48 protein-coding genes and 1 tRNA gene (1 of these 49 running past the window's edge) are annotated in these 57,314 nt (G+C 66.0%); 30 read left to right on the plus strand and 19 right to left on the minus strand.

Going from position 1 to position 57,314, the window contains the following annotated elements:
* The first annotated feature begins 285 nt into the window (after window positions 1–285).
* The 3 genes from V3B48_RS14375 to V3B48_RS14385 all read left to right on the plus strand — a co-directional run bounded on the left by V3B48_RS14375 (window position 286) and on the right by V3B48_RS14385 (window position 2,309).
* The gene (locus tag V3B48_RS14375) at window positions 286–1,206 is read left to right on the plus strand and encodes a DMT family transporter (protein ID WP_164080550.1); all 921 of its coding nucleotides are present in this window, start codon (window positions 286–288) and stop codon (window positions 1,204–1,206) included.
* Window positions 1,203–1,541, plus strand: coding sequence for an MGMT family protein (locus V3B48_RS14380; protein ID WP_258015697.1), 339 nt, complete (start codon window positions 1,203–1,205; stop codon window positions 1,539–1,541). The genes V3B48_RS14375 and V3B48_RS14380 overlap by 4 nt, the downstream gene beginning before the upstream one ends.
* A gap of 93 nt (window positions 1,542–1,634) precedes the next feature.
* Entirely contained in the window at window positions 1,635–2,309 is a 675-nt protein-coding gene (locus tag V3B48_RS14385; protein ID WP_005410509.1) for a rhomboid family intramembrane serine protease, read from the plus strand.
* 186 nt (window positions 2,310–2,495) lie between these two features.
* On the opposite strand, the gene V3B48_RS14390 is transcribed toward V3B48_RS14385, so the two are convergent.
* The 8 genes from V3B48_RS14390 to V3B48_RS14425 all read right to left on the minus strand — a co-directional run bounded on the left by V3B48_RS14390 (window position 2,496) and on the right by V3B48_RS14425 (window position 20,561).
* Window positions 2,496–4,079 (minus strand): NAD(P)/FAD-dependent oxidoreductase, encoded by a 1,584-nt coding sequence (locus V3B48_RS14390; protein ID WP_329893967.1) that lies wholly within the window; start codon window positions 4,077–4,079, stop codon window positions 2,496–2,498.
* Between the two features lie 77 nt (window positions 4,080–4,156).
* Entirely contained in the window at window positions 4,157–4,651 is a 495-nt protein-coding gene (locus V3B48_RS14395) for a VOC family protein (protein ID WP_329893968.1), read from the minus strand.
* 126 nt (window positions 4,652–4,777) lie between these two features.
* Complete coding sequence (locus V3B48_RS14400) at window positions 4,778–6,784, minus strand: M13 family metallopeptidase (RefSeq protein WP_049460715.1); 2,007 nt, start codon at window positions 6,782–6,784, stop codon at window positions 4,778–4,780.
* Between the two features lie 309 nt (window positions 6,785–7,093).
* Window positions 7,094–9,196, minus strand: coding sequence for a M13-type metalloendopeptidase (locus V3B48_RS14405; protein WP_049398732.1), 2,103 nt, complete (start codon window positions 9,194–9,196; stop codon window positions 7,094–7,096).
* Between the two features lie 190 nt (window positions 9,197–9,386).
* Window positions 9,387–12,239 (minus strand): TonB-dependent receptor, encoded by a 2,853-nt coding sequence (locus V3B48_RS14410; RefSeq protein ID WP_125893993.1) that lies wholly within the window; start codon window positions 12,237–12,239, stop codon window positions 9,387–9,389.
* 186 nt (window positions 12,240–12,425) lie between these two features.
* Entirely contained in the window at window positions 12,426–14,453 is a 2,028-nt protein-coding gene (locus V3B48_RS14415; protein WP_154264099.1) for a prolyl oligopeptidase family serine peptidase, read from the minus strand.
* A 168-nt stretch (window positions 14,454–14,621) separates the two neighbouring features.
* Complete coding sequence (locus V3B48_RS14420; protein ID WP_049460709.1) at window positions 14,622–17,429, minus strand: TonB-dependent receptor; 2,808 nt, start codon at window positions 17,427–17,429, stop codon at window positions 14,622–14,624.
* A gap of 342 nt (window positions 17,430–17,771) precedes the next feature.
* Window positions 17,772–20,561 (minus strand): TonB-dependent receptor, encoded by a 2,790-nt coding sequence (locus V3B48_RS14425; protein WP_329893969.1) that lies wholly within the window; start codon window positions 20,559–20,561, stop codon window positions 17,772–17,774.
* 214 nt (window positions 20,562–20,775) lie between these two features.
* Between V3B48_RS14425 and apbC the strand changes: the two genes are divergently transcribed.
* Both apbC and dcd read left to right on the plus strand, forming a co-directional pair.
* The gene (gene apbC / locus V3B48_RS14430; protein ID WP_026347084.1) at window positions 20,776–21,630 is read left to right on the plus strand and encodes an iron-sulfur cluster carrier protein ApbC; all 855 of its coding nucleotides are present in this window, start codon (window positions 20,776–20,778) and stop codon (window positions 21,628–21,630) included.
* Window positions 21,631–21,707: 77 nt separating this feature from the next.
* Window positions 21,708–22,280, plus strand: coding sequence for a dCTP deaminase (dcd, locus tag V3B48_RS14435; protein WP_010483020.1), 573 nt, complete (start codon window positions 21,708–21,710; stop codon window positions 22,278–22,280).
* A 96-nt stretch (window positions 22,281–22,376) separates the two neighbouring features.
* Here dcd and V3B48_RS14440 read toward each other — a convergent pair whose 3' ends face one another.
* The 3 genes from V3B48_RS14440 to V3B48_RS14450 are packed head-to-tail and all read right to left on the minus strand — an operon-like array spanning window position 22,377 to window position 23,650.
* The gene (locus V3B48_RS14440) at window positions 22,377–22,544 is read right to left on the minus strand and encodes a DUF5668 domain-containing protein (RefSeq protein ID WP_005418011.1); all 168 of its coding nucleotides are present in this window, start codon (window positions 22,542–22,544) and stop codon (window positions 22,377–22,379) included.
* A 15-nt stretch (window positions 22,545–22,559) separates the two neighbouring features.
* The gene (locus V3B48_RS14445) at window positions 22,560–22,982 is read right to left on the minus strand and encodes an HIT family protein (RefSeq protein ID WP_010483023.1); all 423 of its coding nucleotides are present in this window, start codon (window positions 22,980–22,982) and stop codon (window positions 22,560–22,562) included.
* The gene (locus tag V3B48_RS14450; RefSeq protein ID WP_329893970.1) at window positions 22,979–23,650 is read right to left on the minus strand and encodes a dienelactone hydrolase family protein; all 672 of its coding nucleotides are present in this window, start codon (window positions 23,648–23,650) and stop codon (window positions 22,979–22,981) included. The genes V3B48_RS14445 and V3B48_RS14450 overlap by 4 nt, the downstream gene beginning before the upstream one ends.
* A 203-nt stretch (window positions 23,651–23,853) precedes the next feature.
* On the opposite strand from V3B48_RS14450, the gene rimO reads away from it, so the two are divergent.
* Both rimO and V3B48_RS14460 read left to right on the plus strand, forming a co-directional pair.
* Window positions 23,854–25,215: a 30S ribosomal protein S12 methylthiotransferase RimO gene (gene rimO, locus V3B48_RS14455; RefSeq protein ID WP_049398716.1), complete on the plus strand. Its 1,362-nt coding sequence runs from the start codon at window positions 23,854–23,856 to the stop codon at window positions 25,213–25,215.
* Window positions 25,212–26,048: a DUF3025 domain-containing protein gene (locus tag V3B48_RS14460; protein ID WP_329893971.1), complete on the plus strand. Its 837-nt coding sequence runs from the start codon at window positions 25,212–25,214 to the stop codon at window positions 26,046–26,048. Before rimO ends, V3B48_RS14460 begins: the two co-directional genes overlap by 4 nt.
* Window positions 26,049–26,206: 158 nt before the next feature.
* Here V3B48_RS14460 and greB read toward each other — a convergent pair whose 3' ends face one another.
* Together greB and V3B48_RS14470 are read right to left on the minus strand one after the other, a co-directional pair.
* Window positions 26,207–26,713, minus strand: coding sequence for a transcription elongation factor GreB (gene greB / locus V3B48_RS14465; protein ID WP_121504573.1), 507 nt, complete (start codon window positions 26,711–26,713; stop codon window positions 26,207–26,209).
* 78 nt (window positions 26,714–26,791) lie between these two features.
* Window positions 26,792–28,297 (minus strand): helicase HerA-like domain-containing protein, encoded by a 1,506-nt coding sequence (locus V3B48_RS14470; protein WP_049398719.1) that lies wholly within the window; start codon window positions 28,295–28,297, stop codon window positions 26,792–26,794.
* Window positions 28,298–28,419: 122 nt separating this feature from the next.
* On the opposite strand from V3B48_RS14470, the gene V3B48_RS14475 reads away from it, so the two are divergent.
* Window positions 28,420–30,024 carry a transglycosylase SLT domain-containing protein gene (locus tag V3B48_RS14475; RefSeq protein ID WP_071228772.1) on the plus strand — a complete coding sequence of 535 codons (1,605 nt, stop codon included), beginning with the start codon at window positions 28,420–28,422 and terminating at the stop codon, window positions 30,022–30,024.
* Window positions 30,025–30,048: 24 nt separating this feature from the next.
* Entirely contained in the window at window positions 30,049–30,396 is a 348-nt protein-coding gene (locus V3B48_RS14480) for a ribonuclease E inhibitor RraB (RefSeq protein ID WP_032128242.1), read from the plus strand.
* Between the two features lie 112 nt (window positions 30,397–30,508).
* On the opposite strand, the gene asd is transcribed toward V3B48_RS14480, so the two are convergent.
* Window positions 30,509–31,351: an archaetidylserine decarboxylase gene (asd, locus tag V3B48_RS14485; RefSeq protein WP_006381472.1), complete on the minus strand. Its 843-nt coding sequence runs from the start codon at window positions 31,349–31,351 to the stop codon at window positions 30,509–30,511.
* Window positions 31,348–31,998, minus strand: coding sequence for an SCO family protein (locus V3B48_RS14490; protein WP_006381470.1), 651 nt, complete (start codon window positions 31,996–31,998; stop codon window positions 31,348–31,350). Before V3B48_RS14490 ends, asd begins: the two co-directional genes overlap by 4 nt.
* 122 nt (window positions 31,999–32,120) lie before the next feature.
* Between V3B48_RS14490 and prmB the strand changes: the two genes are divergently transcribed.
* The 10 genes from prmB to V3B48_RS14540 all read left to right on the plus strand — a co-directional run bounded on the left by prmB (window position 32,121) and on the right by V3B48_RS14540 (window position 43,198).
* Entirely contained in the window at window positions 32,121–33,050 is a 930-nt protein-coding gene (prmB, locus tag V3B48_RS14495) for a 50S ribosomal protein L3 N(5)-glutamine methyltransferase (protein WP_005410487.1), read from the plus strand.
* Window positions 33,047–34,150 carry a chorismate synthase gene (gene aroC, locus V3B48_RS14500; protein WP_329893972.1) on the plus strand — a complete coding sequence of 368 codons (1,104 nt, stop codon included), beginning with the start codon at window positions 33,047–33,049 and terminating at the stop codon, window positions 34,148–34,150. The genes prmB and aroC overlap by 4 nt, the downstream gene beginning before the upstream one ends.
* Window positions 34,143–35,180: a D-glycerate dehydrogenase gene (locus V3B48_RS14505; RefSeq protein ID WP_329893973.1), complete on the plus strand. Its 1,038-nt coding sequence runs from the start codon at window positions 34,143–34,145 to the stop codon at window positions 35,178–35,180. Before aroC ends, V3B48_RS14505 begins: the two co-directional genes overlap by 8 nt.
* Window positions 35,181–35,273: 93 nt before the next feature.
* Entirely contained in the window at window positions 35,274–36,302 is a 1,029-nt protein-coding gene (locus V3B48_RS14510) for an aspartate-semialdehyde dehydrogenase (protein WP_012511725.1), read from the plus strand.
* A 148-nt stretch (window positions 36,303–36,450) separates the two neighbouring features.
* Window positions 36,451–38,505 carry a FimV/HubP family polar landmark protein gene (locus tag V3B48_RS14515; RefSeq protein ID WP_329893974.1) on the plus strand — a complete coding sequence of 685 codons (2,055 nt, stop codon included), beginning with the start codon at window positions 36,451–36,453 and terminating at the stop codon, window positions 38,503–38,505.
* Window positions 38,506–38,531: 26 nt separating this feature from the next.
* A complete protein-coding gene (locus V3B48_RS14520; RefSeq protein WP_032128247.1) occupies window positions 38,532–38,894 on the plus strand; it encodes a VOC family protein in 363 nt (120 codons plus the stop codon).
* Window positions 38,895–38,926: 32 nt separating this feature from the next.
* Window positions 38,927–39,697, plus strand: coding sequence for a tRNA pseudouridine(38-40) synthase TruA (gene truA, locus V3B48_RS14525; protein ID WP_049398724.1), 771 nt, complete (start codon window positions 38,927–38,929; stop codon window positions 39,695–39,697).
* Window positions 39,694–40,350, plus strand: a complete 657-nt coding sequence (locus V3B48_RS14530; RefSeq protein ID WP_019660598.1) for a phosphoribosylanthranilate isomerase — start codon at window positions 39,694–39,696, stop codon at window positions 40,348–40,350. The genes truA and V3B48_RS14530 overlap by 4 nt, the downstream gene beginning before the upstream one ends.
* Window positions 40,351–40,603: 253 nt before the next feature.
* Complete coding sequence (locus V3B48_RS14535) at window positions 40,604–41,293, plus strand: hypothetical protein (protein ID WP_329893975.1); 690 nt, start codon at window positions 40,604–40,606, stop codon at window positions 41,291–41,293.
* Window positions 41,294–41,341: 48 nt separating this feature from the next.
* Complete coding sequence (locus V3B48_RS14540; RefSeq protein WP_329893976.1) at window positions 41,342–43,198, plus strand: peptidoglycan-binding protein; 1,857 nt, start codon at window positions 41,342–41,344, stop codon at window positions 43,196–43,198.
* Window positions 43,199–43,246: 48 nt separating this feature from the next.
* Here V3B48_RS14540 and V3B48_RS14545 read toward each other — a convergent pair whose 3' ends face one another.
* Entirely contained in the window at window positions 43,247–44,134 is an 888-nt protein-coding gene (locus V3B48_RS14545; protein ID WP_032128249.1) for a LysR family transcriptional regulator, read from the minus strand.
* A gap of 97 nt (window positions 44,135–44,231) precedes the next feature.
* On the opposite strand from V3B48_RS14545, the gene trpB reads away from it, so the two are divergent.
* The 5 genes from trpB (at window position 44,232) to glmM (ending at window position 49,390) form a co-directional block, all read left to right on the plus strand.
* On the plus strand, window positions 44,232–45,449 hold the full coding sequence (trpB, locus tag V3B48_RS14550) for a tryptophan synthase subunit beta (RefSeq protein WP_014647880.1): 1,218 nt from the start codon (window positions 44,232–44,234) through the stop codon (window positions 45,447–45,449).
* Window positions 45,446–46,123, plus strand: a complete 678-nt coding sequence (locus tag V3B48_RS14555) for a hypothetical protein (RefSeq protein WP_032128251.1) — start codon at window positions 45,446–45,448, stop codon at window positions 46,121–46,123. The genes trpB and V3B48_RS14555 overlap by 4 nt, the downstream gene beginning before the upstream one ends.
* A 1-nt stretch (window position 46,124) precedes the next feature.
* Window positions 46,125–46,934, plus strand: a complete 810-nt coding sequence (gene trpA, locus V3B48_RS14560; protein WP_329893977.1) for a tryptophan synthase subunit alpha — start codon at window positions 46,125–46,127, stop codon at window positions 46,932–46,934.
* Between the two features lie 219 nt (window positions 46,935–47,153).
* Complete coding sequence (gene accD / locus V3B48_RS14565; protein ID WP_005410473.1) at window positions 47,154–48,029, plus strand: acetyl-CoA carboxylase, carboxyltransferase subunit beta; 876 nt, start codon at window positions 47,154–47,156, stop codon at window positions 48,027–48,029.
* A complete protein-coding gene (gene glmM / locus V3B48_RS14570; RefSeq protein WP_032128253.1) occupies window positions 48,029–49,390 on the plus strand; it encodes a phosphoglucosamine mutase in 1,362 nt (453 codons plus the stop codon). The genes accD and glmM overlap by 1 nt, the downstream gene beginning before the upstream one ends.
* A gap of 81 nt (window positions 49,391–49,471) precedes the next feature.
* Here glmM and V3B48_RS14575 read toward each other — a convergent pair whose 3' ends face one another.
* From V3B48_RS14575 to V3B48_RS14585, 3 genes are read right to left on the minus strand one after another with little or no spacing between them, the layout of a single operon-like run.
* Window positions 49,472–50,329 carry a polysaccharide deacetylase family protein gene (locus tag V3B48_RS14575; protein ID WP_032128254.1) on the minus strand — a complete coding sequence of 286 codons (858 nt, stop codon included), beginning with the start codon at window positions 50,327–50,329 and terminating at the stop codon, window positions 49,472–49,474.
* On the minus strand, window positions 50,322–51,467 hold the full coding sequence (locus V3B48_RS14580) for a glycosyltransferase family 4 protein (protein WP_329893978.1): 1,146 nt from the start codon (window positions 51,465–51,467) through the stop codon (window positions 50,322–50,324). Before V3B48_RS14580 ends, V3B48_RS14575 begins: the two co-directional genes overlap by 8 nt.
* A 20-nt stretch (window positions 51,468–51,487) precedes the next feature.
* Complete coding sequence (locus tag V3B48_RS14585; protein WP_329893979.1) at window positions 51,488–53,374, minus strand: DUF3413 domain-containing protein; 1,887 nt, start codon at window positions 53,372–53,374, stop codon at window positions 51,488–51,490.
* A 195-nt stretch (window positions 53,375–53,569) separates the two neighbouring features.
* Here V3B48_RS14585 and V3B48_RS14590 point away from each other — a divergent pair, with 195 nt between their 5' ends.
* The 6 genes from V3B48_RS14590 to V3B48_RS14615 form a co-directional block, all read left to right on the plus strand.
* Window positions 53,570–54,505 (plus strand): 2-oxoglutarate and iron-dependent oxygenase domain-containing protein, encoded by a 936-nt coding sequence (locus V3B48_RS14590; RefSeq protein ID WP_032128257.1) that lies wholly within the window; start codon window positions 53,570–53,572, stop codon window positions 54,503–54,505.
* Window positions 54,506–55,317: 812 nt separating this feature from the next.
* A complete protein-coding gene (gene tpiA / locus V3B48_RS14595; RefSeq protein WP_032128643.1) occupies window positions 55,318–56,073 on the plus strand; it encodes a triose-phosphate isomerase in 756 nt (251 codons plus the stop codon).
* A gap of 31 nt (window positions 56,074–56,104) precedes the next feature.
* Complete coding sequence (gene secG / locus V3B48_RS14600; protein WP_010486424.1) at window positions 56,105–56,542, plus strand: preprotein translocase subunit SecG; 438 nt, start codon at window positions 56,105–56,107, stop codon at window positions 56,540–56,542.
* Between the two features lie 51 nt (window positions 56,543–56,593).
* Window positions 56,594–56,678: transfer RNA gene (locus tag V3B48_RS14605), tRNA-Leu, on the plus strand.
* Between the two features lie 111 nt (window positions 56,679–56,789).
* Complete coding sequence (locus V3B48_RS14610; protein ID WP_008265012.1) at window positions 56,790–57,146, plus strand: NADH-quinone oxidoreductase subunit A; 357 nt, start codon at window positions 56,790–56,792, stop codon at window positions 57,144–57,146.
* Window positions 57,137–57,314, plus strand: the beginning of a protein-coding gene (locus V3B48_RS14615; protein WP_005410463.1) for an NADH-quinone oxidoreductase subunit B. 377 nt of this gene lie beyond the right edge of the window; only the first 178 of its 555 coding nucleotides appear in the window; the start codon lies at window positions 57,137–57,139; its stop codon lies off the right edge, out of view. Before V3B48_RS14610 ends, V3B48_RS14615 begins: the two co-directional genes overlap by 10 nt.

A 57,314-nucleotide genomic window follows, 5' to 3' on the forward strand; every position in this document is an offset into this window, starting at 1 on the left:
TCCCCTTTGGGGGCCGTACGATCCTTTATCGACGTTCGTGTGCGGGATGGGGATCGCTCGACTCGTCTGTCGGCTAGTATCCGCAGATGCATGCTTGACGGTCCCTCCACCCTGGCTCCTACATACCGCGTAGGAGCCGGGAGGAACATACAAGCCATGCTCGACTGCGGTGGAAAGACAGTCGAGCATGGCTCGACTCTACAAGGCGGGCACCGGACGCCCCCGTGCGACAATGGGCGCCCCCACGCTTTCCCGGGCCGCTCCGAGCGGCCCGCCGTCGTCCTGATGTCCAATCCCGCTTCCCGTATCGCCACCGCCTCCCCACGCATTGCGCTGGGGGGTATCGGCCTGGCCGCGATCGGCGCCATCGCTGCTTCCGGCAAGGCGATCATTGTCAAGCTCGGCCTGCGTCACGGCGTGGATGCCACCACGCTGCTTGCCCTGCGCATGCTGATGGCGCTGCCGCTGTTCGTACTGATGGCGCTGTGGGCCGCGCGTCGGGCCGAACCACTGTCCTGGGCCGACCGAGCCCGCGTGCTGTGGCTGGGTTTCACCGGCTACTACCTGTCCAGCCTGCTCGACTTCCAGGGCCTGCAGTACATCAGCGTGACGCTGGAACGGCTGATCCTGTACTTGAACCCGACCCTGGTGCTGCTGATCAACGTGCTGCTGGCGCGCCAGCGGCCGGGCCGATGGCAGATCGGCGCGCTGGTGCTGAGTTATCTGGGCGTGCTGCTGGCGTTCGGCCATGACCTGCAGCGCGAGGGTGGGCAGATCATCGTTGGCAGCCTGCTGGTGCTGGGCAGTGCGCTCAGCTATGCGCTGTACCTGTTCGGCAGCGGGCAGGTGGTCGCGCGTATCGGAGCGGTGCGGCTGACCGCTTACGCCAGCTGCGTGGCCAGCGTGCTGGTGCTGCTGCATTTCGCGGTGACCCATCCGCTGCCGTTGTTGTGGCAGGCGCCTGCGGCGGTGCAGTGGTTGTCGCTGGTCAATGCCACCGTGTGCACGGTGCTGCCGGTGCTGGCGATCATGCTGGCAGTGCAGCGCGTGGGTTCGTCGCTGGCCGCGCAGGTCGGTATGCTGGGCCCTGTTTCCACCATCGTGATGAGCCTATGGCTGCTCGACGAACCGATGGGGCCGGCGCAGATCGCCGGCACCGTGCTGGTGCTGATCGGCGTTCTGCTGGTAACCCGCCTGCGGCGCTGACGCCGGAGCAGGCGCGTGCGCGCATCCTGGCGGTGATCCGCGCGATCCCGGCGGGGCAGGTGATGGGCTATGGGCAGGTGGCGATGCGCGCGGGCCTGCCCGGGCGTGCACGCCTGACCGCGCGCATCCTGGGCCAGAACGACGACCCGGACCTGCCCTGGCATCGCGTGCTGCGCTCGGATGGGCGCATTGCCATGGAGGAAGGGTCGGCCGGCTGGCGCGAGCAGTCACAGCGGTTGCGCGCCGAGGGCGTGCGGGTGGAGAACGGCCGGGTGCGGATGCCGGCGGCTGATCCGGCGGCAGCACTGGATGCCGCTGTGTGGGGTCCGGGCTGAGCAACGCTGGCGACTGAACAGGCCGCGCCTGCCGGTCGCCAACAAGACACGGTGCTGCGGCTATGATGGAGGCCGTTCCATGCCGGTGCTCCCATGTTCCCGCGACTGCCTACCGTCACCAAGGCCCTGCTGATCGCCAATGCGATCCTGTTCCTGCTGCAGCAGCCGTTCCTGCTCGGCATGCAGACCTTCGAGCCGTTCATGCTGCAACCCCTTCAGCAGGGTTTCGACGCATTCTCGCCGGGCGGCAACTTCCAGCCCTGGCAGCTGCTGACCTACGGCTTCCTGCATGGCAGCTTCGGCCATCTGTTCTTCAACATGCTGGCGGTCTTCATGTTCGGCGCGCCGCTGGAGCAGACCTGGGGCGAGAAGCGCTTCCTGCTGTATTACCTGGTGTGCGTGGCCGGTGCCGGTGTCTGCCAGCTGCTGGTGGGTACGCTGCTGGAAAACCCGGCCACGGTGCTGGGTGCTTCCGGTGGCGTGTTCGGCCTGCTGCTGGCCTACGGCATGCTGTTCCCCAACCAGCGGGTGATGCTGCTGTTCCCGCCGATCCCGATGAAGGCGCGTACCTTCGTGATCCTGTTCGGTGTGGGCGAGCTGGTGCTGGGCATGACCGGCTGGCAGCCCGGCGTGGCCCACTTCGCGCACCTCGGTGGCATGCTGTTCGGCTGGTTGCTGATCCGCTACTGGCGCGGGCAGCCGCCGTTCAACAAGCGCCGCCCGCCTGGCCCGCCGAAGCGCCCCAACCATCTGCGCAGCGTCAAATGATCCGAAGGATCATTTGACGCTGTAGGTGCCAACCTAGGTTGGCACGCTTTGAATGGGATCATTTGACGCTGTAGGTGCCGACCGTTGGTCGGCACGCTTTGCTGCCTCGTGCCAACCAAGGTTGGCACCTACCAACAGCAGATGATGCAGGCGACGGGGTACACGCGCCTCCACGATGGCGAGGCTCTACAGATCCTGCAACACCACCTGCGCGGCATTGTGCCCGGGCGCACCGGTCACACCGCCACCGGGATGGGTACCCGACCCACACAGATACAACCCCGGAAGGGCGCCGCGATAGCCGGCCTGGCCGAACATCGGCCGTGCCGAGAACAACTGGTTGGCACTGAGCGCACCGTGGAAAATGTCGCCGCCGACCAGGCCGAAGGTGCGTTCCAGATCCAGCGGCGACAGCACCTGCCGACCGAGCACGCTGCCGGCAAAGCCGGGCGCATACCGTTCGACGGTGGCAATCATCAGGTCCGCCACAGTCTCACGGTGATCATCCCAGTGGCGCCCGTCGGGCAGTACCGGCGCCACGTGCTGGCAGAACAGGCTGGCCACATGCTGCCCGCGCGGCGCCAGTGAATCATCCAGCGTGCTCGGAATCAGCATCTCTACGATCGGTTCGCGCGACCAGCCTTCGCGGCGCGCATCCAGCCAGGCGCGGTCCATGTAGTCCAGGCTGGGGGCCATGATGATGCCGGCGCTGAGGTGATCGCCGGGGCCGGGCAGGGCACGGAAGTCCGGCAACCGCGACAGCGCCACGTTCATCCGGAAGGTGCCGGAACCGCAGCGCCAGTTCGTCATGCGTTCGCGTGTGGCAGCGGGTACTTGCGTCGGCTCCAGCAGCTGTTCGTACAGCAGCTTCGGATTGACGTTGGCCACCACCGCGCGTGCACGCAGGGTTTCGCCGTTGACCAGTTCCACCCCCACGACGCGGCCTTGTTCGGTCAGTACCTGTTGCACACCGGCATCCACGCGAAGTTCGGCCCCGGCCTCGCGCGCCGCGCTGGCGATGGCCTGGCTGATCGCGCCCATGCCGCCGATCGCGTGGCCCCACGCACCCTTTACGCCATTGCACTGGCCGAATACGTGGTGCAGCAGTACGTAGGCACTGCCCGCTGTATACGGGCTTGCGTAGTTGCCGACGATGCCATCAAAGCCGAACAGCGCCTTGATCGGCTCGCTCTCGAACCAACGGTCCAGGTACTCCGCCGCCGACAGCGTGAACAGGTCCAGCAGTTCCTGCCGCAGTGGCGCATCCAGCGCCGCCAGTTCGCGGCCGAGTTTCCCCATCTGCCATAGTGCGGGCAGCGCACGCCAACCGCCTGCTACACCCAGGTCGGGCGGCGCGCGCAGGGCCCATGCGCGCAGTACGTCGGCGAAGATTTCCAGGCGTGCCTCGTACGCGGGCAAGCGCTGCGCATCCCGCTCGGAGAACTTCGCCACTTCGGCCTGAGTGCGGCCAGGTGCCGACAACAGATAGCGGTCGTCGGGCAATGGCAGGAAGTTGTTGGCCGGGCGCGCGACGATGCGCAGCCCATGCGCATGCAGCTGCAGGTCGTCGATCACCTTCGGCTGCAGCAGCGAGACCGTGTACGAGGCGACTGAATTGCGGAAGCCGGGATGGAATTCCTCGGTGACTGCAGCGCCGCCAAGAACGCAGCGACGTTCCAGCACCAGCACCTTCTTTCCGGCACGTGCCAGATAGGCCGCGCAGACCAGGCCGTTGTGGCCACCGCCAACGATGATCGCATCCCAGGTCATCTGCACCTCGGAAAAAGGGGACGGAGGGGATTAAGTCGCAACTCGCATGGGGTCACCGGCAATGGGGAAAAAACGACTTAATCCCCTCCGTCCCCTTTTTTGATCGCTGCTTCGATGGTGGCGATGTCGATCTTCTTCATCGGCATCATCGCGTTGAATGCGCGCTTGGCCAGTGCCTTGTCCTGGCTGGTCACCGCTTCGATGAGCATGCGCGGGCTGATCTGCCAGGAGATGCCCCAGCGGTCCTTGCACCAGCCGCATTGGCTCTCCTGGCCACCGTTGCCGACGATCGCATTCCACAGGCGGTCGGTCTCGGCCTGGTCCTCGGTCTGGATCTGGAAGGAAAACGCTTCGCTGTGCTTGAACGCGGTGCCGCCGTTGAGGCCGACGCAGGGGATGCTGCAGACCGTGAATTCAACGGTCAGTACGTTGCCTTCCTTGCCGTCCGGATAGTCACCGGGGGCGTGATGCACGGCGGTCACCGCGCTGTCGGGCAGGATACTGGCGTAGAAGGTGGCGGCCTCGAGCGCGCCGTTGTCATACCAGACACAGATCGTGTTCTTGTGTGCCATGTCGGGGCTCCACGTTGGGCGAAGCCGCAGCGATAGCATGCGCGGTGTTAATCCGGGATCGTGCTGCACCTGCAAAAAAGGAGGGCGCCCGAAGGCGCCCTCTGCGTTACCCGTGTGGCAGCTGGATCAGCGCCAGACCTTGATCTGCTCGGCTTCACTGCGCTGCATCGGCTGGCCGGCCTTGCAGCTGAAGGTGGCGCCGAAGGCCGGCAGGTTGGCCAGCGTGCCGTTGCTGCGCCACAGGCCCGGTGCACGGATGTCGGCGGTCAGGCGACGTACGGCCTCGTTCGGCGCCAGCTGCTGCGCCCACAGCGCAGACCAGGCGCGGAAGAAGCCCTGCTGCTGGGCCTGCTTGGCCTTCGGCTCCTGCGCGACATACGCCGCCCAGGCCAGTTCCAGACCGGCGATGTCGGCCAGGTTCTCCTCCTGGGTGAGCGTGCCGTTGACCTTGGCACCCTTCACGCCCGGGAAGTCGTAGGCGCTGTACTGCGCGGCCACGCGGTTACCGAGCAGGGTCCAGGCGGTCTTGTCGGCCGGGGTCCACCAGCTGCGCAGCTCGCCCTTGGCGTCGACCAGCGCGCCCTTGGCATCGATCGCGCGGGTCAGCTCATGGCCGACCAGGCCACCGAAGCTGCCGAACTTGTCGGCAGCGTCGGCCTTGGCGTTGAACACCGGGCCCTGCAGGATCGCGGCGGTGACGATCAGGCGGTTCTGGGCCAGATCGTAGGCCAGCGACGGCTGCTGCGGCAGCACGTCCCAGCGACGGTCGGCGTTGCCCTTGCCGATGCGCTTCATTTCCTCGCGATGGCGCCAGGTCGAAGCAATCAGCATGTTGCCACCGAACGAACCGCGGCCCATCGGCTGCACGCTGTAGTCGAGGTCGCGCAGCGGGGTGCCGATCTCGATCTTCAGCGCAGCCAGCTTGGCCTGCGCTTCGGCCTTGGCTTCGGTGCTCATCCAGCTGCTGTTCTTGACCGCTTCGATCTGCACTTCGCGCACCTTGTCGACGATCCACGCCGCCTGGCGACGATCTTCGGCGGACAGGTAACGGGCAGCGTATTCGCGACCGACCATCGGGCCAGCGGCTACGTTGATCGCCTCCAGCACGTCTTCCCAGCGCTGCGGCGGCAGGGTTTCGCCACGCAGCACGCGGCCGCGGAATTCGAACTCGGCATCGCGGTAGGCCTTGGACAGGTACGGCGCCATCGAGTCGCCCACGCGCCAGCGCAGGTAGGCCTTCCACTGGTCCGGCTTGAGCTTGGTGACCATGCCGTCGAGCTGCTTGAACAGGCCCGGGTCGGCCAGCGAGACCAGGTCGTCATCCACGCCCTGTGCCTTCAGGAAGGCATCCAGCTGCAGGTTGCGGTAGCGGCTGTTGAGCTCCTTGGTGGAGATCGGCGCGTAGTTGTTGAACGGGTTGTTGATGCCGGCCAGCGACTGCGCATTGCGTGCCAGCTCGGTTTCCAGCGCGATCACCGCCTGCGACTCGGCATCCAGCTTGGCCGCCGGGGTGCCGGTCAGCGCCAGGATCTGCTTGACGTAGTTGCGGTAGCGGCCCATCAGCGCCACGGTGTCGGCGTCGGTACGGGTATAGAACGCCGGATCCGGCAGGCCCATGCCGCCCTGCATGAAGTAGCCGATGTGACGGTCCAGTGCTTTCAGATCGACGTCGGGGCCGAAGTTGAATGCCACCGGGATGCCGACTTGGTGCAGTGCGGCGATCGAGGCCGGCACATCCTTGGCCTTCTTGATGGCGTTGATGCGGGTCAGCAGCGGGGCGATCGGGTTGGAGCCGTCTGCTTCCACGGCCGCTTCGTCCAGGCCACTGGCCCAGAAGTCACCCAGCAGCTTCTGCACGTTGCCCTGCGGCGCCTTCATCGCTGCGTCGAGCAGTTCACGCTGCTGCTGGCGGCTGCGGTCGACCAGCTGGCCCAGCGCGGTGGTGGCGCCGGTCTGCGGCACCGGGTTGGCCTTCAGCCAGCCTGCATTGGTGGCGTCGTAGAAGTCGCTGCACTGGGCACTGACAGCCGGGGCACGCGCGGCCTTTTTCTTGGCGGCGAAGGCATCGTGGGTCGGGACCAGAGTCGCCAGGCTGATGCCCAGGGCGATGGCAAGCGGACGGAAATTGGGCATGTGGAACGAATCCGTGATGGATTGAGGGCGCGCGCACTATAGCAAGCCGCGCATGGGCGCGGCATGCACGCATCACGGCGCATCCGCCGGGCATGGCCCGGCGCTACCGGGTGTGTGGCATCGACATCGCATGCACGCATCACGGTGGCTCCGCCGTGCCGTGCGCCGACCAAGGTCGGCATCTACCAACGGCGTGGGCCTGCACAGGCGCAGCAGATCCACGCCATGCGTGGATGACGGGCGCGGCAAAAAAACAAAGGCCCGGGAAATCCCGGGCCTTTGCAGGTCTACCTTGGCATCAGCCAGGGCTTACCAGATCACCACCTGCTGCTCGCCGGCGCGGGCCATCGGCGAACCGGCCTTGCACTGGAAGGCCGCGGCAAAGGTCGGCAGGTTCGACGGCGCACCCATGGCTCGGAACTGCGCCGGCGCGTGCGGGTCAGTGGCCAGGCGGACCTTGGCGTTTTCCGGGGTGTACTTGGTGCGCCACACGGTGGCCCAGTTGAAGAAGAAGCGCTGGTCGCGGGTGAAGCCATCGACCTTTGCATCTTCCTTGCCGGCGGACGCCTTCTGCAGCGCGTCGTAGGCGGTAGCCAAGCCGCCCAGGTCGGCGATGTTCTCGCCCAGGGTCAGGTGACCGTTCACGGCCTGGCCGTCGACCTTGTACTGGTCGAACTGCTTGACCAGCTTGCCGGTCAAGCCTTCGAAGTTCTTCTTGTCAGCGGCGGTCCACCAGTCTTCCATGTTGCCGGTCGGCCCGAAGCGTGCACCCTGGTCGTCGTAACCGTGGGTCATTTCGTGGCCGATCACCGCACCGATGCCGCCATAGTTCAGTGCGTCGTCGGCCTTCGGATCGAAGAACGGCGGCTGCAGGATGGCGGCCGGGAACACGATCTCGTTCTGCAGCGGGTTGTAGTAGGCGTTGACCGTCTGCGGGGTCATGCCCCACTCGGTCTTGTCCACCGGCTTGCCGATCTTGGACAGGTTGAACTTGTAATTGAACTCACTGGCCGCGCGCACATTGCCCAGGTAGCTGTCGCGCTGGGTCTGCAGGCCCGCCCAGTCACGCCACTTGTCCGGGTAACCGATCTTCGGAGTGAAGGTTTCCCACTTGGCGATGGCCTTGGCCTTGGTTTCATCGCTCATCCAGCTCAGGCCCTGGATGCGTTCCTTCAGCGAGGCGGCCAGGTTCTTCACCAGCTCTTCCATCTTCGCCTTGGCTTCCGGCGAGAAGGCAACCTTCACGTACAGCTGGCCGAAGGCTTCACCGGCGTCGTTCTCGATGGTGCCCAGCACGCGCTTCCAGCGCGGCTTCTGTTCCTTCTGGCCATTGAGGGTCTTGCCGTAGAACTCGTAGTTCTCCTGCACGAAGGCATCGGCCAGGTACGGCGAGGCGCTGTCCACGGTGTGGAAGCGCAGGTAGGCGCGCCACACCGACGGATCGGTATCGCCCAGCGCCTTGCTCACTTCCTCATGGAAGGCCGGCATGGCCAGCGAGAACTTCTCCGGCGCGGCTACGCCCTGCGACTTGAAGAACTCGGTCCAGCTGAAGTTCGGGGTCAGCTTGTCAGCGTCGGCCAGGGTGACCGGGTTGTAGTACAGCTCGACGTTGCGCGACAGCTCCACGCGCGACTTGGAGGCCTTGGCCAGGCGGGTCTCGAACTTGACCACGTCCTCGGCCTGCTTGGCAGCGTCGGCAGCGGCGACGCCGGACAGCTCCAGCACCTTGGCGACGTGCGCCTGGTAGGCCTTCAGCTTGTCGGCGTTCTTGGCATCGGTGTAGTAGGTGCTGTCCGGCAGGCCCAGGCCGCCCTGGCTGGCGTAGGCCAGGTTGACGGCCGAGTTCTTGAAGTCGGCTTCGGCGCCGAAGCCGAACAGGACGTTGTCACCCTTGGCCGCGCTGCTGCGCAGGTAGTCGGCGATGGCCGCCTTGTCCTGCAGGCCGTCGATCGCGGTCAGGTCGGCCTTCAGCGGCTCGATGCCCTGGGCATTGATCTTGGCTTCGTCCATGCCGGTGGCCCACAGGTCGCCGACGATCTTCTCGATATGGTTCGGGTTCTTGACCTGCGCGACCTGTTCAGCCAACTGGTGCTGCACGGCTACCGAACGCTCGTCGAGGATGGTGAACGCGCCCCAGCTGGTGCGGTCGCCCGGAATTTCATTGGCGGCCAGCCACTTGCTGTTCACGTAGTCGCCGAAGGCGCCACAGGCGTCCTTGCTGGCATCCAGATCGCTGGGCTGGAAGGCGTTGTAGGCCGGCAGCTTGCTCTCGTCCAGCGTGTAGTTGGTGGCTTCGGCCGCAGCCGGCGTGGAGGCGGTGGCATCCTTGGCCGGGGTTTCGTTCTTGCCGCAGCCGACCAGCGCGGCCGAAACGGCCAGGGTCAGCAGCACGATCTTGGGAGTACGGGTCACTTTGATGGCCTCCAGGCCGAGTGAGTCAGGGAAGGGCCGCGGGGACGGCCGTGGGCCGAACAATACGCCGCCGGCCTGCCCTGCAAGGGTGTCGAAGGTCATGGCCGGGCGCAAGGGGGCCGCTTCGTGGGCCGGAAAAGACAGACCCGGCAAAAGCCGGGTCTGTCGGGGTACTGCGATCAGGCGTGGATCAGAACTTGTACTTCAGACGCACGAACGGGGTGCGGCCGTACAGGTCGTACTGGGTTGCGAATGCCGGGATGTTGCCGTAGCGGGCATCGCTGACGCCGGTGGAGATCAACGGCGGGGTCTTGTTGAAGATGTTGCTGACACCCACCAGGATTTCCCAGTCGGCCTGCGCGTAGCTGACCGAAGCGGTGTGGTACGTGCGCGAATCGGCAACGATGTCACGGTAGGAGTTCGGACGGCCCTGATAGGTGTACACCGGGTTCAGGTCGATGTCTTCGGTCTTGTGGATATAGGTGGTCAGCCAGTTGAACGACCAGTCGCCACGGGTCAGGCTCAGTGCCAGATTGCCCACGACTTTGGGACGGCCGATGTCGCCCAGCAGTTCCGAGGATTCCAGGCCGCTTGCAGCCGCACTGGAGAACACTTCCTGGGTGTCTTCGATCGTGTAGGTGACCTGGGTCTCGGCCGAGAACTTGCCGAACGAGAAGTCGTGATCGAAGTTGGCGGTCAGGTCGTAACCACGGGTGCGCTGCTTGTTGATGTTGATGTACTTGTTCTGGATCTCGGTCACCGCATACGGCTGGTTGCCGGTAGCCGGGTTGCGCTTCAGCAGGTCGCAGTAGCTGTTCGGGTACACCGTGCCGCCGTAGCAGCCGCGCATGATGTTGGTGCTGCCGAGCTGGGCGATTTCATCCTTCACTTCATAGTCGAAGTAGTCGATGGCCACGCTGAGGTTGGCGAAGGTCGGAGTGAACACGATACCCGCAGTCTTCGCACGCGAGGTTTCGGGAATCAGGCCACTGCCACCGCCGGTGGCGTACGAGGTACCGCTCGAGCCGCCGCCCGCATAATCGGCGGGAATACCTGCGGCTGCGCAGTTGGTCTGATAGGCGCTGTTGGAGCTTTCACCCCAGCGGACGCACGGATCGTTTGCCTGCTGGAAGAAGCCGGTCTGGTTGCCCAGGTACAGCTCATACAGGCCCGGAGCACGGTAGGAAGTGCCGATCGAGCCACGCAGACGCACCGATGGGATGATCTGCCAGTTCAGGCCGACCTTCCAGACGTTGTCCGAACCGGACACAGTGTCGTACTTGAATACACGGCCGGAGGCGTTCAGGCTCAGCGACTCCACCGCAGGCAGGCCCTTCAGCAGCGGTACGTCCAACTCGACGAAGGCTTCCTTGACCTTGTCGTTGCCCTTGGTCACATCAGCCGAGGACGAGCCCCAGATGTCACCGGCGCGCGACAGTTCGCCCGGCTGGTCGTTGATCGAGTAGTAGCGGTATTCCAGGCCGCCCGCAAAACCGACCGCACCCGCCGGCATCTCGAACAGGTCGCCGCTGACGACGGCGTTGATGGTGGCCTGCTTGTAGATGGTTTTGCCCCAGTCCCAGACGCCCAGCTTGTCGACCAGTTCATCGACCTTGCGGCCGCTGAGGTACTCCGGATCGAAGTAGTTCACCGCCGGAGGAGCATCGGTGTAGTCCAGGTCGCCGCTCTTGGAGGCCTGGATGGCCAGGTTACCGTACTTGCCCTTGGAGTGGCTGAAGTTCGCATTGACTTCCCATGCCCAGGTGTCGGTGCCCTTGAACAGGCCGTCAAGCTTGGTGGCAGCATAGAAGTAGTCGACCGTCACATCCTGTTGCGACTTGAACAGCATCACCGGATTGGCTTCGATGCGGGTGCCCGGCAGGTATGCGTACGGGAAGAACTGGCGCCAGGCGAACGTTTCGGTTTCGCGGCGGTTGAACAGGAACTGCGTCTTCCAGTTGACCGAATCGAAGCCGAAATCGGTTGCCAGGTAGACCGTCTTGCGTTCCTGCTGGTTGATGATCTGGCCCTCGCCCCAACGGGCGAAGTTCAACGGCTCATCGTAGAAGGCCTGGCCACGCGCATAGGTCTGGGTCTTGCGCGGGCGGTAGCCCGGCAGCGGGCCGACAGTGGTGCCATCACCCGACGGCACATAGCGGGTGCTGCCGATGTCGACCACGTTGTGAAGCATGTTGTTGCAGCCGGCCAGCGGGGTGCCGGCGTTGACCGAGCGATCTTCGCGATCGATGCGGTTGCCGTCCGCGTCCTTGATCAGGTCGTTGCCGCACTTCAGATAGTCGCGGTCGCCGCGGGTCAGCTCATAGTGCTTGTACCACTCGACGGCAGCCACGACGCTGCCCTTTTCGAAGTTCCAGCCATTGGCCAGCGACGCCGAGAACACTTCACCGCCGCCTTCGGTCGGGACGCGGCCGGTAACGGTCAGCTCCGGGCGCTCGATGTTCTTCTTGGTGATCAGGTTGACCACACCGGCCACGGCGTCGGAACCATAGATCGAGGACGAACCGTCCTTCACGATCTCGGCACGCTGCAGGATGGCGGTGGGAATGACGTTCAGGTCGAAGGCGCCGACGGCGCCACGGGTACCGGCCGGGCCGGGGCGCTGGCCATCGAGCAGCACCAGGGTACGGTTGGCGCCCAGGCCGCGAAGCGACACGGTCTGTACGCCGGTGCCGCCGTCCACGACGAAGCCGCCGAACTGGTGGGTGATCTGGGTTTCGGCCGAACCGATGGCCGACTTCTGCAGGAACTCGGCCACGTTGACCTGGCCTTGCTTCGCGTTGGTTTCGGCGTTGATGGTGAACACCGGCGAAGTGGTCTCGTAGTCCGCACGGCGGATCAGGGAGCCGGTGACCGTAACCTTGTCAAGATCGGTTGCGCGGGTGGAAGCGCTTGAGCTGCTTGACGCCTTTGCTTCCTGCTGGGTGGATTCCTGGGCCAGAGCCGGTGCGACCTGCAGGCAGGCCAGCACAGCAAGAGTCAACGGGACGCGGCTTGGCTTTGATTGGCGGTTGGCGTTGCGCATTTCGTTTTGATCCCCACTTGTTATGCTTCGGTTAATGGAGTGTATGAGTCGCGTAAAGTAAATGCAACATGAATATTAAAATATCTTAACTTGCTGTTGTTATAGGGAAATTCAGTATTTGGAGCATGGAAAAGCCCCTGCCTGGCCGGCAGGGGCTTGGTGAAAGCGAGGGTGCCCGGGGAGGGATCAGAGGCCGCCGGGGCCGCAATCCTTGCTCAGGTAGTCGGCCATGAGCGTCAATGTCGTCCGGAAGTGCACGGGGTACCAGGGCATGCTGTGCGGCATGTCGGGGATCAGCTCGAACCGGGCCGGCACCTTGCCCTGTACGCCGTTGTAGAAGTTCCTCGCATGGAAGGACGGCGTGCGTACGTCACGGTCGCCGACGAAGGTCAGCAGAGGAATCGTGGCCTTCGCAGTGTTCTGCATCGGGTCCATGCCCTTCACCGTGCGCCCCTGCAGAATGCGTTGCAGGCGGTTCTGGCTCCAGGAGGTGCCCAGCCGGCCAAGATCGGTGACCGGGGCGCCAGCGATGGCGCACTGGTAGGGGGAGGGGCTGCGCACTGTCGCGGCGGCAGCCGCGAAGCCGCCGTAGGAATAGCCGAAGATCGCGATACGGTCCTTGGCGGCGATGCCCTGTGAGACCAGCCAGGCGGCGCCGTCATCCTTGTCGTCCTGCATCTTCTGGCCCCACTCGGCGTCACCTGCCAGCCAGAGCTTGCGGCCAAGGCCGGCGCTGCCGCGGTACTGAGGGCGCAACACGGCGTAGCCGCGCGAAGTGAAGAACGGCACCCAGCCGGATTCATCCCAGCCGGTGTAGTCGCGTGCCCACGGCCCGCCGTGCGGATGAACGAGTGCCGGCAGCGGGCCGTCGCCCTGCTTCCAGCCCGGCGGGAGATCCAGAATCGCTGGAATCTGCAGCCCATCGCGTGCGGTGTAGGTCACCCAGCGTTGTTCACCGATCTGCTTGCTGTCCACCCAGGGGCGCTCATTGCCGAGTGGCACGACATCCTTGCGATCGGCCAGGATGAAGTAGCTCTTCGGGTTGCGGTTGCTTTCCGTGGTGAACAGGACGCGCGAAAGGTCGTCGTTGTAGCCGGTGATGTAGATGCTCAGGCCGGGATAGGCTTTCTGCAGGCCCTCCTGCAGGGCCTTCATCTGCGGATCCACGTACACGGCCTGTCGCTGCGGACCGTCGATATAGAAGCCGAGGACCTGGTTGAAGTTGCTCTTGCGCGTGCCCAGGATCAGTGAACTGATCGAGAAGGACGGATGGGCGGCCAGAGGCTCCTTGTCGAACTCCTTTTTGGCAGGATCGTACAGTCGCGCCTGCACCAGATCCGAGAACTGGTCGGTCAGCACGTACAGCTTGCCGCTGTCATCGTCTATGCCGACGACTTCCACCGTATAGCGTTCGCTCAGTCGGGTGGTCAGGGGGGCGTGCACTTCGAACTGGCCGGCGCTGTTCTTGATCAGAATGCGTTGTTCGAAATCGTCGGAGCCGGCGGATTCGACCTGGGTCTGGGTAAGGACTTCACCTGTGCGGGGATGGAACAGGCCGGGTGACGTGCGGGAGCTGCCTTTGAACAGCAGTTCGGTCTGGCCCGTGCGCAGGTTGAAGCGATAGTAGTTGGCCTGCAGCGTGGCCTCATTGAGCTGGCTGATGATGACCCTGTCTGCATCCAGCGGCAGCCCATGGACGAGCGAGGCGGTACCCGCAAGTTCGAGGCAGCGAAGGGTCTCGGGGCTGACCCCGAGCGTGCGGGTGTTGTTGGCGAACGCCTCGTCGAACTTGGTCTGGGTGGCGTCGGTGAGGTAGGCCTTGGTCAGGAAGGTCTTGGTGGCTCCCGTACTGTTGCCTTCACCGCAGCCGCCGAGTTTGCCTGTCCATTCCTGGCGCCCGATGACGAGGTTGCGTCCCGCCTTCAGTGCGCTTGCCGCGATGAACTTCATCCGGTCACCGGATGGCGTGATGGCGACCGGACCGGCGCCGAGGTTATCCAGGTTCCAGTTGGCCAGGGCGGTATCGCTGTTGTCGCTGCCGGGCGCGGCGACGATCGCGACCAGCTGCTTGCCGTCGGCGCTCATGGTGACCGACTGGATGGTGGGGATCTTGGCGAAATCCTCGGCTGGCAGAGGGCTTGCGAGGGCAGGGGCAATGCACAGCGCCGCCAGTGCGGCGGCGCCAAGGCGGGCGGGGGACAAGCGCAGTTCCATGGTCGGCAGGGTCCTTGTGGCGGGCACATCAATATGACCTGAAGATGAACGAAGACGTGAATCCAGTCAACTTGGCGTGAATGCCCGGGCGCGCGTCACGCCCTGGAGGGACGACCAGCAAAAAAAGACCCCGCCGGGGCGGGGTCTTTGGTGCGGCAAGGGCCTGGATCAGTGATCGCCGAACTCGTACTTGGCCTGCACATAGATGGCACGCCCGTAGGCGTTGTACAGGTAATTGTTGTACGGCTGGCCGCTGGTGCCGGCGAAGCTGAAGCGCTGGTTGTCCGGCATCTTGTTGAACACGTTGTTGACCATCAGCGACAGGGTCAGGTTGTCCAATGCACGGTAGTTCACGCTCAGGTTGTAAGTGGTGTAGGAGCCCCACTTGCCTGCCTTGTAGCCGGAGCTGTGGACGTAGTCGTAGCCATTGCCCACGTACGCCATGTAGTTCGGCGTCTTGCCAATGTAATTGGCGTACAGGGTGGTGGTCCACTTGTCCTTGGCCCAGCCGACCGAACCATCGGCGCGCACCTTGGCGTACGAGTCGTACACCCACATCGCGTACGGGTCACGCAGCAGGTCCAGGAACTCATCGCCCGGCTGCGGCTGCAGTTCGCGCTTGAGCATGTCGGTGTAGTTGCCCGAGAACTGAAGCGAACCGAAGCGACCCATGTCGTGCACGTACTTGAAGCTGGCGGTCAGCGCTTCCAGGTTCTGGCGGGCGACGTTCATCTTCGGGGTGTAGATCTCGTCCAGCACGCCGGACGCATCGCGGGTGATCCAGTCGTTGACGTTCTGGCAGCTGGCCGAGGTGTTGTTGGCCTGGCCGCCACGGCAGTAGTACTCAGCCAGCAGCAGCTGGTCGGAGCTGAGCGTATCGACCTCGTTCTTGATCTTCCAGTTGTAGTAGTCCACCGACAGCGACAGGTTGTTGATCGGTGCCCACACAACACCTGCATTCCAGACGTCGGCGGTGATCGGTTCCAGGTCCGGGTTGCCGGCGCGGGTGCCGAACACCGAGACGCTGTCATACGGGCAGCCGGTGGTGTTGGCCGGGTCGTAGCCCAACTGGCCGCAACGGTAGTAGTCGGTGGAGCCGTTGGCGTAGTAGCCGCTACGGCCCTGGAACGCGTCGGACAGCGTCGGAGCGCGGAACGCCGTACCGTACTTGCCGCGGAACAGCAGGCTTTCGATCGGACGGAACTCGACGCCGATGCTGTAGGTGGACTTGTCGACGGTGTTGCTGCCGATCTTGAAGGCGTCGTAGCGACCGGAACCGGTCACCGTCAGCATGTCATGCAGGGGCAGGCGCAGTTCGCCGGTCACCGCATAGTTGCTGCGGTGGCCAGCACCGGAGACCGCCGTGGTGCCCCAGACGCTGCCATCCATCAGGCCCGGATCGGGGCTGTAGTCCCAGCCTTCGCTTCCACCTTCAACGACCACGGCCAGGCCGGCGTCGCCGCCGGGCAGCTTGAACAGTGATCCATTGGTGACCTGTGCACGGGCCAGGTTCTGCCAGGTGCGGCTCTGGCTGTAGCTGTAGCCGGTGAAGGTCTGGAAGTCACCGGCCGGCAGCGGCGCGTAGAACGCTTCCCAGTTCGGGCTGTAGATGTCGTAGCCGGTGCTGGTGGTTCCCAGCACCGGGCCGAGCACGCGCTGTTCGAAGTAATCGTTGATCGGGTCATTCCAGCGCACGAAGTTGCGCTCGGTCAGCTTGTACTCGCCGCGGGTGAAGCTGAGGCTGTAGTCCCAGTTGCCGGCCGTGCCGCGGCCGCCCAGCGTCACCTGATAGGCCTTGTTGCGGTCGGTGTTCATGATGTCGCGGTAGCCGGCGCCGCCGATGTCTTCCGGGGCGAACACGCGCTGCAGGTTCATGTACTGGCCGCTGGCCTGGTCGTAGAAGCGGCCCCAACCGGAAGAGGTGCCCCACCAGGTGTAGCCGGAACCCGTCGCGTACTTGACCTCTTCCAGGCTGTACAGCGCATCGCCGAACAGCTGGAAATTGTCATTCACGTCGAAGGTGGCAGAGCTGTAGATCTGCGCGCTTTCCTTGCCGTTCTTGATGGTCTTGTAGCCGGTGCCATAGGTCGAGCCGCATGCCTGGCCGGTGGGCCGGGTGCCGAGCACGGTGGTGCCATCGAACTGCCCGGCGACGTTGGCGCACAGGTTCGGGTCCATCATCGCGTAACGGTTGTTGTTGGCCGGCAGCAGCACCAGGAAATCGTTGGAGACGTACTGCGGGCTGTAGCCGTCGGGATTGTTGACCTTGGTCAGATCGCGTTGGTAGCCCCAGATCGGGCTGGTCTTTTCGTACTGCACATTGACCAGCGCGTGGAAGCGGTCATCGACACCATTGAAGCCGCGGGCGCCGCTGAAGCGGAAGCTGTTGCCGCCGCCTTCGCTGTAGGCGCCGCCACGGACGTTGAGGACGCCACCATCCATGCGTTCCTTGAGGATGATGTTGACCACGCCAGCGATCGCATCGGAGCCATACAGTGAGGACTGGCCGCCCGGCAGGATCTCGATGCGCTCGACGATGTCGATCGGAATGCCGCTGATGTTGTTGAACGTATCGCCGCCGTTGTACAGCGCCGGATATGAAAGCATCGGGCGGCCGTTGATGAGGTACTTGGTGTAACCCGGGCTGAGGCCGAACATGCCGGCGGCTTCGGCGCCCTGGGTGAACGAGGCCGAGGTCTGGCCACCCTGCAGGCCGCCAGTGGACAGCGAGGACTGCTGCAGGACATCGGCAACGCTGGTGAAGCCGCGGGTCTGGATGTCCTCTGCGGTCACGGTCAGGACCGGCGTGTGGTTCTCGATCTCGGTCTGCGGAATCAGCGAACCGGTGACCGTCACGCGGTCAAGCTGGGTCGGTGCATTGCCGCTTTGCGCCAGGGCCGTGCCGGAGGCGAGCAGTGTGCCGAGCAGGGCGAGCGTCAGTGGGTGGCGCGAGAGTGTGGAACGATGGCGAGACATGGAAAATCCCCGTAGTTAGCGATGTCTTGGCTACCGGCTTCCGTGTCGGCTTAACGATCTGTTCAGTTGCATTCCATTCAGCCGGACCGTAACACGCACTTAACGCAGGGAACACACGATCGTCATTTCGTCAATCGGGCTTTTGCCTGAAAAATGGCGATATATCAATGACTAACGCCAATTGTTTTGGAGTGTTTCAAAAGATGGCGATATGAAGGGCATTCTTTCGTAGTGCATTTGCTGCTTCTGCATCAATGCTTTACCGAAGGCTTCCTGGAACCAAAAAAAAGGCCCCGCCGAAGCGGGGCCTGGTCCAGACACGAAGTCCGGAAAACGACGGGATCAGAAGTTGTACTTGACCTGGGCCGAGATCTGGCGGCCGTAGACGCTGTAGAAGCCGTCATTGAACGGGGTCGATTCGTTGCCCGGGTAGTTGTAGCGCTGGCCTTCCGGCAGCTTGTTGAACACGTTGTTGACCATCACCGACAGGACCAGATCTTCCTGTGCCTGGTAGTTCATGCTCAGGTTGTACGTGGTGTACGAACCCCACTTGCCGGCCTTGGCGCCGGAGGAGTGGACGTAGCCGTAGCTGCGGCCGGTGTAGGCCAGGTAGTTCGGGGTGCTGCCGACGTAGTTGGCGTACACGGTGGTGGTGAACTTGGCGATGTTCCAGGCCACCGACAGATCGCCGCGGACCTTGGCGAAGTTGTCGTAGTACCACATGTTGTACGGATCGCTCAGCAGATCCAGCTTGGCGGCACCCGGCATCGGCTGCACTTCACGCTTCAGCATGTTGGTGTAGTTGCCGGAGAACATCAGCGAGCCGAAGCGGCCGATATCCTGCTGGTACTTGGCCGCCACGGTCACCGCTTCCAGGTTCTGGCTGGCAACGTTGAGCTTCGGCGTGTACACGCGGGTCAGGTTGCCACCGGCATCGCGGGACACCCAGTTGGTCACGTCACCGCAGCTGGCCGAGGTGTTGTTCGGCAGGCCGTTGTGGCACTGGTACTCGGCCAGCAGCAGCTGGTCGCTGCTGAGGGTCTTGACCTCGTTCTTGATCTTCCAGTTGTAGTAGTCGGCCGACAGCGAGAAGTTGCTGACCGGGGCCCACACCACGCCTGCGCTCCAGACGTCGGCGGTGATCGGCTTCAGGTCCGGGTTGCCGGACTTTTCGCTGTACACCGAGGTGTTCTTGTAGAACGAGCAGGCCTCGTCACGCAGGCCGTAGCCCAGCTGGCTGCAGCGGTAGTAGTCGTTCTGGCCGGACGAGTACGAACCGCTCATGCCCTGGAAGGCATCGGACAGGGTCGGCGCGCGGAAGGCGGTACCGTACTTGCCACGCAGCAGCAGGCTCTCGATCGGACGGAATTCCAGACCGATGCTGTAGGTGGCCTTGTCGACGGTCTTATCGGCGATCTTGAAGGCGTCATAGCGGCCCGACGCGCTGACGGTCAGCTTGTCGTGCAGCGGCATGCGCAGCTCGCTGGTGACCGCATAGTTGCTGCGGTGGCCGGCACCGGCGACGGCGGTGGTGCCCCACACATTGCCATCAACGAACGCCTGGTCCGGCGAGTAGTCCCAACCTTCGCTGCCACCTTCCAGCACGACGGCCAGGCCAGCGTCACCGCCCGGCAGGCTGAACAGCGAGCCGTTGGTCACCTGCACGCGGCCCAGGTTCTGCCAGGTCTTGCTGCGATGGGTACCGTAGCCGGTGAAGCTGGCGAACTGGTCCGGAGTGATCGGCGAGTAGAAGGCCGCGTAGTCCGGGTTGTAGATGCCGAAGCCGCCAGCCGAGGTGCCCAGGCGCGGGCCCAGCACGGTCTGGCCGAAGAAATCTTCGATCTTGTCCTTCCAGCGCACGAAGCGGTTCTGGTCCAGGCGGTACTCACCACGGGTGAAGCTGGCGCTGTAGTCCCAGTCGCCGACCATGCCCTTGCCGCCCAGGGTGACCTGGTAGGCACGGCTTTCGTCGGAGTTCATGATGTTGTTGTAGTGGCCCGGGCCGATTTCTTCCGGCGCGAAGGCGCGCTGCAGGTTCACGACCTTGCCCAGGCCCTGGTCGTAGAAGCCGCCCATGACCGACTTGGTGCCCCACCACAGGGCGCTGGAGCCGGAGGTGAACTCGGTCTTTTCCTTGCTGTACAGCACATCGGCGAACAGCTGGAAGTTGTCGTTCACGTCGAAGGTCATCGACGAGTAGAACTGGCCGCTGTTCTTGCCGTTCTTCAGGGTCTTGTAGCCGGCGCTGTACACCGAACCGCAGGACTCGCCCGACGGGCGCTGGCCGACCACAGTGGTGCCGTCATACAGCCCAGCGACGTTCGCGCAACGGCTCGGGTCCATCATCAGCAGCTTGTTGTCAGCGTTGGTGATGACGGCGAAGTCGTTCGACGGAACCTGGGCGGTGTAGCCGACCGGGTTGTTCTGGCGGGTGATGTCGCGCTGGTAGCCCCAGATCGGGCTGCCGTTCTCGATCTGCACGTTGAACAGTGCATGGAAGCGGTCATCGAAGGCGTTGATGCCCTTGGCGGCGCTGAAGCGGATGTTGCTGCCACCGCCTTCGGTGTAGGTGCCGCCACGGAGGGTCATGGTGCCGCCGTCCATGCGCTCCTTCAGGATGATGTTGACCACACCGGCGATTGCGTCCGAGCCGTACAGCGAGGACTGGCCGCCCGGCAGCACTTCGATGCGCTCGACGATGTCGATCGGAATGCCGCTGATGTTGTTGAAGGTTTCGCTGCCGTTGTACAGCGCCGGATACGAGAGCATCGGGCGGCCGTTGATCAGGTACTTGGTGTAGCCCGGGTTCAGGCCGAACATGCCGGCAGCTTCGGCGCCCTGGGTGAACGAACCCGAGGTCTGGCCACCCTGCAGGCCGCCGGTGGTCAGCGACGACTGCTGCAGCACTTCAGCAACACTGCTGAAGCCGCGGGTCTGGATGTCTTGGGCGGTGATGGACATCACCGGGGTCTGGGTTTCAACCTGGGTCTGCGGGATCAGCGAACCGGTGACGGTGATCTTGTCCAGGTTGGTCGCCTTGTCCTGGGCCATTGCCGGGGCGGCGGCCATCAGAGCGGAAATCAGGGCGACGGCGAGCGTGTTGCGACGTGCGGTGTTGCTTACGTAGTTCATGTAGTTCCATTGGAGAGCAAAAACAAAAACGGCACTGCGCATGCGCCATCGCGCGGGCTGGAAATGCCAGCTCCGCAGCCCAAAACAGTGCGGGTCGAACGTAACATGAACTTAACAATCTGTGCACGAATCTGTAGCAATCCTGAATTTCAGTCAGGTTACGTCCAGCTTGTATGATGCTCGGTTATTCCCCCTGACCCCGCCGGTGCTCGTTGTGAACAGTTCTCCCCGCCGTCCCCATGCAAGCCAGGTCCAGAAGGGACTTACGCCGCATGCCCGCATCCGCAACGTGATCGCGGTTGGTTCGGGCAAGGGCGGCGTCGGCAAGTCGACCACTGCGGTCAATCTGGCCGTGGCCCTGCAGCAGCTCGGCGCACGCGTGGGCGTGCTTGATGCGGACATCTACGGGCCGAGCGTGCCGGCCATGCTGGGCCTGTCCGGTCGCCCGGAAAGCCCCGACAACAAGAGCATCGAGCCGCTGCGTGCGTTCGGCGTGGACACCATGTCGATCGGCTACCTGATCGAAGAAGACACGCCGATGATCTGGCGTGGACCGATGGCCACCTCGGCGATGACCCAGCTGTTCAATGACACCCTGTGGGATGACCTGGACTACCTGCTGATCGACCTGCCACCGGGCACCGGTGACATCCAGCTGACCCTGACCCAGAAGATCCCGCTGGCCGGCGCGGTGATCGTCACCACCCCGCAGGATATCGCCACGCTGGATGCGAAGAAGGCGCTGAAGATGTTCGAGAAGGTCGAGGTGCCGGTGCTCGGCATCGTCGAGAACATGGCGGTGCATACCTGCAGCAGCTGCGGGCATGTCGAGCACCTCTTCGGCGAGGGCGGCGGCGAGCGCATGGCCGCGCAGTACGGCGTGCCGTTGCTGGGTTCGTTGCCGCTGCAGATCGGCATCCGCGAGCAGGGCGATTCCGGTACCCCGATCACCGTGGCCCAGCCGGATTCGGTCCCGGCCCAGGCCTACCGCCATGCCGCCCAGCGCCTGATCGAGGAGGTTGGCAAGCGTCCGCGTGCCTCGATCCCGATCCTGTCGTCGCTGCTGTAAGTGCCAGGGCAGGGGCCGCCGGCGACGCCCGGCCCCCTGCTAGAATCCTCGCGCCCCCTCGTACCCCAGGACAAAGCATGAGCATCAAGAGTGACCGTTGGATCCGCCGCATGTCCGAGCAGCACGGCATGATCGAGCCGTTCGAGGCCGGGCAGGTCAAGCAGGCCAACGGCGAGCGCATCGTCAGCTATGGCACCTCCAGCTACGGCTACGACGTGCGCTGCTCGCGCGAGTTCAAGGTGTTCACCAACATCAACTCGACCATCGTCGATCCCAAGCACTTCGATCCGGGCAGCTTCGTGGATATCGTCGGCGATGAATGCATCATCCCGCCCAACAGCTTCGCGTTGGCGCGCACCGTGGAGTACTTCCGCATCCCGCGCGACACCCTGGTGGTGTGCCTGGGCAAGAGCACCTACGCGCGCTGCGGCATCATCGTCAACGTGACCCCGCTGGAGCCGGAGTGGGAAGGCCACGTCACCCTGGAATTCAGCAACACCACGCCGCTGCCAGCGCGCATCTACGCCAATGAAGGCGTGGCGCAGATGCTGTTCTTCCAGGCGGCCGCCGATGACATCTGCGAGACGTCGTACCGCGATCGTGGTGGCAAGTACCAGGGCCAGACCGGCGTGACCCTGCCGCGGACCTGAGCGGCGCGCCATCGCATGACGAAAACGCCGGGCATGCCCGGCGTTTTCATGGGTGCGGCCACACGCTGCGCTCGCCGGGCATGGCCCGGCGCCAGCTTATTTCCCGCGACCGAACAGCATCGCGATGCCCACGCCCACCAGTGCCACCGGCCACCAGGTCAACAGCAGCTTGGACAGGTTCAGGTGCGTCCAGCCGAGGTTGCTGGCGAGCATGAACAGGCCGATCAGGATCAGCAGGACGGCGGCAACGAGGTTGAATCGCATCGGGTCGGCAAACGCTCAGGACTGGGCTGGATATCCTAGCCGTTCCTTCCAGTAGGCGACATGCTGGTCCAGCGCACCCGGCTCGTAGCGGTGCGCGGGGCCACTGCCCCAGACCGGGCCCGGCCACGCGGGGTCGCCGTCATGGCGGCCGATCACGTGGAAATGCAATTGGCGCACGATGTTGCCCAGCGCACCGATATTGATCTTCTCCACCCCGTCGGCGCCCTTCAGGGCCTTGCAGGCGCGGTTGAGCTCGGTGCGCAGCTTGTCCTGCTGCTCGCCGTCCAGCTCGATCCACTCGGTCACCCCGGCCAGGCGCGGTACCAGCACCAGCCAGGGGAATCGTTCGTCGTTCATCAGCCGCACTTGCGACAACGGTCCTTCCGCCACCAGCACGCTATCGGTGGCCAGGCGTGAATCGAGTTCGAAATCGCTCATCCAAGATGCTCCGAGAAGAAGTCCAGGGTGCGTTGCAGCGCCAGGGTGGCGCTGTCTGGATCATACGCATGTCCGACCTCCCGGTTGAAGGCGTGGTCGGCCGGATAGACGAAGGTGGCCATCTGCGGCAGCTTCTCGCGATGGGCCTGCACGGCCTCCGGCGGGATGCTCTTGTCCTGGGCACCGAAGTGGAAGATCACCGGGGCCTTGGGTGTCTCATCCAGGAACTGGACGTTGCGCGCACCGTAGTAGCTGACCGATGGCAGGCCCAGGCGCAGGGCCGACAGCATCGCCACCGTGCCGCCCCAGCAGTAGCCCACCGTGCCGACCTTGCCGTAGGGGGCCAGCCGGGTCGCTGCGGCACGGACCACCTCCAGCGCCTTCTCCATGCCCAGTGCGGTCACCCGTTCCAGGCCCTGCTTCACGCCGTCGGCGTCATAGGGCAGGGCGTCCGGATCGGCTTCTGTGCCTTCAATCAGGTCGAAAAAGGACGGCGCCAGCACCGCATAGCCTTCGGCCGCGAAGCGCTCGGCCACGCCGCGGATGTGCGGGTTGGCGCCGAAGATTTCCTGCACCACCACCAGCCCGCCACGCGGGGTGCCCTCCGGCAGGGCGTGCCAGGCCCGTACCGGGCCGTGATGCGTGTCCAGGGTGATCCACTCGGCCATCGTTTCCATCTCGTTGCGGGGAACAGAACCGCATTGTCGGCGCTGCGTGGGTTAGCGCGGTGTCAGCGGCTGTGCGTGATCGGGCGGCTGGCCATTCAGAGCGCGGCCGCCAACCCCGGTATACTGGCGCCCTTTCAGGCCCCGGCCCCCAGGAACCCCTGCCACGACGGCAGGGGCCCAGGCCCCCAGAGTCCCGCGATTCCATGTCCCAGCTGAACCCCAAAGTCGGCTTCGTCAGCCTTGGCTGCCCGAAGGCCCTTGTCGATTCCGAACGCATCCTTACCCAGCTCCGCTCGGAAGGCTACGACATCGTGCCGTCCTACGATTCGGCCGACGTGGTGGTGGTCAATACCTGCGGCTTCATCGATTCGGCGGTGACCGAGTCGCTGGACGCGATCGGCGAGGCGATGAACCAGAACGGCAAGGTCATCGTCACCGGCTGCCTGGGCAAGCGCCCGGAGCAGATCCGCGAGGCGTACCCCAACGTGCTGGCGGTGTCCGGCCCGCAGGACTACCAGAGCGTGATGGAAGCGGTGCACGAAGCGCTGCCGCCCAAGCACGATCCGTTCGTGGACCTGGTGCCCGACTACGGCATCAAGCTGACCCCGCGTCACTATGCCTACCTGAAGATTTCCGAGGGCTGCAACCACAAGTGCAGCTTCTGCATCATTCCGTCGATGCGCGGCAAGCTGGTCTCGCGCCCGGTGGATGAAGTGCTGCGTGAAGCCGAGCGCCTGGTGCGTGGTGGCGTGCGCGAGCTGCTGGTGGTTTCGCAGGACACCTCGGCCTACGGCGTGGACGTGAAGTACGCCGAGAAGATGTGGCGCGACAAGGCCTACCAGACCCGTCTGAAGGCGCTGTGCGAAGGCCTGTCCGAGCTGGATGCGTGGGTGCGCATGCACTACGTCTACCCGTACCCGCACGTGGACGAGGTGGTGCCGCTGATGGCCGAAAACCGCATCCTGCCGTACCTGGACATCCCGTTCCAGCATGCCAGCCCGCGCATCCTGCGCCTGATGAAGCGCCCCGGCGCGGTCGAGAAGACCCTGGAGCGCGTGCAGAACTGGCGCCGTATCGCGCCGGACATCACCGTGCGTTCCACCTTCATCGTCGGCTTCCCCGGCGAGACCGAGGCCGAGTTCGAAGAGCTGCTGTCGTTCCTCGACGAAGCGCAGCTGGACCGCGTCGGCGCGTTCGCCTATTCGCCGGTCGAGGGTGCCACCGCCAACGACCTGCCCGATGCGGTGCCGGAGGAAGTGAAGCAGGAGCGCCTGGCCCGCTTCATGGAAAAGCAGGCGCAGATTTCCGCTGCGCGCCTGGAGGCCAAGATCGGCACCGTGCAGCAGTGCCTGGTCGACGCCATCGAAGGCGATATCGCGGTGGCCCGTTCCAAGGCCGATGCCCCGGAGATCGATGGCCTGGTGCACATCCAGAATGCCGACCAGGTGCCGTTGCGCGTGGGTGAGTTCGTCGACGTGGACATCACCGAGAGCGACGAGCACGACCTGTACGGTGACGCGCTGCCGGCCGCCACCCGCCCGGCATTCGATCTCAAGATGCTGTGACCGCGGCGACGACCGCCGCCGGTGACGGGGGCGGCGTCCGCCGTTTCGTGCCGCCGCCGCGTGCGGCGGTCGATTCACAGGTGTTCGGGCACCCGGTGTTTGCCGGATTGCGCGACGTTCGTGATCTGTTGGAAGGCCCGGAGTGGCCGTCCATTGCAGCGCTCGAGGCACGCCTCGCGCTACCGGGCAAGCAGCTGGTCGAGCAGGATGCCACGCTGCTGGCCGACGGCCTGCACTACGAAGCCCGCATCGCACAGGGCCGCATCGCCACCCGCGCCGACAACTGGCATGACCTGTTCAACGCACTGGTGTGGGCCCGATACCCGCAGCTCAAGCAGGCGCTCAATGCGCAGCAGTGCCGGCATATCGAGGCGATGCCGCCGGGTCAGCGCAACCGCGCGCAGGCGGCACTGACCCAGTTCGACGAAACCGGCGTGATCGTGCGTGTGCGCGATCACACGCTGCTGGCTGCCTGGGATGTGCACGACTGGTGTGCGCTGTTCGAATCGAGACACTGGCTGAGCGGCGACATCGCCATCGCTGCGGTATTCGGACACGCGCTGATGGAGCAGGCGCTGCTGCCGGGCCGCCGGCTGGTGGGCAAGTGCGTGGTGGTGCACGGCAAAGCCGATGACACCTGCGTTGACGCAGTGACCGCGGCCATCGCCGAAGGCAGGGCAGTGACCGATCCCCTGCAGTTGCGTCCGCTGCCGTTGGCTGGAGTTCCGGGCTGGCACGAGAGACAGGACGCCGACTTCTATGCAGATGCCGAGTACTTCCGCCCGTTGCGTGCCGGCCGCCAGTATCCGCCGCCGTTGCACGGGGCTATGTAGAGTCGACTGTCAGTCGACTGCTCTTCGTTCCGAGGCCGTGAACGCCTGACAGATGGCTTCGGCGAGTCATCAACCGCGATTGAGGATCGCGGTGCGTTTGCCGTCCGGCTGCGGAGGTTTGTGCCGCGCTTCGCGCGGTAGTCGCCTGACAGTCGACTCTACAACGGCTCGTATTCCACCCCGATTACCGCAAAGGTGAACTGGCCGCCGGGCAGCTCCACCGAGAATTCATCATCCAGCCGCTTCTTCAGCAGTGCACGTGCCAGCGGCGAATCGATGCTGATCCAACCCAGGCCTGCGTCGGTCTCATCCGGGCCGACAATGCGATAGCGGCTGGTGTCGCCACTGTCCACGTTCTCCAGTTCCACCCACGCACCGAAGAACACCGCCTGCGGATCGGTCGGCGTGGTGTCGACCACGCGCAGCGATTCCAGCCGCTTGGTCAGGTAGCGCACGCGGCGGTCGATTTCACCCAGCTGCTTCTTGCGATAGGTGTACTCGGCGTTTTCCGAACGATCGCCTTCCGCTGCAGCAGCGGCCAGCGCCTTCACCACCTCCGGGCGGCGCAACCGCCACAGCTCATCCAGTTCGGCCTTCAACCGGGCGTGGCCGGAGGCGGTGATCAGGGCGGTACTCTTTTCTGCAGGGGGACGCCAACGCGACATGTGGTGCGACTTCTTTTCAGGGGAACGATGGGGCCGGATCCTTTCCGCAGGAAAGGCCTCCGACCCCGGGAGGGCAGGTCAGCGCTTGCCGCCGAAGATGCCGCCCAGCAGGCCGCGCACGATCTGGTTGCCCAGCTTGGTGCCGACGGTGCGCGTGGTCTGCTTGGCCATGGTTTCGATCATGCCCTGGCGTCGCTTGGTGCCGAAGATCGCATCCTTGATCGCCTGGCCGAAACCGCCTTCCTGCGCTTCGTCCTGCTCGCGGCTGCGGGCGGCGGGAGCCTGCGCCTGCTCGACTGTTTTCTGCGCACGCTGGGCCAGCAGCTCGGCGGCCGATTCGCGGTTGATCGCGGTGTCGTAGCGGGTGCCGACCGGGCTGCCGGCACGCACCTGGGCGCGTTCGGCCTCGGTGATCGGCCCCATCCGGCAGCGCGGCGGTGCGATCATCGTCTGCTGCACCGGCATCGGCACGCCCTTGTCCTGCAGCGTGGAGACCAGTGCTTCGCCGGTACCGAGCTGACTGAGCACCTTGGCCACGTCCAGCTTCGGATTCGGCACGAAGGTCTCGGCAGCGGTCTTCACCGCCTTCTGGTCGCGCGGGGTGAACGCACGCAGTGCGTGCTGTACGCGGTTGCCGAGCTGGCCGAGGATGTTGCCCGGTACGTCGTCGGGGAACTGCGAGCAGAAATACACGCCCACGCCCTTGGAGCGGATCAGGCGCACCACCTGCTCGATGCGCTGCACCAGTGAGGCCGGTGCGTCGTCGAACAGCAGGTGGGCCTCGTCGAAGATGAAGACCAGCTTCGGCTTGTCCAGGTCGCCCACCTCCGGCAGCTGCTCGAACAGCTCCGACAGCAGCCACAGCAGGAAGGTGGAATACAACTTGGGCTTGAGCACCAGCTGGTCGGCGGCGAGGATGCCGATCACGCCGCGGCCGTCGTGATTGACCCGCATGATGTCGGCCAGTTCCAAGGCCGGTTCGCCGAAGAAGTTCTCGCCGCCATCCTGTGCCAGGCGCAACACCGAGCGCTGGATCGCAGCGATGGACTGCGCGCTGACCAGACCGTACTCGGTGGAGATGTCCTTGCGTTCCTCGGCAACCAGGCCGAGCAGGGCGCGCAGATCGTCCATGTCCAGCAGCAGCAGGCCGCGATCGTCGGCCAGCTTGAATACGATATCGAGCACCCCGGCCTGGGTGTCGTTCAACTCGAGGATGCGTGCCAGCAGGGTCGGGCCCATTTCGCTGACCGTGGTGCGCACCGGGTGCCCGAGCTTGCCGTACAGGTCCCAGAAAATGGTCGGGCTGGCGGCCGGCGCGTAGTCGGCCACGCCGATCTCGGCGGCGCGCTTGAGCAGGTTCTCGGCACCGGTGCCGGGCACGGCCAGGCCGGACACATCGCCCTTCACATCGGCCAGGAACACCGGCACGCCCAGCCGTGAGAAGCCCTCGGCCAGGGTCATCAAGGTCACGGTCTTGCCGGTACCGGTGGCGCCGGCCACCAGACCGTGGCGGTTGCCGAGTTTCGGCAGCAGGGTGACGGCAATATCGTCGGTGATGCCTTTGCCGAGCAGAATCGGATCCATGGTCCAGCCCTTGTGGTGAATAGCCCAATGTTAACCGCCGGCGGTGACGGGCCGAAGGTCGGCTTGCCCGGACCTTGGCGGCGCCGCTACTCTGCCTGCCTGTTTCGCACACAGTGCCATCAATGCCCGTTCCTGTCCTGATTTCCCGCGGTTGGCCGCTGCTGGCCCTGGCCGGCCTGGTTTCCCTGGCGCCCGACGCCCATGCGCAGCGGGTTTCGGCCCGGGACAAGGTGAAGGTGGATGCGCTGCAGCAGCGCATGACCGCCGCCGAGAAGCGCTACAGCGATGCGCTGCTGCTGGTCGCCAATGCCGACCCCAAGGGCAGCAACGAGGCGGACGCCGCGCTGGAGGACATGGAAGATGTCCTCAACGACTGCGTGAAGCAGAAGGGCTGCCAGATGGGCACCCTGCTGGCCAGCTACAAGCGCCTGCTCAAGCATGATGCTGATGCCGCTGCCAGCGATGACGTGGCCGATGAGGGGGGTGACCGCCTGGAAGCCGACCCCGACCATATCGGCCCGCTTACCGCCGACGTGCCGGAGGCCGCGCGCGCTGCAGCGCTGCTCAACGACAAGCGACATGCCTTCGACACCATGGTCGAGTACAACCCCGCCGTGCAGGCCGGCATCCGCCGCTGGTTGACCGACATGCGCCCGGCGCTGCTGACCAGCTACGAGAACTACCAGAACCTGCGCGCGGTGATGTGGCCGGAGTGGGAAAAGCGTGGTCTGCCGGAGGCGCTGCTGTTCGGCATCATGGCCAAGGAGTCCAACGGCCGTGTGCATGCCTCCTCGCGTGCCGGCGCCGCCGGGCTGATGCAGTTCATGCCGGCCACCGGCCGCCGCTTCGGCCTGGGCCCGGACGGCACCGGCTTCGACACGCGCTTTGACGCACGCAGTGCCGCCGAGGCCAGCGCCAGTTATCTCAACGAGCGCCTGCGCGAACTGAACAACAACGTGGAAATGTCGGTGGCCGCCTACAACGGTGGCGAAGGCCGCGCCGCGCGCGTGTTCAAGCAGAGCGGTGGCCAGAGTTTCTGGACCGACAGCGTCTACAACCAGTTCCCCGGTGAAACCAAGGACTACGTGCCGATGGTGATCGCCGCGGCCTGGATCTTCCTGCACCCGCAGCAGTACGGTGTGGAGCTGCCGAAGATCAGTGCGCAGCCGGCCACGCTGCGCCTGGCCAAGTCCACCACCATCTACGAACTGACCATCTGCCTGGGCAGCCACGGCACCCGTGATGGCTACATGCGCGCGCTGCGCAATCTCAACCCGCGCTATGAGGCCGATGGCTGGATTCCGGCCGGCACGCTGATCAACGCCACCACCCGCATTGCCGGCCTGTACCAGCGCAACTGCGTCAGTGGCCCGCGTGCCGACCTGGCCCGCACCCTGATCACCGCCGATCTGAACGCGGCGATCAAGCGCCCGACCGCCGCCAGCTACACCGGCAGCGTGGCCGTGGGCGGCGTGGTGCCGGTGGCCGACGCCGCGGCCTCCACCAGCGTGCCGACCACACCGGTCGCTCCGGTAGCCACGCCGCGCCCGGCGGCACGGCCGAAGCCGGTGCGCAGCCACAAGGTGGGCCGGGGTGAGACCCTGGGCGCAATTGCCGCGAAGTTCCAGTGCGACGTGCCGACCCTGGCCCGCGCCAACGGCCTGAAGGCCCCGGCCTACAGCCTGCGCCACGGCCAGACGCTGAAGCTGCAGGGCTGCGACAAGTAATCCCCCACGACCTCTGGAACCCACATGGATCTCGAAGACACCCGCAACCTGTTCGCCAACCTCCGCGAAAACACCGACTGGGACATCAACGGCCCGTTGCTGTGGGGGTACTTCTTCGTGCACTCCACGGCTGAGCCGTTGCAGGCACTGGCAGAGCACCTGCAGGCGCAGGGCTATACCTTCGTGGAACTGTTCGAGCAGGAGCCGGAAGAGGGCGACGCGCCGTTCCACGTGCTGCACGTGGAGCGTGTGGAGATCCACGACGAAGCCTCGCTGGACCGCCGCAACCAGGAATTCGCTGCCCTGGCCGCGGAAAAGGGCGTGGAAGACTATGACGGCATGGACGTCGGCCCGGCTCCGGCCCTGCAGTAACGCGCGTACCGGTAGTGCCGGCCGCTGGCCGGCATTCCGTTGTGGAAAAAGGGGACGGAGGGGATTAAGTCGTTTATGCATAAACGACTTAATCCCCTCCGTCCCCTTTTTGTCAGCGCAGCTTCGCCAGCGCCTGGCCCAGCTGCACCGGGCTTTCGGCACCCAGCTGCGGGGCGAACTCGGCCACGCCCGGCGGCAGCAGCACGATCACGGTCGAGCCGTAGTTGAAGCGCGCCATCTCGGCGAAGCGCTCGAGCTGGATGCCCTGGCCGCGGTAGTCCTTGCGGGTGATGCGGTCACCGTAGGCCGGAATTTCTTCGCCGCTCCACACGGTTTCCACGCCGGACACCAGCAGCGCACCGACCATCACGCTGACCATCGGGCCGAAGCTGGTGTCGAAATGGCAGACCAGGCGTTCGTTGCGCGCGAACAGGCGCGGCACGCCGTTGACGGCGGCCGGGCCGACGCTGAACAGGCGGCCCGGCACGTGCACGGTTTCGCGCAGGGTGCCGGTCCACGGCATGTGCACGCGATGGTAGTCGCGCGGCGACAGGTACACGGTGGCGTACAGGCCGTCGTTGTACGGCTTGGCGTCCTCGTCACTGCCCAGCAGTTCGGCGGCGGTGAACGACTGGCCCTTGGCCTGGAAGATGCGGCCGGCTTCGATCCTGCCGAGCTGGCTGATGCGGCCGTCGGCCGGCATCACCAGGCTGCGCGGATCGGCATCGGCCACGCGCGCGCCCGGCTTCAGTGCACGGGTGAAGAACTGGTTGAAGGTGGCATAGCTGCGCGGGTCCGGGTTGGCCGCTTCGTCCAGATTGACGTTGAACTTGCGGGTGACCGTGTCGATCAGCCAGCGCGACACGCGCGGATCGTCCGAGTACGCCAGCGAACGCGCCATCGAGGACAGCAGGCGGTGGGGCAGGGCGTACGTCAGGGCGGTGGTGAGGCTCATGGGGCGGTTTTCTCGGTCAGCTTCTGCAGGTCGCGGGCAATGGCCGGCGCGTTGAACGGGGGCCGCACCAGGCCGGCAAGGCGGCCCTGCGGGTCGAGCACGGCCAGGCTGGCCGAGTGCTCGACGGTGTAATCCTCGGGGTTCTCGTCGAAGTGCTTGCCCGGCACCTTCTGGAACACGAAGCCCAGCGAGGTGGCGAAGCGCTCCAGCGAGGGCACATCGGCGGTGGCGGCCAGGGTGTCCTTGTGGAAGCCGTGCACGTACTCGCCGAGGCGGGTGGCGCTGTCACGGTCCGGGTCGACCGAGATGAACAGCACGCGCGGGCGCAGGCTGTCGGGCAGGGCCTCCCACTGGTTCTGCGCGCCGGCCAGCTCGGCCAGGGTGGTCGGGCAGACGTCCGGGCAGAAGGTGAAGCCCAGGAACACCAGGGTCCAGTGACCCTTCAGTTCGCCCGGGATCAGGCGGGTGCCGTCGGACTGGGCCAGATTGAAGTCGGGCAGTTCGCGCGGCTGCGGGTACAGGGTGATCGCTTCGGTGGCCGGGGCATTGGCCGGCGGCTTCGGCGCGAACACCTGCTGGGCGGCCAGCAGGCCGAGACCCGCCGCCAGGGCGATCAGCAGGATGATGCCGGCGTTGCGATTGAACATGGGAGCCCCCGCGCGAAGTGGGCTCCATCATACCGGCTGCGGCCCGATCGTTTCTGCCGCAACGGATGCCGCCGCGGGCGCCAGCCCCTATAATCGAGGGCCACTTTGCCCGCAGTACCGCCATGACCGCTGAAACGGCCGCCGAACTCCACACGATCATCGATCTGATCCGCTACGGCACCAGCCGTTTCAACGAAGCCGGGCTGACCTTCGGGCACAGCTACGACAATGCGCTGGACGAGGCCACCCAGCTGGTGCTGCACAGCCTGCACCTGCCGCACGACCTCGGCCCGGCGTACGGCCAGGCGCGTCTGCTGCAGGCCGAGAAGCTGCGCGTGCTGGAGCTGTTCCAGCGCCGCATCGACGAACGCATCCCGGCCGCCTACCTGACCGGCGAGGCCTGGTTCGCCGGCCTGAGTTTCAAGAGCGACAAGCGCGCCCTGGTGCCGCGCTCGCCGATCGCCGAACTGATCGAATGCGGCTTCGAGCCGTGGCTGGCCGGCCGTGATGTCAGCCGTGCGCTGGACCTGTGCACCGGTTCGGGCTGCATCGCCATCGCCATGGGCCACTATTACCCGAACTGGGAAGTGGACGGTGTCGACCTGAGCGACGACGCGCTGTCGCTGGCCGAAGAAAACAAGGAACGCCTGCAGGCGCACAACGTCACCCTGCTCAAGTCGGACCTGTTCAACGGCCTGACCGGTCGCCACTACGACCTGATCGTCACCAACCCCCCGTACGTCACCAACGACGAGACCGATGCCCTGCCGCAGGAATACTCCTACGAGCCGGAGATGGGCCTGCGTGCCGGCGACGACGGCCTGGACCTGGTGCTGAAGATCCTGCGCGATGCGCCGCTGCACCTGAGCGAAGACGGTCTGCTGATCTGTGAAGTGGGCGAATCCGAGCAGCACCTGATCAAGCTGCTGCCGGAAGTCGACTTCGCCTGGATCGAATTCAAGGTCGGCCAGATGGGCATCTTCGCGGTCGAATGCCGCGAGCTGATCGCCCACAGCGCGCGCATCACCGAACTGGCGGCGCAGCGCCCGTGAGCTCCAATTCGTTCGGCAAGCTGTTCACCGTCACCACGTTCGGCGAGTCGCACGGGCCGGCCATCGGCTGCGTGATCGATGGCTGCCCGCCGGGGCTGGCGCTGGACGCGGCCGAATTCGCCCATGACCTGCAGCGTCGCGCCACCGGCAAGAGCCGGCACACCTCGGCGCGGCGCGAGGCTGATGAGGTCGAGATCCTGTCGGGCGTATACGAGGGCCTGACCACCGGCACGCCGATCGCCCTGCTGATCCGCAACACCGACCAGCGCAGCAAGGACTACGCCAACATCGGCCAGCAGTTCCGGCCGGGCCATGCCGACTACAGCTACTGGCACAAGTACGGCATCCGCGACCCGCGTGGTGGCGGCCGTTCTTCGGCACGCGAGACCACCATGCGCGTGGCCGCCGGCGTAGTCGCCAAGAAATGGCTGGCCGAGCGCTTCGGCGTGACCGTGCGCGGCTACCTGTCGCAGCTCGGCGACATCACCCCGGCCGGTTTCGACTGGTCGGCGGTGGAAGACAATCCCTTCTTCTGGCCGCACGCCGCACAGGTGCCGGAACTGGAGGCGTACATGGATGCGCTGCGCAAGTCCGGTGATTCGGTCGGTGCGCGCGTGGACGTGGTGGCCGACAACGTGCCGCCAGGCTGGGGCGAGCCGATCTACGGCAAGCTCGATGGCGAACTGGCTGCCGCACTGATGAGCATCAACGCGGTGAAGGGCGTTGAGATCGGCGACGGTTTCGCCAGCGCCGCACAGAAGGGCACCGAACACCGCGACCTGCTGACCCCGCAGGGCTTCGCCAGCAACCATGCCGGCGGCATCCTCGGTGGCATTTCCACCGGCCAGCCGGTGGTCGCCTCGATCGTGCTCAAGCCGACTTCCAGCCTGCGCCTGCCCGGCCCGTCGCTGGACACGGCCGGCAACGTGGTGGAGGTGGTCACCACCGGTCGCCACGATCCCTGCGTCGGTATCCGCGCCACTCCGATCGCCGAGGCGATGGTGGCGATGGTGCTGATGGACCAGGCGCTGCGTCATCGCGCGCAGTGCGGCGATGTCGGCACGATCACCCCGCTTATTCCCGGGCAGATCGATGGCTGACACGCGGCCGACCGTGTGGGTGAGCCAGCCGCTGATCGACGCGGCCATCGCGCCGCTGCGCGATCGCGTGCAGCTGCGCAGCACCGACACCGTCACCGCGTGGTCGCCCGACCAGATCGCCGAACAGCTGGCCAGCGCCGACGGCGCCATCATCACCCTCAACGAGCGCATCGGTGCGGCCCAGGTGGCCGGCGCCGCGCAGCTGCAGGTGATCGCCAATGTCGGGGTGGGCTACAACAACCTGGACGTCGACGCGCTCAGCGCGGCCGGCATCCTCGCCAGCAATACCCCGGACGTCCTGACTGAAACCACCGCCGATCTCGGTTTCGCTCTGTTGATGGCCACCGCGCGCCGCATCACTGAATCCGAGCGCTGGCTGCGCGAAGGCCAGTGGCAGCAGTGGTCGTTCCAGACCATGCTCGGTGCCGACATCCACGGCAGCACGCTGGGTATCCTCGGCATGGGCCGCATCGGCCAGGGTATCGCCCGCCGCGGCGCGCATGGTTTCGGCATGAAGGTGCTGTACCACAACCGTTCGCAGCTTCCGGCCGCGATCGAAGCGGAGGTGGGGGCCCGTTACGTTGACCTGGACACGCTGCTGGCGCAGTCCGATCACCTGCTGCTGGTGCTGCCGTATACCCCGGCCTCGCATCACCTGATCGATGCCGCCGCACTGGCGAAGATGAAGCCGTCGGCGACGCTGGTGAACATCGCCCGCGGCGGCCTGGTCGATGAGATCGCGCTGGCCGATGCGCTGGCCAACGGCCGCCTTGCTGCAGCGGGTCTGGATGTGTACGAAGGCGAGCCAAAGGTACGCCCCGAACTGCTGGCGCTGCGCAACGTCGTGCTCACTCCGCACATCGGCAGCGCCTCGCTGGCCACGCGCACGGCGATGGTACAGCTGGCCGTGGATAATCTGGTTGCCGGGCTCGGCCTGGACGGCGGCCCGTCGCGCATGCCGAGCGCGATCAACGCTGACGCGGCGATGGCCGCGCGCGTGACTCTGGGCAAAAAAACCGGGAAACGATAGGGAACCTCCGCGCGCCCCGCTTGAGGAGGTTCCCCGAACCCAGCTGTCGTGCGTGTTTTTTTCCCCATCCCCGTTTTCGTGAGAGTTTCCCCCATGAGCAATGCACAGCGCAGTTTCCACGTCGCCGTCGTCGGTGCCACCGGTGCGGTCGGCGAGACCATGTTGTCGATCCTGGCCGAGCGTGATTTCCCGGTCGGCACCCTGAGCGTTCTCGCTTCCGAGCGTTCGGCCGGCGGCGAGATCGAGTTCAACGGCCAGAAGGTCAAGGTCCAGGACCTGGCCACCTTCGATCCGAGCGGCGTCGAGATCGCCCTGTTCTCGGCCGGCGGCAGCGTGTCCAAGGAATACGCACCGAAGTTCGCCGCAGCGGGTGCGGTGGTGATCGACAACTCCTCGGCCTTCCGTTACGACGATGACGTGCCGCTGGTGGTGTCCGAGGTCAACCCGGAGCAGGTCGCCAACCGTCCGCGCGGCATCATCGCCAACCCGAACTGCTCGACCATGCAGATGCTGGTGGCGTTGGCACCGCTGCACCGCAAGTACGGCATCGAGCGCATCAACGTCTCCACCTACCAGTCGGTGTCCGGCGGTGGCCGTTCGGCAACCGAGGAACTGGGCAAGCAGACCGGCCAGCTGCTGAGTTTCCAGGAAATCGATCCGCAGCGCTTCCCGGTGCAGATCGCCTTCAACCTGATTCCGCACATCGACGACTTCCAGGACAACGGCTTCACCAAGGAAGAGATGAAGCTGATCTGGGAGACCCGCAAGATCCTCGGCGACGACAGCATCCTGGTGAACCCGACTGCGGTGCGCGTGCCGGTGTTCTACGGCCACTCCGAGTCGGTCGCGATCGAGACCCGCGATAAGGTCACCGTGGCCGAAGCACGCGCGCTGCTGGAGCAGTCGCCGGGCATCGAAGTGGTCGATCGTCACGAAGCCGGTGGTTACCCGACCCCGGTCACGCATGCGTCGGGCACCGACGCGGTGTACGTCGGCCGCATCCGTGAGGACCTGTCGCACCCGCGCGGCCTGAACCTGTGGATCGTGTCGGACAACGTGCGCAAGGGCGCGGCGTTGAATGCCGTGCAGCTGGCCGAGCTGGTCGCCGCCGAGCAGCGCTGATCACAGCGGTTGCCTCACCGGTAGTGCCGGCCGCTGGCCGGTATTGCCGTGATGGGGGCGTGCGTGTATGCCGGCCAGCGGCCGGCACTACCGAAGGTCTCCCATCGGTGGGTGCGGACCCCGGTCCGCACGCTTTATAGTGTCGCCCATGAATAAACGGGCCAAGGGCGCAAAGCGCCCGCTCACCTATCTGTCCGCCGCACTGCTCGCCCTGGCCAGCAGTTCGGCGCTTGCCCTGGGGTTGGGCGACATCCGGGTCCTGTCCAAGCCGGGCCAGCCCCTGCTGGCCGAAATCCCGGTGGTCTCGGCGGACCCGTCCGAACTGGAAAACCTGCGCGTGGCGCTGGCCTCACCGGTCACCTTCGAACGTGTCGGCCTGCAGCGGCCAACCGGACTGGTCAGTGAACTGCAGTTCGAACTGACCCGCGACACGCAGGGCAGGGCGGTGGTGCGCGTCACCTCGCAGGCGCCGGTGGAGACGCCGTCGCTCAGCTTCCTGATCGAAGCCGACTGGGGCGCGGGCCGCCTGGTGCGTGAGTACTCGGCACTGGTCGATGCGCCGCCCAGTGCGTTGGCCGTGGCCGAGCCGGAAATCGTCGCGCCGGCCGGTACGCTCTCCAATACCATCGTGCGCGAACCTGCACCGGCTTCGGTGCCAGCAGCAGAGACGCCCACGCCGCCGCCGCCAGCGGTGGCGCCAGCACCGGCACGCCCGCGTGCGGCCTCCGCGCCAGTTGCTGCACCGGCGGCCGATGGCAGCATCACCGTGCAGCGCGGGCAGACCCTGTCGGAGATCGCCAGTGCGGTGGCACGTGGCAACCAGGTCAGTCGCGACCGCGCGATGATCGCCCTGCTGCGTGCCAATCCCGAAGCCTTCATCCGCGGCAACGTCAACCTGCTCAAGCAGGGTGCGGTGCTGCGCATGCCCGGCAGTGATGCGCTTGCTGCGGTCGACGCTGCCGAAGCGACGACGCTCGTGCGCGAGCATGCCGCGCAATGGCGGCAGGCACGTACCGTGCCGCAACCGGTGGGCATGGCCGCACCGGTTGCCAAGGCGGCAGCCACGAACGCTTCTTCCCCGGCTGCGGCCAATGGGGCACGACTTGAGATCGCTCCGGCGCTGGCGTCCGACGCCGCGCACGCGGGCACAACCACCGGCACCGCTGCCGGCAGCGAGGGTGACATGCTGGGCAACGAACAACTGCGCCAGGCGCGTGAGGACATCGCCACCCGCGATGCCGAGATCGGCGAGCTGAAGCAGCGCGTGGCCGACCTGGAAAAGCTCAAGGAACAGCAGCAGTCGCTGATCGCGATGAAGGACAACGACCTGGCCGCCGCGCAGCAGCGCCTGGCGCAGGCACCGGATGCCCGCGATGCGGCAACGCCGTGGTACTGGCTGGGGCTGCCGGTGCTGCTGCTGGCGGCGGGCGCCGCCTGGCTGCTGCGTCGTCGCAAGCCGTCGCCGCTGCCGCCGCTGCGTGAGGAAGACGATGCCGCCGGCCTGGCCGCAGCGGTGCCGGCGGGTGCGGCGCTGGATACGCTGGCCGAGCAGTCCTCGTGGTCATCGGCTGTTGCCGGCAATGGCCGCCAGGAACCGGCGATGCCCGACTGGGCGACCGAAACCGAAGTGCACGACGTAGTGGTCGCCGAACCTGTCGCCGAGCGCGCGGTACGGGCCGACTGGCAGGCCGACACGCTGCGCGACGAGGACGCGGTGGCCTTGCCCGAAGCGGTGACCGATCTGCCGCGCTGGGACGATTCCGCAACCACCGCCGACGAGGCTGTCGTCGCCGTGCCGCTGCAGGACGAACGCGTTGTACCGCAGGCGCCGGCCGAAGTGGCGGTGCCGGACTACGCACTGCATGCCGAACAGCAGCCGCAGTTCCGCGGCGTGTTCGATCTGCCGGCCGACGCGCATGACAACGAGGCGCCGGCGGATGCCGCTCATCCCGAAGCCATCGACGGCATCGACCATGGCAGCATCGAGGCCTCTCATTCCGACGACATCGCGTCGAGCGCGGCCGCGCCTGCCGGCGACGCCGGCTGGTCGCCACGTGCCGGCCAGGAGCGCCTGGAACTGGCCATTGCCTACCTCGATCTGGGCGACGCGCAGACGGCGCGCACGCTGTTGCTGGAAGTCGCCGAAGGCGGTGACCTGCACAGCCAGGCCCAGGCCCGCGAACTGCTGGCCCGCCTGCCGTGACCGAATCTGCCGACAAGGACCTTGCCATGAGCCGCGAACGCCGCATCGACTACGTTGAATTCGCGTCCAGCGACCCGGCTGCCAGCCGTGCCTTCTTCGAGAAGGTGTTCGGCTGGTCGTTCGTCGACTACGGCAGCGACTACACGGCGTTCGACGATGGCCGCCTGCAGGGCGGCTTCTTCCGTGGCCAGCCGCAGCGGGCCAGCGACAGCGGTGCACCGCTGCTGGTGCTGTATGCCGACGCACTGGCACCGGTCGAGGCCGCCGTGCGCGACGCCGGCGGCGAGATCGTGCGCGCGGTGTTTTCCTTCCCCGGTGGCAGCCGCTTCCAGTTCGTCGAGCCCGGTGGCAACGAACTGGCGGTCTGGTCCGAACGCGATCCGGCCTGAGCGCCGCCCCATCCGCAACATCGAGGTAGCACATGCGTTATGCGCTTGGCGTCGAGTACGACGGCAGCGATTTCAGGGGCTGGCAGAACCTGGGCGAGGGTGGTCCCAGCGTGCAGGCCAGCCTCGAGCAGGCCCTGTCATCGGTGGCTGATGCGCCGCTGCAGGTGGTCTGCGCCGGCCGCACCGATGCCGGCGTGCATGGCCAGTGCCAGGTCGTGCATTTCGATACCGACGTGGTGCGCGATCCGCGCGCCTGGATGCTCGGCACCACCACCCGCCTGCCGCGCTCGATCGCGGTGCGCTGGTGCGTGCCGGTAGCCGATGATTTCCACGCCCGCTTCTCCGCGCGTGCGCGCCGCTATCGCTATCGGCTGCTCAACCGCGAGGTACGGCCGGCGCTGGACCGGCAGACCCTGAGCTGGGAGCGCCGTGCGCTGGACGAGACCCTGATGCATGCCGCCGGCCAGGCATTGCTTGGTGAGAACGACTTCAGCGCGTTCCGTTCGGTGCAGTGCCAGGCGCTGCATGCGCGGCGTGAACTGCAGTCGCTGCAGGTCAGCCGTCATGGCGAAGTGATCGAAGTCGCAGTACGTGGCAATGCATTTCTTCATCACATGGTCCGCAATATCGTCGGATCGTTGATCCTGGTGGGCAGCGGCGAAAAACCGGTGGAATGGATCGCCGAACTGCTGGCCGGGCGCGACCGCACCGTAGCTGGTCCCACCGCACCGCCGCAGGGCCTGGTGTTCCTTGGGCCCCTGTACCCCGACAACTGGCATCTGCCCGCCGAGGTCACGCTATGAGCCGTTCCTACTACCGTACGCGCATCAAGTTCTGTGGAATGACCCGTGCCGGCGACGTCCGCCTGGCCGGTGAGCTGGGCGTGGACGCAGTGGGTTTCATCTTTGCCCGCGAGAGCAGCCGCCGGGTTGCACCGGCTGAGGCCCGCGCGATGCGCCAGGCGATCGCGCCGATGGTCGACGTGGTGGCGCTGTTCCGCAACAACAGCAAGGAGGAAGTGCGCGAGGTGCTGCGTACGGTACGTCCGACCCTGCTGCAGTTCCATGGTGAGGAAGACGAAAGCTTCTGCCGCAGCTTCAACATGCCGTACCTGAAGGCGATCGCCATGGGCGGCCGTGAAGAGGTCAACGCCCGCACCCTGCAGCTGCGCTACCCCAGCGCTGCCGGCTTCCTGTTCGACAGCCACGCCCCGGGTGGCGGTGGCGGCACCGGCGTGGCGTTCGACTGGGGCCGCGTTCCGACCGGGTTGCACCGGCCGTTCCTGCTGGCCGGTGGCCTGAACCCTGAGAACGTCTACGATGCTGTGCTGGCGACGCTGCCGTGGGGCGTGGACGTCTCCAGCGGCATCGAGCTGGAGCCGGGCATCAAGGACGGCTACAAAATGCGCACCTTCGTCGAAGAAGTGCGTCGCGCGGATTGCACCGTTCTGGAGTGATCCGCGTCACCTGAGGGGTCACCCGGAATGTCATCGTCGACGGTGCATTCCGCCGTGCCGTGAAGGCGGGCGAATCCTGAATGCGATGAGTATCACGCTTTCGGGTAATTCAGGTTCCAGCGCCAAAAAGTCGACACCCCCCGAACATCTGATCGGACACAATGCGCCCAGCCTGTCTTGGCTGGGTGCGATGCCGCGTGCGTGTCGCTGGCCGCGCCCCTGAGATACGCCTTACCTTTCGAACGAGGACGCAATGGATATGCCCCATCTCTCTTCCCGCCGTATCCGCCTGGCCCGCCTGACGCTCGTGCCCAGCCTGCTGCTTGCCTTGGGCGCGTGTGCGGCCGGTGACTCATCCGCCCCGACCGCATCGGCACCGGCCGCTGCCGCACCGGCAGATGCACCTGCCACAGCACCGGCCACGGTTCCGGCGGCAGCACCGGCAGCCGACGGCCTGGCTGCGCTGATCCAGGCCAGTGGCGTGAAATGCAGCAACGCCAGTACAGGCAGCGGCTGCACGGCGGGCGATGTGGACAGCGGTGATTTCTACGATGTCGAACTGTCGCCGGACTGTGGCGACCAGGGTTTCTTCGCTGGCGTAGCCGATGCCAAGGGCGTGGAGACGTTGAGTGCGGTGCCATCCACCGGCAGCACGGCCAGCGTGACCGCGAAGCTGTCGAAGGGGCAGCTGGTCTGCGTGCAGGGCATCGGGCGCACCGGACAGAATCCGCTGTTCTATTACGTCGTTGCGGTTCCCGCTGCGACGGTCGGCAAGTGCAAGGGCAACACGTTGTGTGACACCTATGGCGACAGGCCGATCACTGGCCTGGCGACCACGGGGGGCGAGGCCTGCCATGCGACGGCGCCGGGACGTTACGCCGGGAACTGCGCACAGGGCTGGGTCAGTGCGGACGTGCTCGACGTGTTTTCCAACGGAATGTAATCACCGCCAGGGGAGCGGTCCAATCAACCACTGGCAAAGGAACAGCTCATGTCGGATCCAAAAATCACCCGGCTGGTCAGCAGCGTAGGTACCACGCGCACGCTGGAAATGGACGATGGCAGTGTCGTCGAACGATCAGGCGGCAGCGTCTCGTGGCGCAACAACAATCCTGGCAACCTCAAGTTTGAATTCGCCGGCAGCGCGGACAAGACGGTAACCAATCCGCGTACCCGCGAGCAGGCGCTGGAATCGGCGCAGGGGCGCTACAAGGGCGTGGTCGATCTTGACCAATGGGGCAACGCGGTTTTCGAAAGCTATGAAGCCGGCCGGGTGGCGAAGATCCAGCTGCTCGAACGCCGGTTCGGCGACAAGACCGTGGAGGAAATGCTGCCGAGCTACTCCACCAAGGATTACAGCGGCACCACCCACCACAAGGAGCAGGCGGCCACCATCTATGCCGAAGGCGATCGCCAGGGTGTCGACCTGCGCTCGAAGACCGTCGGCCAGATGAGCGTGCGCGAGCGTGAAGTGCTGGCCGACGGCATCCGCCGTTTCGAGGGCTGGCAGCCGGGTGAGGTTGCCACGCAGCAGCCTCCTACGCGCACAGCGGCGGCTGCGCCCGTGCAGACCCAGACCCAACCGCAGGTACAGACGCCTTCGGCGGCGGCGCCCGCTGCGGGCCAGGCCGCGGCTGCAGTCGGCAGTGCCGCGCTCTACAACGAGGCCTATCAGCATTTCATGGCCTCAGGCCGCCAGTACGAATACGGGCGCCCGGACCATCCGCGCCCGGGTCGCGACAGCAGCCGGCTGGAGCGTGACCTCGATGGTGACGGACGCTTCGGCGTGGATTGCTCGGCGTTCGTATGGCGCGGCCTGAAGAACGCGGGTTACGACGTGCGGGGCGAGAACGCTGCGGGGTTCACTACGTCGACGCTGTTCAATGGTGCGAACACCACGGCTTACGCACGCGAGCATTTCGATGTGACCTCGGCTGCCGAAGCACGCAAACCGAACGGAACGCTGAAGCAGGGCGACATCCTGATGTTCTCCTCGTCGCAGGGCCAGCATGTCGGCATTTTCAAAGGCTACGACGCGCAGGGAAACATCCAGTTCATCGGTTCACAGGGAAGCACCGGGCCGGCCGAAGTCACCATCCGGCCGGGCGGGTACTGGGATGGCGGAAGCACCCGCATCGTTGGTGCGCTGACACCGAAGCCGGAATTCCAGGTGCGCGCGCCGCTGCACGGCAATGGCGAACCTGCGCTGTCCCGGCCAACCGCCACCGTGCAGCCGGCTGCATCACACGCGGCCGCCAGCGAGGTGATGAAGCAGGGGCAGCGTGGCGCCGACGTGCAGGCGTTGCAGCAGACTCTCAACCAGCTCGGTGTGCGTGATGCGCAGGGCCATCGGTTGTCAGAGGATGGTCGTTTTGGTGATCACACCCGCGAAGCGGTGATCGCGCTGCAGAAACAGCAGGGGCTGGTGGCCGATGGAATTGTCGGTCGCCAGACCGCTGCCGCGCTGGCGGCGGGCCGTGCGCAGGGCCATGAACCTGCAGCGGCTGTACCGAAGGGGCCGTCGCTGAACGATGCATCGCATCCGGACCACGCACTGCACAACGCCGTCCGCAGCAAGCTTCCCAGCGTGTTTTCCGAAGAGGCTGCCGCCAATATCACCCTGCATGCAAAGCAGAACGGAATCGACGCGGCCGACAAGCTGCAGAGCATCACGGTGCAGGATGGCAAGGCGTTCGTGATGGGCACGACGCCGGGCTTCCGCACCGCGGTGGACCTGGCCCATGCGCCGCCGTCGCTGGAGCAGACCAGTGCCAAGCTGCTGGCAGATCCTTCGCACCAGCAGCAGGTGCATGAGGAGCAGCAGCGGGTCGCGATGGGCGGTCGCTGAGGCCTGTGTTGCCGGCTCCGGGCGGTGAACGCCGCCCGGGGCCTCGTCTCATTGCAGTTGCGCTGCTGCCCAGTCGGCCAGGGCGTCCACCCGTGCATCGGCCGGGCCATCCGGCCGCGCCAGCACCCAGAAGCCGCCGGTGGCGGTAAACCCCCACGGTGCGACCAGCCGGCCTGCTGCCAGATCTTCGGCCACCAGTGGCTCCGGTGCGATCGCCGGGCCCAGCCCGGCCACGGCTGCTTCCAGCAGGTAGTACAGATGTTCGAAAGCGGTGCCCAGCTGCAGCTTCGCGGTGTCCAGATCGTGCGCCTGCGCCCACGCCGGCCACGCCTGCGGCCGTGAGCTGGTGTGCAGCAGCGTTTCCTGCAGCAGCGCCGAGGGCGGTACCTGCCGCAGGCGCTGCGCGGCCGGATGCGAGGGTGCCACCACCACGCCGACCCGTTCCGGCGCCAGCTCACGCACCTGCCAGCCCCGTGGCCACGGCCCCTGCGCCAGCAGCAGCACGGCATCCAGCGCCGCCTGTGCTTCGGTGAAACTGCCATCCAGCGCCGACCACTGCAGGCGCACGCCGGGCAGGGCGGCCTGCAGCACGGGCAGGCGCGGGATCATCCAGCGCGCCAGTACGCTGCCGCTGCAGCCCAGCACCAGTGCTGGGGCCGCCGTCGGCCGGCGCAGCTCGCGCACGCAGTCTTCGATGCCGCTGAACGCCTCGCTGCACGCGGCCTGCAGTCGCGTGCCCGCAGCGGTCAGGCGCAGCCCGCGGCCGGCACGCTGGAACAATGCCAGGCCGAGATGATCCTCCAGCAGCTTCAGTTGCCGGCTGACCGCGCCGTGGGTGACATGCAGGTCCTGCGCGGCGCGCCCAACCCCGCCCAGACGGGCGGTGGCCTCGAACGCACGCAGCGCATTGAGGGGAGGCAGCAGGGAACGACTCATGTGAGATTTCCTGACGATATGCGCCAGATAATATCCATTTTCCGGTCACGACCCGTGCGCTAGAGTATCCACCTGTCTCGAACCAGCGGTCGCTTCCATGTCTGCCTCCCCCATTGCCGACTACCACGCCTTCCCGGATGCCCAGGGCCACTTCGGCCGCTACGGCGGCAGCTTCGTTGCCGAAACCCTGGTCGGCCCGCTGCAGGAACTGGCCCAGGCCTATGACCAGGCTCGCCAGGACCCGGCATTCCAGGCCGCTTACGACCGCGACCTGGCCCATTACGTGGGCCGGCCGAGCCCGATCTATCACGCCCAGCGCCTGAGCGATCATGTCGGCGGTGCGCAGATCCTGCTCAAGCGCGAGGACCTGAACCACACCGGTGCGCACAAGATCAACAACACCATCGGCCAGGCGCTGCTGGCCGCGCGGATGGGCAAGAAGCGCATCATCGCCGAGACCGGTGCCGGGCAGCATGGCGTGGCCAGTGCCACCGTTGCCGCGCGCTTGGGCCTGGAATGCGTGGTGTACATGGGCGCCACCGACATCGAGCGGCAGAAGATCAACGTCTACCGAATGAAGCTGCTCGGTGCGACGGTGGTGCCGGTCACCTCCGGCTCGGCCACCCTGAAGGACGCGCTCAACGAAGCGATGCGCGATTGGGTGACCAACGTGCAGGACACCTTCTACATCATCGGCACCGTGGCCGGCCCGGATCCGTACCCGCGCATGGTGCGCGATTTCAACGCCATCGTCGGCCGCGAAGCACGCGAGCAGATGCTGGCCGAGTACGGCCGCCTGCCGGATGCGATCACCGCCTGCGTCGGCGGCGGCAGCAATGCCATCGGCCTGTTCCATGCCTTCCTCAATGATCGCCAGGTCGAGATCGTCGGCGCCGAAGCTGCCGGTGATGGCATCAGCACCGGGCGCCACGCTGCATCGATCGCGGCGGGTCGGCCGGGCGTGCTGCACGGCAACCGCACCTATGTGCTGTGCGACGACGACGGCCAGATCATCGAGACCCACTCGGTATCAGCCGGCCTGGACTACCCGGGTGTCGGGCCGGAGCACGCGTTCCTGGCCGATACCGGCCGCGCACGTTACCTCGGCATCACCGACGAGGAAGCGCTGCAGGCCTTCCACCTGCTGGCGCACACCGAAGGCATTCTGCCGGCGCTGGAATCCAGCCATGCGCTGGCACAGGCGATCAAGCTGGCGCGTGAGCGACCGCGTGACCAGATCGTCCTCTGCAATCTATCCGGCCGTGGCGACAAGGACGTGCACACCATTGCCGCGCGCGAAGGGCTGGTGCTGTGAGCGCGCGGCTGCGGAACAGTGGCGTGCTGCTGCTGGCACTGGGCTTGGCTGCGTGCCAGCCGCCGGAGCCGCCGGTGCTGGCACCGGCCGCCAAGGCCACCACGCAGCCTGTGCAGCAGGCCGCCAACGATGATCTTGACCCGATGGCGCGTACGCCGATCGACGATCCGCCGTCTGTGGAAGATAAGGACAGCGATGACGCGCCCGCGGTGGCCTCGGTGGCGCTGGACCATGCCGGCGAGGTGCTGATCGGCCAGCATATGACCGATCTGAAGGCACTCGGGCCGTGGACCGCGCAAGGGGCGGTCGAAGCCATCGGCGGCAGTTGCGAGTACTACGACGGCAAGGGGCTGCCGCCCGGCGTGTCGATGATGACCGATGAAGATCGCGTCGTCCGTTTCGATCTCGGCCTGGATCCGGAGAGCGGGGCGCCGACCCAGCAGCCCGGGCCGTTCGGCCTGCGTGTCGGCATGACCCGCGCCCAGGCCATGGCCCAGTTCCCGAAGCCGCCGGTATCCAGCCCGCATGCCTACGACGGTGACCAGGGCGAGTACCTCACCTGGCAGGACCCGGGCTCGGCCCTTGGCATCCGCGTAGAACTGTTTGAAGGGAGGGTCATCCAGATGTACTGGGGGACCAGCGATGCGATTGAACTGATTGAAGGATGTGCCTGATATGCCTGTTTCCCGACTCGATGCCTGTTTCCAGCGACTGCGCGAGCAGCAGCGCAAGGCGCTGATTCCCTTCATCACCGCCGGTGATCCCTCGCTGGAAGCCACCGTGCCGGTCATGCACGCGCTGGTCGATGCCGGCGCCGACGTGATCGAACTGGGCGTGCCGTTCTCCGACCCGATGGCCGATGGCCCGACCATCCAGCGCAGCTCCGAGCGCGCGCTGGCGCGGGGGGCCGGCAGCCGCTATGTGCTGCAGGCCGTGGCGCAGTTCCGCGAGCGTGACGCTCAGACGCCGGTGGTGCTGATGGGCTACCTGAACCCGGTGGAGATCCATGGTTACGCGGCCTTCGCCAAGGCCGCCGTGGACGCCGGCGTGGACGGCGTGCTGCTGGTCGACCTGCCACCGGAAGAAGCGGGCGAGGCCCAGCAGGCGTTCGACGCAGCCGGCCTGGCGCTGGTCCTGCTGGCGTCGCCGACCACCAGCGAGGCGCGTGCCGACAAGCTGCTGGCGCTGGCCCGTGGTTATCTCTATTACGTCAGCTTTGCCGGTGTCACCGGCGCGTCCGAGCGCCTGGACAGCGATGCCGCCAGTGCCCGCCTGCAGGCCCTGCGCGCGCGCGCTTCGGTGCCGGTGGTGGCCGGCTTCGGCATCAAGGATGCCGACAGTGCTGCGGCGATGGCCCGCCAGGCCGACGGCGTGGTGGTCGGCAGCGCGCTGGTGGCGGCGCTGGCCGAAGCGGGCTCGGCTGAGGAGGCCGCGCAGCGCGCTCGAACCTTCCTGGCTCCGCTGCGGCAGGCGCTGGACCAGTAACGGTAGCGCCGGGCCATGCCCGGCGGTGCGGGGCGCAAGGGTATCCGCCGGGCATGGCGCGGCGCTACCCGCACGGCGTTGCCGCGCTAAACGTACGTCCCAGCATGGTTTTTTCCGGCGGCCCCGTGTCCGGCAAGGGGGTGCACGGGCGGGGAAAGCGGAGCTAGACTGTCCGCCTTTGCGGCCCTTGGGCCGCCCTGAACGGAAGTGTCCTCCCGCATGAGTTGGCTCAGCAAGTTGATGCCGTCCGGCATCCGCACCGACAACACCCCCAGCAAGAAGCGCAGTGTCCCCGAGGGCCTGTGGGAAAAGTGCAGCAACTGCGGCAGCGCGTTGTACCGTCCGGAACTGGAAGAGAACCTGGAGGTCTGCCCGAAGTGCGGCCACCACATGGCGATCCGCGCACGTGCGCGCCTGGCCGCCCTGTTCGACGCCGACAGCACCACCGAGATCGGTGCGCGCCTGGGCCCGACCGACCTGCTCAAGTTCAAGGACCAGAAGAAGTACAGCGAGCGCATCAAGATCGCGCAGAAGAACACCGGCGAGTACGACGCGCTGATCGCCATGCGCGGCCTGCTCAAGGGCCGTGCGCTGGTGGCCTCGTCGTTCGACTTCGCCTTCATGGGTGGCTCGATGGGCTCGGTGGTGGGTGAGCGTTTCGCGCTGGCCGCCGAAACCGCGGTCGAGATCGGCGCCCCGTACGTGTGCTTCTCGCAGAGTGGCGGTGCGCGCATGCAGGAAGGCCTGTTCTCGCTGATGCAGATGGCCAAGACCTCGGCCGCGCTGGGCAAGCTGCGTGAAGCGGGCCTGCCGTACATCTCGGTGCTGACCCACCCGACCACCGGTGGTGTGTCGGCCTCGTTCGCGATGCTGGGCGACATCAACATCGCCGAACCGCAGGCGCTGATCGGCTTCGCCGGCCCGCGCGTGATCGAGCAGACCGTGCGCGAGAAGCTGCCGGAAGGCTTCCAGCGCTCGGAGTTCCTGTTGGAGCACGGTGCCATCGACCAGATCTGCGACCGCCGCGAAATGCGCGACCGCCTGTCCGATCTGCTGGCAATGCTGGGCCGTCAGCCGGCGCCGGAGGTGGCGTGATGGGAGGCCGCAAGTACTTCGGTACTGATGGCATCCGTGGGCGGGTCGGCCAGGGCGTGATCTCGGCCGACTTCGTGCTGCGCCTGGGCAATGCCCTGGGCCGTGTCCTGGTTGCCCAGCGCGGCCAGGATGGGCGCCGGCCGATCGTGGTGATCGGCAAGGACACCCGCATTTCCGGTTACATGTTCGAAGCGGCACTGGAAGCCGGCCTGGTCGCCGCCGGCGCCGACGTACAGCTGCTGGGGCCGATGCCGACCCCGGCGGTGGCGTTCCTGACCCGCACGCTGGGCGTGGACGCCGGCATCGTCATCAGCGCCTCGCACAACCCGCATTACGACAACGGCATCAAGTTCTTCTCGGCCCAGGGCGAGAAGCTCGACGATGCCACCGAACTTGCCCTGGAAGCGGCGCTGGACGTTCCGTTCACCACCGCCGAATCGGAGAAGCTGGGCAAGGCATCGCGTGCGCGTGAAGCGGTCGGCCGCTACATCGAGTTCTGCAAGGCCAGCGTGCCGCGCGCGTTCGACCTGCGTGGCGTGCGCCTGGTGCTGGATTGCGCACACGGCGCCACCTACCAGATCGCACCGCTGCTGTTCCGCGAACTGGGGGCCGAGGTGATCGGCATCGGTGCCGAGCCCAACGGCGTCAACATCAACGCCGGTGTGGGTTCCACCCATATCGACAACCTGGCGGCCAAAGTCCGCGAGACCCGTGCCGATCTCGGCATCGCGTTCGATGGTGATGGCGACCGTGTGCTGATGGCCGACGACCAGGGCAACCCGGTCGACGGTGACGACCTGCTGTACATCCTGGCCCGCGCCTGGAAGGACGAAGGCCGCCTGCGCGGCCCGGTGGTCGGCACGCTGATGAGCAACTACGGCGTGGAGAAAGCTTTCGCCGATCTGCAGATCCCGTTCGTGCGCAGCAACGTTGGTGACCGCTACGTGCACCAGGCATTGGTCGAAGGCGGCGGTGTACTCGGTGGGGAAGCGTCGGGCCATCTGCTGTGCCTGGACCGGGCCACCACCGGTGATGGCATCGTCAGCGCTCTGCAGGTGCTGGTCGCGCTGCGCAACAGTGGGCAGACCCTGCGCCAGGCGCTGAAGGGCCTGGTGCGGGTGCCGCAGAAGACCGTCAACGTGCGTCTGGGCAATGTCTCGGCCAAGGCCACGGTGCAGTCTGAAAGCGTGCAGTCCGCGCTGGCTGTGGCGCAGCAGGCCGTAGCCGGCCGTGGCCGCGCGTTCCTGCGGCCGTCCGGTACCGAGCCGGTGGTTCGGGTCACCGTGGAAGCCGATGACGCTACGCTGATGCAGCAGACGCTGGACCGCTTGTCCGCTGCGGTGCGTGAAGCCGCCAGCTGAGGCGACTGCACATCCGTACAAAGAAAGCGCCCCGGAATTCCGGGGCGTTTTCTTTTGCGGCGGCCCGGGAGGATGGCGTGCTCAGGGCCCCGGCACCATCTTCTTCTGGCGTGCCTTGAACCCATTGAACAGCGGCGCGATCAGCGGGTTGTAACTCAGGCGGATGCGCTTGCGCAGCCAGTTGGCCGGGCGGTTGCGGATCGCGAAACGATAGATGCGTTCCGGGTCGCCACCGATCACGTTGCGGCCGAACGGGTGGGTGGTGTGCAGGTAGCGGAAGCCCTGCTCGCGCGCCACTTCGATGTGATCCTGGTCGAAATCACCGTACGGCCAGCACAAGGTATCGGACACGTCGCCAAGCTTGTCCTGCAGGACTTCGCGCGAGATCGCCAGATCCCGGCTCAGGCCTGCACGGCGCTGCGCACGGTCCAGATCGTCACGGCGCAACCAGCGGGTGTGGGTATGGGTGTGGCAATGCACTTCGAAGGTGCCGGCGGCGATGGCCGCACGTGCTTCGCTCCAGCGCATCATCACATCGTCACTGCGGTCCTGCTCGTAGATCGCCGCTTCGCAGCCGCGATGGTCCGGCGTCGACGGCAGCGTCGCTCCGGCAATGCCGGCATGCGGACGTTCCGGGCCTTCGCCCATCCAGCCGGTGACCACGAACACCACGGCATGCATGCCGTACTTCTGCAGGATCGGATGGGCATACACCCAGTTGTCCAGGTAGCCATCGTCGAAGGTGATGACGATCGACTTGCGCGGCACCGGCTTGCCGGCCAGGAAGCCGGCGTACTGGTCCAGCGTCAGTGAGGTCCAGCCATTGCCTGCCAGCCACGCGATCTGGCTTTCGAAGTTTTCCGGCGACACGGTGATCATGCCCGGCGAAGGGCTGACATGGTGGTGCATCAGCACCGGAACGGTTCGCGCATCAGCCATGTCCCAGCTCCTTCAGCCACTGGTGGTAGTAGTGTTCGGTGGCTTCACCGTGGCCGTCCGGCGTGAAGCGGTGTGCGCCGTGCATCCAGTCCCAGCCAGCGCGGCCCATCTGCCGCCGCCGTTCCGGGTCGTCCACCAGCAGGCGCAAGGCACCTGTCAGGGCGGCATTGTCTCCCAAACGGGTGAGGATCGCATTGCTGCCATCGACCACCATCTCCGGCACGCCACCCACCCGCGTGGCTACGATCGGTACGCCCACATAAGCCGCTTCCAGGAACACGGTGCCGGCCGCTTCCTTGTGCGAGGCCAGCGCGAAGATGTCGAAGCCGGCCATCAGCCGGCAGGCTCCATCGCGGTAGCCGAGCAGGTGCACTTGGCGCTGCAGGCCGTGCTCGGCGCACATCGCCTGCAGTCGTTCCGTCACGGCCTGGCCATCACCGACGATCGCCAGGTGCAGGTCCGGGTTGGCCTTGCACAGCGGGATCATCGCCTGCAGCAGGTCGGCATGGCCCTTGGGCTCGCGCAGTACCGCCACGCAGCCGACCACGATGTCCTGTTCGCCGAAACCGAGCTCGGCACGCACCTGCGCGCGCGCGTCCTGCAGGCACTGCCAGGGATCGGCCTTGCGGATTTCGCTCCAGCGCGGCGGAACCGCAATCGGCGGCACGATGCCGATGCGCTCGGCCGGAATGCCACGGTCGGCCAGCAGTTGCTTGACGAAACTGCTGACGGTCAAAACCCGGTGCGGAAGCCCGGTATAGGTCAGCAGCGAATTGACCGGGCTCATCAGGTGGCGCGAGCGCACCACCAGCGGCGTGCCGCCCAGGCGTGCACCGGCGGCGGCGATCAGCGCATCGCGGCGGCTGGTGGTGTTTACCACGTCGTAGCGTTCGCGACGCACCAGTCGCGATACCGACCACACGCCGCGCAGCAGGCGCGCCAGGCCTCCCATGCGCAGCGTATGCACGGTGAAACCGTCGTCGCGTGCCAGTGTGGCCAGGCGCGCATCGGGCTGGCACAGCAACGACACTTCATGGCCACGCGCGCGCATCACCTGCATGTGCCGGAAGATGTAGATCTCCTGCCCGCCCATTCCCTTGGCGGCTTCGGTATGCAGGATGCGCAGCGGACGGTTCATGCAGGATCGGTCCTTGAAGTTCAGCGGTTGCGGAAGCGGGTCAGCGCTTCCCATGCGGAGCGGATGGCGGCGGCGTCCGGCGCCTGCTGCGGCAGCGGACGGTAGTGCCGGTCGAGCGCGGTGGCGTTGCCGAACTTGTCGAACACGTAGATGGCATCGCCATGGCGTACCGCGCGCTGCGACCAGCTCTCCACCACCAGCGCACGTTCGCTGGTGGTGGGCGCGGCCAGCAGGTCCTGGCCAGTACTGAAGTCGCTCAGTGCGTTCTCGCAGCCCAGTGCGTGGCGCATCAACGTCGGCACCCAGTCCTCATGCGAACTGGTGCGCATCTCATGGCCGCTGGCCTGGCCTGGCCAGTGCAGCACGAACGGCACCTGCAGCTGGTAGTCGGAGAAGTTGCCGTTGTGGCCCCAGTAGTTCAGCTTGAGGTCGTTGAACTCTTCGGCATGGTCACCGGTGACCAGCACGATGGTGTTCTCGGCCAGGCCTTGTGCGCGAAGGTCGTCCAGCAGCGAGCCGATCAGGCTGTCGGCGTAGTGCACGGCGGTGCGGTAGCGGTTGAGCTCCGGCGTCGGGTCGTGGTCCGGACCGAAGGACAGGAAGTCGATCTCCTTGGCCATCGGCGTGGCCACCGGCGGGTAGCTGGCGGGCAGGTGGTAGCCGGCGTGGGTGGAGTCGAGGAACACGAAGCCGAACCACGGGTGCTGCGCGGCCTGGCTGGTGCGGATGTCGTTCTGCAGCGCGGTGACGATGGCTGCGTCACGCTTGTCGGGCGTCAGGGCGGAGGGGCCCTGGTGCAGCTGGTCGCGTACGTCGGCGAAGGCGGTGCGGTCGAACTCCGGGCTGTACAGCGGCGCGCTGCCGTACAGGTGCAGGTCGTAGCCCTGCTGGCCCAGCACCTGGAACAGCTGCGAGCCGCGCTGTTCGTCCAGCATGCTTTGCCAGTAGCCGCCGGGCAGGCCGTAGAGCAGGCCGAACAGGCCGTAGCGGGTGGCATTGCCGGTGCTGAAATGCTGGTCGTACACGCGCGAAGCCTGTGCCAGTGCCGTCGTATTGGGCATCAGCTGCGGCGTCATGGCGTCCTGGCGCAGCGACTCCAGCACCACCATCAGCACATTCGGCCGATGTGGGTTCTGGCAGCGCAGGGGCTGCAGCGGATACAGCAGCTGCGCATGGCGCGGGTCAGGCAGGCCAGCCTGCTGTTCGCTGACAACGCCCAGTTTGCGCATGAAGCTCTTGGCGGTGATCGGCTGCGCCCAGGGCAGGTAGTTCCACTGCGCGATGACGTCACGGTCGCCGCGGGCATCGTAGTAGGCGGTGGCGACCTGGCCCCCCCCCATCAGCAGAGCGACCACCGCCCAGGCCTGCAGGACCCGGCGGCGGCGGGGCAGGGCGGGCAACAGCTTCCAGCATGCCCAGGCCAGCAGGCCTTCGGCGGCGAAGATGGCGGCGACCAGCAGTCCGGCCTGCAGCCAGGTTTTCCAGGACAACGCGACCTGGTCCTGCAGCGCGCCGCCGAACACCATGTTCACCACCATGGCATTGAGGTGGAACCGGTACAGAGTGAAAACCTTCGCATCAACCAGCAGCAGGCACAGCCACAGGCCCTGCAGCAGCACGGCGCTGATGCTCAGCGTGCGCGCGCTGCGCTGCCACAGGCCCAGCAGCAGCGGCAGCAGGCCTGCGAGGGCACCGAAGGCGAGCAGATGCCCCGGCAGAGCGACGGACAGGTAAACCAGGCCGATTGCGCCACCGGGGTTGTCGGCCAGCGGTACGTTGCCGAGCGTGATCGCCATCGCCAGCAGCGCGTTGCCGGCCACGAACAGCGACCACCAGGCCAATCGGCGCCAGTGACGTGCCGGGCCGGAGGGCAGGGAGGTGTTGGCAGAAGGAGCAGCAGGGCGCATGAAGGACGGAGGCGGCAGGTGGAGCAGGGGCGGGAGTCCCGGTTGTGACGGAATCGTTAATCCGCGCGCGGGTTGCGCATTGTATCGGTTTGTTTCTTCGTATCGAGTGGCGTCCCCCGGGCGATCTGTCACAATGTTCAGGTGGGCCATGAATGCGCTGGCCCTTCCAGACCCAACGACAAGCCAGGAACCGCTGTGAGCCAGATCCCCACCCTCGACATCACCCGTTTCGACAGCGACCGCGAGGCCTTCGTGGCCGAGCTGGGCGCGGCCTACCGCCAATGGGGATTCGCGGGCATCCGCAACCACGGCATCCCGCAGGCCGACATCGACGCGGCCTACGATGCCTTCAAGGCCTTCTTCGCCCTGCCGGAGGAGGTCAAGCGCAAGTACCACGTGGCCGGCAGTGGCGGCGCCCGCGGCTACACCCCGTTCGGCGTGGAGACCGCCAAGGGCTCCAAGCATTTCGACCTGAAGGAGTTCTGGCACATCGGTCGCGAGATCGCCGACGACTCCAAGTACCGCGACGTGATGGCGCCGAACCTGTGGCCGACCGAGGTCGAGGGCTTCCGCGAGCGCGGTTACGGCCTGTACCAGGCGCTGGACAACCTGGGTTCGCGCGTACTGTCGGCGCTGGCCCTGCACATCGGCCTGCCGGAAGACTTCTTCGCCGACAAGACCAACTTCGGCAACTCGATCCTGCGCCCGATCCACTATCCGCCGATCACCACCGACGACATCCCGAACGTGCGCGCCGGCGCGCATGGCGACATCAACTTCATCACCCTGCTGGTCGGCGCCAGCGCCGCGGGCCTGGAAGTGCAGTCGCACGAGGGCGAGTGGGTGCCGTTCACCTCGGACGCGGACACCATCGTGGTCAACATCGGCGACATGCTGCAGCGCCTGACCAACCACGTGTATCCGTCGACCATCCACCGCGTGGTCAACCCCCCGGGTGAGCTGGCGCGCCAGCCGCGCTACTCGGTGCCGTTCTTCCTGCATCCGAACCCGGACTATCTGATCGACGTGCTGCCGTCCTGCATCACCCCGGAGAACCCGAGCCGGTACCCGGAGGCGATCACCGCCCACGGCTTCCTCGAGGAACGCCTGCGCGAGATCAAGCTGAAGTAATGAGAAGTGAGGCCGCCGAAAGGCGGCCTTTTTCTTTGTAGGGCTCCGCCCTGCACCCGCAGAGGCCAAAGCCAAAGCCAAAGCCAAAGCGGCTCTGGGATGTTCCGTGGGGAGGCGGGGAGGTGTCGGATGGCGGGGACGCCGTGAACCCGTCCTGGGGGCTTGGCCGCGGCATCCATGCCGCGGACACCCCGCCATCCGACACCTCCCCGCCTTCGACAGTTTCCCGGTGACGGTGGGTAAATCGCGATTTCCGGTAGGTGTCGACCTTGGTCGACACGGTAGATCCACGCCATGGGTGCGGGCAGCTATCCGCACTGCCGCTTTTGCTTTTGATCTTCTTATTTCTTTCCGTGGCGGGCGGAACCGCCGGAATGTGTCAGAGGCCGGGCGGGTGGGGCTGCGCAGGGGCGTGAGCCGCATGGGCCCGAGGCATGCCTCGGGCGCGTTGGGCAGGACGCCCAACCCGGGTCTTGCTCGTGTGTGCAGGACGGCGCCCACGAGCAAGCGGCGACCGAGCTTACAGGGGTGAGGGCGCTTTGCTTGCGAAGCACTGCTTCGCAAGCGCCAGAACGCACAGCCGCCAGCGGCTGGGCCGGGCCCCGGAGGGGGACTTGCAGCGCCCCCTGCGCAGTCCCACCCGCCCGGCCAAGCCCCAAATCCAACCGGGTTCTCCGCGACCAACCCAACCCCACCCCCGCCACGAGGGGCTGCGCCGTTGGCTGAAAATCCATGTAACCGCTTACACGGAAACGGATTTTTGCCGTAACGGGTATCATGCCCGGCTGACTTCACACAGGAGCCACCCGCTCATGCGCCGCAAGATCGTCGCCGGAAACTGGAAGCTGCATGGCAGCCGTCAATTCGCCAATGAACTGCTGGGGCAGGTCGCCGCCGGGCTGCCGCTGGAGGGGGTGGACGTGGTGATCCTGCCGCCGCTGCCCTACCTGGGGGAGCTGGTCGAGGACTTCGGCGAGACCGGCCTGGCCTTTGGCGCGCAGGACGTGAGCAGTAACGAGAAGGGCGCCTACACCGGCGAGGTCTGCGCCGCCATGCTGGTCGAGGTCGGCGCCCGCTATGGCCTGGTCGGCCATTCCGAGCGCCGCCAGTACCACCACGAAAGCAGCGAGCTGGTCGCACGCAAGTTCGCCGCCGCCCAGCACGCCGGCCTGGTGCCGGTGCTGTGCGTGGGCGAGACCCTGGAGCAGCGCGAGGCCGGGCAGACCGAAGCGGTCATCGCCGGCCAGCTGGCGCCGGTGCTGGAGCTGGTCGGCGCGGCCGGTTTCGCCAAGGCCGTGGTCGCCTACGAGCCGGTCTGGGCCATCGGTACCGGCCGTACCGCTACCAAGGAGCAGGCGCAGCAGGTGCACGCGTTCATCCGTGGCGAAGTCGCGCGTATCGATGCTAGAATCGCTGATTCACTGCCCATTGTTTACGGCGGTAGCGTGAAGCCCGACAATGCCGGGGAACTGTTCGCGCAGCCGGATGTCGATGGTGGGCTGGTCGGCGGCGCCTCCCTGGTGGCCGCGGACTTCCTGGCCATCGCACGGGCGGCGGCCGCGAACTAATCCTAGAAGTTTTGTCCGAGGGCGGTTTCCAATGCTGATGTTGATCCTCAATGTCGTCTACGTGCTGGTCGCTGTGGCCATGATCGCGCTGATCCTGATGCAGCGTGGCTCGGGTGCGGCGGCGGGTTCGGGCTTTGGTGCCGGTGCCTCGGGTACGGTGTTCGGTGCGCGCGGCGCCTCGAACTTCCTGTCCAAGTCGACCAAGTGGCTGGCTGTCGTGTTCTTCGGCATCAGCCTCTTCATGGCCTGGTATGCCGGTCATGGCAGCCGCCCGGCGGCCGATCAGGATCTGGGCCTGATGTCCGCACCGGCGGCAGTCGCTCCGGCGGCTCCGGCGGGCGAACTGCCGGCCGTTCCGAAGGCCGATGCGGTCCCGGCCGCCCCCGTTCCGGCCGCGAATGTGCCGGCTCAGGCGGAATCTTCGGTTTCTGGTGAAGAAAAGCCTTCGGAAGGCTCCCAGAAAGACTGAAGCCGGTTACAATACGCGGCGCATCGGGAAGATAGTCTGATGTGATCGTTTGCCCAGGTGGCGGAATTGGTAGACGCACTACCTTGAGGTGGTAGCGACGCAAGTCGTAGGGGTTCGAGTCCCCTCTTGGGCACCATTTGTAAGTAAAGCGGGTTCGTCTGGCGCGCAAGGCGCCAGGCAGATTCCCGTCCACTCCCCCATGCCAAAGCGCCTGCAGGCGCGGCGGCAGAGGCAAGAGAGAATCGCTGTGCTGGCCGAATATTTGCCGTCTCTGCTGTTTCTGATCGTTGCCACCGGTATCGGCATTACGCTGATGCTGGTTGGTCGATTCCTCGGTCCCCGCCGCCCCGATCTGGAAAAGCTGTCGCCGTACGAGTGCGGCTTCGAGGCCTTCGAAGACGCGCGCATGAAGTTCGACGTGCGCTATTACCTGATCGCGATCCAGTTCATCGTCTTCGACCTGGAAATCATCTTCATCGTGCCGTGGACCCAGGTCTTCATGGAGCTGGGTGCCCGTTCGCTCATCACCATGGGCCTGTTCGTCGGCATGCTGTTCCTCGGTTTCATTTACGTCTGGAAGAAGGGAGCGCTGGAATGGGAGTGATTCAGACTCTCGATGGCCTCATGAACAACCCCACGCCGGAAGGCCGGGTTGATGACATCCTGCGGCCGGAAGGCGACAACCCGCTGCTGGAAAAGGGTTTCGTCACCACCAGCGTCGATGCACTGCTGAACTGGGCGCGCACCGGCTCGATGTGGCCGATGACCTTCG

This window comes from Stenotrophomonas sp. SMYL20, from assembly GCF_036320045.1.
GTDB lineage: Bacteria > Pseudomonadota > Gammaproteobacteria > Xanthomonadales > Xanthomonadaceae > Stenotrophomonas > Stenotrophomonas maltophilia_A.

Bases quoted from the DNA above. Each gene is read 5' to 3' on its own strand.
- V3B48_RS14410 (WP_125893993.1), bottom strand. From the start codon at position 12,239: ATGCGCAACGCCAACCGCCAATCAAAGCCAAGCCGCGTCCCGTTGACT.
- tpiA (WP_032128643.1), top strand. From the start codon at position 55,318: ATGCGCCGCAAGATCGTCGCCGGAAACTGGAAGCTGCATGGCAGCCGT.
- secG (WP_010486424.1), top strand. From the start codon at position 56,105: ATGCTGATGTTGATCCTCAATGTCGTCTACGTGCTGGTCGCTGTGGCC.
- V3B48_RS14440 (WP_005418011.1), bottom strand. From the start codon at position 22,544: ATGCGATTCAACCTCGTTGCCGCCGTCCTGCTGATCCTGATCGGCCTG.
- V3B48_RS14585 (WP_329893979.1), bottom strand. From the start codon at position 53,374: ATGCGCCCTGCTGCTCCTTCTGCCAACACCTCCCTGCCCTCCGGCCCG.
- V3B48_RS14530 (WP_019660598.1), top strand. From the start codon at position 39,694: ATGAGCCGTTCCTACTACCGTACGCGCATCAAGTTCTGTGGAATGACC.
- glmM (WP_032128253.1), top strand. From the start codon at position 48,029: ATGGGAGGCCGCAAGTACTTCGGTACTGATGGCATCCGTGGGCGGGTC.
- V3B48_RS14540 (WP_329893976.1), top strand. From the start codon at position 41,342: ATGTCGGATCCAAAAATCACCCGGCTGGTCAGCAGCGTAGGTACCACG.
- V3B48_RS14445 (WP_010483023.1), bottom strand. From the start codon at position 22,982: ATGAGCGATTTCGAACTCGATTCACGCCTGGCCACCGATAGCGTGCTG.
- V3B48_RS14520 (WP_032128247.1), top strand. From the start codon at position 38,532: ATGAGCCGCGAACGCCGCATCGACTACGTTGAATTCGCGTCCAGCGAC.
- V3B48_RS14425 (WP_329893969.1), bottom strand. From the start codon at position 20,561: ATGAACTACGTAAGCAACACCGCACGTCGCAACACGCTCGCCGTCGCC.
- V3B48_RS14395 (WP_329893968.1), bottom strand. From the start codon at position 4,651: ATGGCACACAAGAACACGATCTGTGTCTGGTATGACAACGGCGCGCTC.
- V3B48_RS14505 (WP_329893973.1), top strand. From the start codon at position 34,143: ATGGCTGACACGCGGCCGACCGTGTGGGTGAGCCAGCCGCTGATCGAC.
- greB (WP_121504573.1), bottom strand. From the start codon at position 26,713: ATGTCGCGTTGGCGTCCCCCTGCAGAAAAGAGTACCGCCCTGATCACC.
- asd (WP_006381472.1), bottom strand. From the start codon at position 31,351: ATGAGCCTCACCACCGCCCTGACGTACGCCCTGCCCCACCGCCTGCTG.
- V3B48_RS14420 (WP_049460709.1), bottom strand. From the start codon at position 17,429: ATGTCTCGCCATCGTTCCACACTCTCGCGCCACCCACTGACGCTCGCC.
- V3B48_RS14535 (WP_329893975.1), top strand. From the start codon at position 40,604: ATGGATATGCCCCATCTCTCTTCCCGCCGTATCCGCCTGGCCCGCCTG.
- V3B48_RS14575 (WP_032128254.1), bottom strand. From the start codon at position 50,329: ATGGCTGATGCGCGAACCGTTCCGGTGCTGATGCACCACCATGTCAGC.
- V3B48_RS14480 (WP_032128242.1), top strand. From the start codon at position 30,049: ATGGATCTCGAAGACACCCGCAACCTGTTCGCCAACCTCCGCGAAAAC.
- prmB (WP_005410487.1), top strand. From the start codon at position 32,121: ATGACCGCTGAAACGGCCGCCGAACTCCACACGATCATCGATCTGATC.
- V3B48_RS14415 (WP_154264099.1), bottom strand. From the start codon at position 14,453: ATGGAACTGCGCTTGTCCCCCGCCCGCCTTGGCGCCGCCGCACTGGCG.
- V3B48_RS14475 (WP_071228772.1), top strand. From the start codon at position 28,420: ATGCCCGTTCCTGTCCTGATTTCCCGCGGTTGGCCGCTGCTGGCCCTG.
- V3B48_RS14400 (WP_049460715.1), bottom strand. From the start codon at position 6,784: ATGCCCAATTTCCGTCCGCTTGCCATCGCCCTGGGCATCAGCCTGGCG.
- V3B48_RS14490 (WP_006381470.1), bottom strand. From the start codon at position 31,998: ATGTTCAATCGCAACGCCGGCATCATCCTGCTGATCGCCCTGGCGGCG.
- V3B48_RS14515 (WP_329893974.1), top strand. From the start codon at position 36,451: ATGAATAAACGGGCCAAGGGCGCAAAGCGCCCGCTCACCTATCTGTCC.
- V3B48_RS14545 (WP_032128249.1), bottom strand. From the start codon at position 44,134: ATGAGTCGTTCCCTGCTGCCTCCCCTCAATGCGCTGCGTGCGTTCGAG.
- trpB (WP_014647880.1), top strand. From the start codon at position 44,232: ATGTCTGCCTCCCCCATTGCCGACTACCACGCCTTCCCGGATGCCCAG.
- trpA (WP_329893977.1), top strand. From the start codon at position 46,125: ATGCCTGTTTCCCGACTCGATGCCTGTTTCCAGCGACTGCGCGAGCAG.
- V3B48_RS14375 (WP_164080550.1), top strand. From the start codon at position 286: ATGTCCAATCCCGCTTCCCGTATCGCCACCGCCTCCCCACGCATTGCG.
- dcd (WP_010483020.1), top strand. From the start codon at position 21,708: ATGAGCATCAAGAGTGACCGTTGGATCCGCCGCATGTCCGAGCAGCAC.
- V3B48_RS14470 (WP_049398719.1), bottom strand. From the start codon at position 28,297: ATGGATCCGATTCTGCTCGGCAAAGGCATCACCGACGATATTGCCGTC.
- truA (WP_049398724.1), top strand. From the start codon at position 38,927: ATGCGTTATGCGCTTGGCGTCGAGTACGACGGCAGCGATTTCAGGGGC.
- V3B48_RS14385 (WP_005410509.1), top strand. From the start codon at position 1,635: ATGTTCCCGCGACTGCCTACCGTCACCAAGGCCCTGCTGATCGCCAAT.
- V3B48_RS14390 (WP_329893967.1), bottom strand. From the start codon at position 4,079: ATGACCTGGGATGCGATCATCGTTGGCGGTGGCCACAACGGCCTGGTC.
- V3B48_RS14580 (WP_329893978.1), bottom strand. From the start codon at position 51,467: ATGAACCGTCCGCTGCGCATCCTGCATACCGAAGCCGCCAAGGGAATG.
- accD (WP_005410473.1), top strand. From the start codon at position 47,154: ATGAGTTGGCTCAGCAAGTTGATGCCGTCCGGCATCCGCACCGACAAC.
- rimO (WP_049398716.1), top strand. From the start codon at position 23,854: ATGTCCCAGCTGAACCCCAAAGTCGGCTTCGTCAGCCTTGGCTGCCCG.
- V3B48_RS14510 (WP_012511725.1), top strand. From the start codon at position 35,274: ATGAGCAATGCACAGCGCAGTTTCCACGTCGCCGTCGTCGGTGCCACC.
- V3B48_RS14450 (WP_329893970.1), bottom strand. From the start codon at position 23,650: ATGGCCGAGTGGATCACCCTGGACACGCATCACGGCCCGGTACGGGCC.